53 protein-coding genes and 1 tRNA gene (2 of these 54 only partly in view) are annotated in these 57226 nt (G+C 68.7%); 21 read left to right on the top strand and 33 right to left on the bottom strand.

Annotated features, from left to right (window positions below; genetic code table 11):
• Both NQK81_RS26130 and NQK81_RS26125 read right to left on the bottom strand, forming a co-directional pair.
• On the bottom strand, positions 1–461 hold the 5' portion of the coding sequence (locus NQK81_RS26130; protein WP_257483607.1) for a PadR family transcriptional regulator. The gene continues 145 nt to the left of window position 1, outside the view; the window shows 461 of its 606 coding nt (coding positions 1–461); the start codon lies at positions 459–461; its stop codon lies off the left edge, out of view.
• An 81-nt stretch (positions 462–542) separates the two neighbouring features.
• Positions 543–2189, bottom strand: coding sequence for a TM0106 family RecB-like putative nuclease (locus NQK81_RS26125; RefSeq protein ID WP_257483606.1), 1647 nt, complete (start codon positions 2187–2189; stop codon positions 543–545).
• A gap of 90 nt (positions 2190–2279) precedes the next feature.
• Here NQK81_RS26125 and NQK81_RS26120 point away from each other — a divergent pair, with 90 nt between their 5' ends.
• The gene (locus NQK81_RS26120) at positions 2280–2744 is read left to right on the top strand and encodes a DUF6474 family protein (protein WP_125679227.1); all 465 of its coding nucleotides are present in this window, start codon (positions 2280–2282) and stop codon (positions 2742–2744) included.
• 52 nt (positions 2745–2796) lie between these two features.
• On the opposite strand, the gene NQK81_RS26115 is transcribed toward NQK81_RS26120, so the two are convergent.
• Genes NQK81_RS26115 through NQK81_RS26100 form a run of 4 tightly spaced genes read right to left on the bottom strand, consistent with a single transcriptional unit; the run spans position 2797 to position 6355 of the window.
• Entirely contained in the window at positions 2797–3759 is a 963-nt protein-coding gene (locus NQK81_RS26115; RefSeq protein ID WP_257483605.1) for a glycine betaine ABC transporter substrate-binding protein, read from the bottom strand.
• A gap of 1 nt (position 3760) precedes the next feature.
• The gene (locus NQK81_RS26110) at positions 3761–4540 is read right to left on the bottom strand and encodes an ABC transporter permease (protein WP_257483604.1); all 780 of its coding nucleotides are present in this window, start codon (positions 4538–4540) and stop codon (positions 3761–3763) included.
• Positions 4537–5721: an ABC transporter ATP-binding protein gene (locus tag NQK81_RS26105; protein WP_371878812.1), complete on the bottom strand. Its 1185-nt coding sequence runs from the start codon at positions 5719–5721 to the stop codon at positions 4537–4539. The genes NQK81_RS26110 and NQK81_RS26105 overlap by 4 nt, the downstream gene beginning before the upstream one ends.
• The gene (locus NQK81_RS26100) at positions 5708–6355 is read right to left on the bottom strand and encodes an ABC transporter permease (protein ID WP_007030477.1); all 648 of its coding nucleotides are present in this window, start codon (positions 6353–6355) and stop codon (positions 5708–5710) included. The genes NQK81_RS26105 and NQK81_RS26100 overlap by 14 nt, the downstream gene beginning before the upstream one ends.
• A gap of 290 nt (positions 6356–6645) precedes the next feature.
• On the opposite strand from NQK81_RS26100, the gene NQK81_RS26095 reads away from it, so the two are divergent.
• The 4 genes from NQK81_RS26095 (at position 6646) to NQK81_RS26080 (ending at position 9561) form a co-directional block, all read left to right on the top strand.
• Positions 6646–7137 (top strand): hypothetical protein, encoded by a 492-nt coding sequence (locus NQK81_RS26095; protein ID WP_257483603.1) that lies wholly within the window; start codon positions 6646–6648, stop codon positions 7135–7137.
• Positions 7138–7207: 70 nt separating this feature from the next.
• Positions 7208–7969 carry a YcnI family copper-binding membrane protein gene (locus tag NQK81_RS26090; RefSeq protein ID WP_126732558.1) on the top strand — a complete coding sequence of 254 codons (762 nt, stop codon included), beginning with the start codon at positions 7208–7210 and terminating at the stop codon, positions 7967–7969.
• Complete coding sequence (locus NQK81_RS26085) at positions 7970–8533, top strand: copper resistance CopC family protein (protein WP_257483602.1); 564 nt, start codon at positions 7970–7972, stop codon at positions 8531–8533. It abuts the gene before it with no gap.
• Complete coding sequence (locus NQK81_RS26080) at positions 8530–9561, top strand: CopD family protein (RefSeq protein ID WP_257483601.1); 1032 nt, start codon at positions 8530–8532, stop codon at positions 9559–9561. Before NQK81_RS26085 ends, NQK81_RS26080 begins: the two co-directional genes overlap by 4 nt.
• A 176-nt stretch (positions 9562–9737) precedes the next feature.
• Here the strand turns inward: NQK81_RS26080 and NQK81_RS26075 are convergent, their stop codons facing one another.
• Positions 9738–10304: a dihydrofolate reductase family protein gene (locus tag NQK81_RS26075; protein WP_257483600.1), complete on the bottom strand. Its 567-nt coding sequence runs from the start codon at positions 10302–10304 to the stop codon at positions 9738–9740.
• 278 nt (positions 10305–10582) lie between these two features.
• Between NQK81_RS26075 and NQK81_RS26070 the strand changes: the two genes are divergently transcribed.
• Entirely contained in the window at positions 10583–12592 is a 2010-nt protein-coding gene (locus NQK81_RS26070) for a tetratricopeptide repeat protein (protein WP_257483599.1), read from the top strand.
• Positions 12593–12804: 212 nt separating this feature from the next.
• Here the strand turns inward: NQK81_RS26070 and NQK81_RS26065 are convergent, their stop codons facing one another.
• Entirely contained in the window at positions 12805–13740 is a 936-nt protein-coding gene (locus NQK81_RS26065; RefSeq protein ID WP_371878811.1) for a phosphotransferase, read from the bottom strand.
• Positions 13700–15112 (bottom strand): helix-turn-helix transcriptional regulator, encoded by a 1413-nt coding sequence (locus NQK81_RS26060; RefSeq protein ID WP_034309368.1) that lies wholly within the window; start codon positions 15110–15112, stop codon positions 13700–13702. Before NQK81_RS26060 ends, NQK81_RS26065 begins: the two co-directional genes overlap by 41 nt.
• Positions 15113–15430: 318 nt before the next feature.
• On the opposite strand from NQK81_RS26060, the gene NQK81_RS26055 reads away from it, so the two are divergent.
• Entirely contained in the window at positions 15431–15805 is a 375-nt protein-coding gene (locus tag NQK81_RS26055; RefSeq protein ID WP_126732592.1) for a hypothetical protein, read from the top strand.
• A 13-nt stretch (positions 15806–15818) separates the two neighbouring features.
• On the top strand, positions 15819–16229 hold the full coding sequence (locus tag NQK81_RS26050; protein WP_257483598.1) for a hypothetical protein: 411 nt from the start codon (positions 15819–15821) through the stop codon (positions 16227–16229).
• Between the two features lie 311 nt (positions 16230–16540).
• On the opposite strand, the gene NQK81_RS26045 is transcribed toward NQK81_RS26050, so the two are convergent.
• Together NQK81_RS26045 and NQK81_RS26040 are read right to left on the bottom strand one after the other, a co-directional pair.
• A complete protein-coding gene (locus tag NQK81_RS26045; RefSeq protein WP_257483597.1) occupies positions 16541–17797 on the bottom strand; it encodes an MFS transporter in 1257 nt (418 codons plus the stop codon).
• Positions 17790–19112 carry a GH1 family beta-glucosidase gene (locus NQK81_RS26040; RefSeq protein ID WP_257483596.1) on the bottom strand — a complete coding sequence of 441 codons (1323 nt, stop codon included), beginning with the start codon at positions 19110–19112 and terminating at the stop codon, positions 17790–17792. The genes NQK81_RS26045 and NQK81_RS26040 overlap by 8 nt, the downstream gene beginning before the upstream one ends.
• A gap of 126 nt (positions 19113–19238) precedes the next feature.
• Here NQK81_RS26040 and NQK81_RS26035 point away from each other — a divergent pair, with 126 nt between their 5' ends.
• Positions 19239–19883 (top strand): TetR/AcrR family transcriptional regulator, encoded by a 645-nt coding sequence (locus tag NQK81_RS26035; protein ID WP_063276750.1) that lies wholly within the window; start codon positions 19239–19241, stop codon positions 19881–19883.
• Between the two features lie 575 nt (positions 19884–20458).
• Here the strand turns inward: NQK81_RS26035 and NQK81_RS26030 are convergent.
• A complete protein-coding gene (locus NQK81_RS26030; protein ID WP_257483595.1) occupies positions 20459–21643 on the bottom strand; it encodes an amino acid deaminase/aldolase in 1185 nt (394 codons plus the stop codon).
• 89 nt (positions 21644–21732) lie between these two features.
• Between NQK81_RS26030 and NQK81_RS26025 the strand changes: the two genes are divergently transcribed.
• On the top strand, positions 21733–23037 hold the full coding sequence (locus tag NQK81_RS26025) for a D-arabinono-1,4-lactone oxidase (protein WP_257483594.1): 1305 nt from the start codon (positions 21733–21735) through the stop codon (positions 23035–23037).
• Here the strand turns inward: NQK81_RS26025 and NQK81_RS26020 are convergent.
• The 5 genes from NQK81_RS26020 to NQK81_RS26000 all read right to left on the bottom strand — a co-directional run bounded on the left by NQK81_RS26020 (position 23034) and on the right by NQK81_RS26000 (position 30135).
• Positions 23034–23981 (bottom strand): ribose-phosphate diphosphokinase, encoded by a 948-nt coding sequence (locus NQK81_RS26020; protein ID WP_126734819.1) that lies wholly within the window; start codon positions 23979–23981, stop codon positions 23034–23036. The two genes, NQK81_RS26025 and NQK81_RS26020, sit on opposite strands and share 4 nt — an antisense overlap.
• Positions 23982–24031: 50 nt before the next feature.
• Positions 24032–24682 (bottom strand): NAD(P)H-binding protein, encoded by a 651-nt coding sequence (locus NQK81_RS26015; RefSeq protein WP_257483593.1) that lies wholly within the window; start codon positions 24680–24682, stop codon positions 24032–24034.
• A gap of 19 nt (positions 24683–24701) precedes the next feature.
• Positions 24702–25352, bottom strand: a complete 651-nt coding sequence (locus tag NQK81_RS26010) for a hypothetical protein (protein ID WP_125679243.1) — start codon at positions 25350–25352, stop codon at positions 24702–24704.
• A gap of 317 nt (positions 25353–25669) precedes the next feature.
• The gene (locus NQK81_RS26005) at positions 25670–27937 is read right to left on the bottom strand and encodes a serine/threonine-protein kinase (protein WP_257483592.1); all 2268 of its coding nucleotides are present in this window, start codon (positions 27935–27937) and stop codon (positions 25670–25672) included.
• Complete coding sequence (locus NQK81_RS26000; protein WP_257483591.1) at positions 27928–30135, bottom strand: serine/threonine-protein kinase; 2208 nt, start codon at positions 30133–30135, stop codon at positions 27928–27930. Before NQK81_RS26000 ends, NQK81_RS26005 begins: the two co-directional genes overlap by 10 nt.
• A gap of 118 nt (positions 30136–30253) precedes the next feature.
• Here NQK81_RS26000 and NQK81_RS25995 point away from each other — a divergent pair, with 118 nt between their 5' ends.
• Positions 30254–31321: an HpcH/HpaI aldolase/citrate lyase family protein gene (locus NQK81_RS25995; protein ID WP_016330523.1), complete on the top strand. Its 1068-nt coding sequence runs from the start codon at positions 30254–30256 to the stop codon at positions 31319–31321.
• Entirely contained in the window at positions 31321–32175 is an 855-nt protein-coding gene (locus tag NQK81_RS25990) for an HpcH/HpaI aldolase/citrate lyase family protein (RefSeq protein ID WP_257483590.1), read from the top strand. The genes NQK81_RS25995 and NQK81_RS25990 overlap by 1 nt, the downstream gene beginning before the upstream one ends.
• On the opposite strand, the gene NQK81_RS25985 is transcribed toward NQK81_RS25990, so the two are convergent.
• The 9 genes from NQK81_RS25985 to NQK81_RS25945 all read right to left on the bottom strand — a co-directional run bounded on the left by NQK81_RS25985 (position 32172) and on the right by NQK81_RS25945 (position 41354).
• Positions 32172–32864, bottom strand: coding sequence for an Abi family protein (locus NQK81_RS25985; protein ID WP_126734814.1), 693 nt, complete (start codon positions 32862–32864; stop codon positions 32172–32174). The two genes, NQK81_RS25990 and NQK81_RS25985, sit on opposite strands and share 4 nt — an antisense overlap.
• 185 nt (positions 32865–33049) lie before the next feature.
• Positions 33050–34429 (bottom strand): amidase, encoded by a 1380-nt coding sequence (locus NQK81_RS25980; RefSeq protein WP_257483589.1) that lies wholly within the window; start codon positions 34427–34429, stop codon positions 33050–33052.
• Positions 34430–34440: 11 nt separating this feature from the next.
• On the bottom strand, positions 34441–35199 hold the full coding sequence (locus tag NQK81_RS25975; RefSeq protein ID WP_257483588.1) for an SDR family NAD(P)-dependent oxidoreductase: 759 nt from the start codon (positions 35197–35199) through the stop codon (positions 34441–34443).
• Entirely contained in the window at positions 35196–36617 is a 1422-nt protein-coding gene (locus NQK81_RS25970; protein ID WP_257483587.1) for an aldehyde dehydrogenase family protein, read from the bottom strand. Before NQK81_RS25970 ends, NQK81_RS25975 begins: the two co-directional genes overlap by 4 nt.
• Positions 36610–37380 carry an ABC transporter ATP-binding protein gene (locus NQK81_RS25965; protein WP_257483586.1) on the bottom strand — a complete coding sequence of 257 codons (771 nt, stop codon included), beginning with the start codon at positions 37378–37380 and terminating at the stop codon, positions 36610–36612. Before NQK81_RS25965 ends, NQK81_RS25970 begins: the two co-directional genes overlap by 8 nt.
• The gene (locus NQK81_RS25960) at positions 37377–38114 is read right to left on the bottom strand and encodes an ABC transporter ATP-binding protein (RefSeq protein ID WP_257483585.1); all 738 of its coding nucleotides are present in this window, start codon (positions 38112–38114) and stop codon (positions 37377–37379) included. Before NQK81_RS25960 ends, NQK81_RS25965 begins: the two co-directional genes overlap by 4 nt.
• On the bottom strand, positions 38111–38923 hold the full coding sequence (locus NQK81_RS25955; RefSeq protein WP_257483584.1) for an ABC transporter permease: 813 nt from the start codon (positions 38921–38923) through the stop codon (positions 38111–38113). Before NQK81_RS25955 ends, NQK81_RS25960 begins: the two co-directional genes overlap by 4 nt.
• Positions 38923–39867 carry an ABC transporter permease gene (locus tag NQK81_RS25950; protein WP_257483583.1) on the bottom strand — a complete coding sequence of 315 codons (945 nt, stop codon included), beginning with the start codon at positions 39865–39867 and terminating at the stop codon, positions 38923–38925. The genes NQK81_RS25955 and NQK81_RS25950 overlap by 1 nt, the downstream gene beginning before the upstream one ends.
• Positions 39864–41354, bottom strand: a complete 1491-nt coding sequence (locus NQK81_RS25945) for an ABC transporter substrate-binding protein (protein ID WP_257483582.1) — start codon at positions 41352–41354, stop codon at positions 39864–39866. The genes NQK81_RS25950 and NQK81_RS25945 overlap by 4 nt, the downstream gene beginning before the upstream one ends.
• A gap of 60 nt (positions 41355–41414) precedes the next feature.
• Between NQK81_RS25945 and NQK81_RS25940 the strand changes: the two genes are divergently transcribed.
• Positions 41415–42158, top strand: coding sequence for a FadR/GntR family transcriptional regulator (locus NQK81_RS25940; RefSeq protein WP_257483581.1), 744 nt, complete (start codon positions 41415–41417; stop codon positions 42156–42158).
• A gap of 96 nt (positions 42159–42254) precedes the next feature.
• Positions 42255–43235: a patatin-like phospholipase family protein gene (locus tag NQK81_RS25935; protein WP_257489848.1), complete on the top strand. Its 981-nt coding sequence runs from the start codon at positions 42255–42257 to the stop codon at positions 43233–43235.
• Positions 43236–43307: 72 nt separating this feature from the next.
• Here NQK81_RS25935 and NQK81_RS25930 read toward each other — a convergent pair whose 3' ends face one another.
• The 5 genes from NQK81_RS25930 to NQK81_RS25910 form a co-directional block, all read right to left on the bottom strand.
• A complete protein-coding gene (locus NQK81_RS25930) occupies positions 43308–43904 on the bottom strand; it encodes a class F sortase (RefSeq protein WP_257483580.1) in 597 nt (198 codons plus the stop codon).
• Between the two features lie 3 nt (positions 43905–43907).
• Positions 43908–44573, bottom strand: a complete 666-nt coding sequence (locus tag NQK81_RS25925) for a hypothetical protein (protein WP_257483579.1) — start codon at positions 44571–44573, stop codon at positions 43908–43910.
• Positions 44574–45022: 449 nt separating this feature from the next.
• Positions 45023–45355: a hypothetical protein gene (locus tag NQK81_RS25920; protein WP_126734803.1), complete on the bottom strand. Its 333-nt coding sequence runs from the start codon at positions 45353–45355 to the stop codon at positions 45023–45025.
• Between the two features lie 3 nt (positions 45356–45358).
• Entirely contained in the window at positions 45359–46399 is a 1041-nt protein-coding gene (locus tag NQK81_RS25915; RefSeq protein ID WP_257483578.1) for a trans-sulfuration enzyme family protein, read from the bottom strand.
• Between the two features lie 24 nt (positions 46400–46423).
• On the bottom strand, positions 46424–49657 hold the full coding sequence (locus NQK81_RS25910; protein ID WP_257483577.1) for a penicillin acylase family protein: 3234 nt from the start codon (positions 49655–49657) through the stop codon (positions 46424–46426).
• A 141-nt stretch (positions 49658–49798) separates the two neighbouring features.
• Between NQK81_RS25910 and NQK81_RS25905 the strand changes: the two genes are divergently transcribed.
• A complete protein-coding gene (locus NQK81_RS25905; RefSeq protein WP_257483576.1) occupies positions 49799–50173 on the top strand; it encodes an FKBP-type peptidyl-prolyl cis-trans isomerase in 375 nt (124 codons plus the stop codon).
• A 52-nt stretch (positions 50174–50225) separates the two neighbouring features.
• Here NQK81_RS25905 and NQK81_RS25900 read toward each other — a convergent pair whose 3' ends face one another.
• Positions 50226–50621 (bottom strand): DUF6228 family protein, encoded by a 396-nt coding sequence (locus NQK81_RS25900; protein ID WP_257483575.1) that lies wholly within the window; start codon positions 50619–50621, stop codon positions 50226–50228.
• A gap of 170 nt (positions 50622–50791) precedes the next feature.
• Positions 50792–50874: transfer RNA gene (locus NQK81_RS25895), tRNA-Leu, on the bottom strand.
• 130 nt (positions 50875–51004) lie between these two features.
• On the opposite strand from NQK81_RS25895, the gene NQK81_RS25890 reads away from it, so the two are divergent.
• The 6 genes from NQK81_RS25890 to NQK81_RS25865 all read left to right on the top strand — a co-directional run.
• Complete coding sequence (locus NQK81_RS25890) at positions 51005–52261, top strand: FHA domain-containing protein (RefSeq protein WP_257483574.1); 1257 nt, start codon at positions 51005–51007, stop codon at positions 52259–52261.
• Positions 52262–52421: 160 nt separating this feature from the next.
• On the top strand, positions 52422–52892 hold the full coding sequence (locus tag NQK81_RS25885; protein WP_126734798.1) for an FHA domain-containing protein FhaB/FipA: 471 nt from the start codon (positions 52422–52424) through the stop codon (positions 52890–52892).
• Entirely contained in the window at positions 52889–54277 is a 1389-nt protein-coding gene (locus NQK81_RS25880) for a PP2C family protein-serine/threonine phosphatase (protein ID WP_257483573.1), read from the top strand. Before NQK81_RS25885 ends, NQK81_RS25880 begins: the two co-directional genes overlap by 4 nt.
• Positions 54277–55755 (top strand): FtsW/RodA/SpoVE family cell cycle protein, encoded by a 1479-nt coding sequence (locus NQK81_RS25875; RefSeq protein WP_126734796.1) that lies wholly within the window; start codon positions 54277–54279, stop codon positions 55753–55755. Before NQK81_RS25880 ends, NQK81_RS25875 begins: the two co-directional genes overlap by 1 nt.
• The gene (locus tag NQK81_RS25870) at positions 55752–57215 is read left to right on the top strand and encodes a peptidoglycan D,D-transpeptidase FtsI family protein (protein ID WP_126734795.1); all 1464 of its coding nucleotides are present in this window, start codon (positions 55752–55754) and stop codon (positions 57213–57215) included. Before NQK81_RS25875 ends, NQK81_RS25870 begins: the two co-directional genes overlap by 4 nt.
• 3 nt (positions 57216–57218) lie before the next feature.
• Positions 57219–57226, top strand: partial view of a protein kinase domain-containing protein gene (locus tag NQK81_RS25865; protein ID WP_257483572.1) — the 5' portion only. The gene runs 1288 nt beyond the window's last position; 8 of the gene's 1296 nt are visible here — the first part of the coding sequence; its start codon is at positions 57219–57221; its stop codon lies beyond the right edge, outside the window.

The following is a 57226-nucleotide window of genomic DNA, read 5'->3' as shown; positions in this document are numbered from 1 at the left end:
ACCAGCCGCGGGATCTCCTCCAGGAGCCGCGCCAGTTCGGCCCGGGTCGAGGCGATGTCTTCGTCCAGCGCCGCCAGGCGCGTGCGGAACAGGGCGATCACCTCGTCCGGCCCGAGCCAGCCCAGCACTGACAGCCCGGCGACGAACTTCGGCTCCTCGGGCGCCAGTTCGGCCAGCAGTTCACGCAGCCAGTCGAGCATTTCGTCACGGCCGGCGTCGGTGATCCGGTACACCGTCCGCTCGGGGCGGGCACCGTCGCGACCGCTCTCGACAGCCTCGATGAAACCGTGTTTCCGCAGGTTGGCGACGACCGTGTAGAACGAGCCCCATTTGATCCCCATGTCGCGGTCCTTGCCGCGGCTCTTCAGGATCGAGGCCATTTCGTACGGATGCATCGGCCGCTCGTTCAGCGTGGACAGGATCGCCAGCGCCAGCAGATTCCCGACCTTGCGCCGCTTCACGTCGCCTCCTCGTGTACGAGTACTCGTCTACGAGTATCCGCAAGGACGCGGCTGAACGCAAGGTGCCCGGCTAACGGGTGATCAGAGGTCGTTCATGTACGGCACGGACGTCTGCGCGTGATCGGTCATCCAGTTCCGCAGCGCATACGTCGCGAGGACGTCGTCCTCGTTGTACCGCAGCAGGCGCTCCCGCTGGGCGGCATCCGGGATTCCGCCGTCCATGCCGACGGCGTCGCGGTACCACCTCATCGACGCCTCGCCGCCCGCTTCCGGGTCGCGCCAGGCGAATCCGGCGACCGGCGCGATCACCTTGAGCCCCTTGCCCTGCGAGCAGAGGAACTGGTCGGTGACGCTGCGGAAGAGATCGATCCACTCCTCGGAGTCCACAAAGGACGCGATCTCGGCCTTCTTCGGGACGCCGGGATACTCGCCGAACCGGTCGGCTGAGCCGAAGAGCCAGCGATTCTCGGCGAGCGCGTTGTAGCAGTAGGCGCGGAAGGTCAGGCCCGCGGCGAGCGTGCGCTCGCGGACTTCGGTGAACCAGGCCCAGAACTCGGCGAACGACCGGGCCTCGTCCGCGGTCGGCAGCGGCTCCCACGTCGCGAACGCGCGATAACCCTGCTCCATCCCGATGTCCGCGCCCGTCAGCAGCGAACCCCACAGGTACGCGCCGGAATCGCCGAAGCTCTCCATGTCGACGTCGATCTCGACGTCACCGCGCGGGACCTCGACGCGATCGACCTTGCGCACCATCGTGAGGTCGGCGAGCCAGGCGCGCGCGAGGATGATCGCGTCGGCGAACGTGCCGCCGGTCCAGTTCATCGGCGGCGGTTCGTCGGCCGGATCGAGCGCGGCCAGCTTGTCCACTGTGGACACCCCGGCGCGGCGCAGCTCCATCGCGTCCTCGCCGCGGACGACCAGGCTGACGTCGCGCGTTTCGGTGAGCACGACCTCGCACGTCGGCCACCACGGGCAACGACGGCATTCGAGGACGCGGGACGGCTCGGCGAGCGGCTCCTCGCCTTCGGCGGCGGCGGTCGCGATGGCGAGCCTGTCGGCGAAGCGGCTCTGATACTCCGTCAGCGCGCTTCGGCCGCCAGGCCAGGTGGCCGCGGACAGGTCGTGCCAGACGACGACGTCCGCGTCGAGCCCGATCACGCCACCGACGGCACGGTGACCTTCGTGCTTCCCGAGCGCTTCGAGCATCCGGTAGAGGTGCGCGAGCCGCATCTGGTCCCGCGGCTGCGAGCGGACCTTTCGCGCCGGATCGGGCATGCGGTTCGCCGGGTCGAGATCGGTCATCACCGTGGTCGGCGCGCCCGCGCCACGGTCGGTGATACGGTGCCGCACGACCAGCACCGGCACGTAGCCGTCGCCGGTGTGGACCAGGAGCTCGGAGCCGCCACGCCGGTGACCGGCGCGATCCACCGGGAGCAGCGCGCCCCAGATATAGCGCGCTTCGGCGGCGAAGGCCTCTTCGGTGAGCTGCACGCGCTCGGCGGCAGGGAGGTCTCGCGGGATCTTGACCCAGGTGGCGTCGGGCCCGGTCGCGTCCATGAGGCGTTGCACGATCGCCTCGCGATGCGCTGAAGCGTCGGCGATCCGCTGCTGCGCGGCGGGGTCGGGCGGGGCGAGCGGCACCTCGCTCATCGCCGGATCGTGTTCCAGGTGCACGCGACGCCGGCAGCGGCTCACCGCTCCCGCGTCCAGTAGCACCTCGTTACTCACAGACAACACTCTAGAAGGCGTCCGGCAAGCCGACATGCCCGCCACATCGGGGACCAGTAAGTTCGTCTGTGACACAGCGTGGGAGGTGCCATGGCGCGCAAGGCCAAAGCCGTCGAGGGCGAAGGCAGGTTTACCCCGAAGAAGGCGAAGAACGCCGTCGCGGTGGCCAAAGTGCTCGGACCGGCCGTACTGCCGGTGATCGCGCCGTACGCCGTTCGAGCGGCGGGTGCCGCGCGAGAGCTGTACGACCGTTATCAAGCGAAGAAGCTCGGCGTCGCCGTCGACCAGCTCGGCGAGTACAGCGGACGCGGTGCCGCGCTGCACGCGCGGATCGCGGGGCTGACGCAGGGGCTCGCGGAGCTGAAGAGGTCCGCGAAGGCGACCGACGCCGACGCGGCCTTCGCGAAGGACACGCAGGGGACGCTGGAGCAGCTTTCGGCGACCGTCCGCGCTTCGGAGCGGATGCCGGCCGCGCGCCGGAAGGCGGCGCACCGGGCCGTCGCCGGGGAGCTGGACCAGCTGGAGGGGAAGCTGCTGCACCGGCTGGGGATCTGACCTGCTCGTGAGTGGCTAGGACGGTTGGAACCGTCCTAGCCACTCACGAGGCCTACTTGATGAAACCCTTCTTCTTCATCCACTCGTAGGCGACCTCGCCCTGGTCACGACCGTCGACGTCGACCTGCTTGCACAGCTCGATCATCTGCTCGTTGTCGATGGCCGCGGCGACGGCTTCGAGCGGTCCCCGCAGTTCCGGGTGCTGCTTCAGGAATTCCGTCCGCAGTGTCGGCACGGCGTTGTACTGCGGGAACGCCTTCTTGTCGTCTTCGAGGACGCGAAGGTTGAGCCCGGCGATCCGGCCGTCGGTCGTGAAGATCTCGCCGATCGGGCAGGTCCCGCTCGCCACGGCCGAGTAGATCGTGCCGATGCCGAAGTTCTTGATCACCGGGTTCTGGAACCCGTACGCGCGCACGGCGGCGGGGAAACCGTCCTGGCGGCTGGTGAATTCGGTCTCCAGGCAGAACACGTTCTGGTCGGGCTTCTGCTTGAGGAACGCCGCCAGATCCGACGTCGTCTTCAGGTTGTTCGCCGCGCCGTAGGCCTCGGTGACCGCGAAGGCGTACTGGTCGTTGAGCGGCGAGTAGTTCAGCCAGGTGACGCCGAACTTCGCCTCGTCCGCCGCCTTCGTGGCTTCGTACTGGGCCTGTTCCCCGCCGGGGACGGGGAGTTCGTTGCCCTGGTAGTTGATCCAGCCGGTGCCGGTGTACTCCCACGTGACGTCGGTCTGGCCGGCGAGCAGCGCCTGCCGCGACGAGTTCGAGCCCTTGATGTCGGTCAGGTCGACGACGTCCGCGCCCGCCGCGGAAAGCGCCATCTCGGCCATGTAGCCCAGGATGATGTTCTCGGTGAAGTCCTTCGACCCCACCGTCACCTTGACGCCCTTGAGCGACTCGATGGGCTGGATCGAACCGGGTTCGATCTTGTACGGCAGCGCGGTGTTGACCTCGAGCCCGCACGCGGAAAGCGTGCCGCACAACAGGACCGCGCCGAACAGTGCTTTCAGACGTCGCATGTCAGCGCAGTCCCTTCGGTCCGAAGAACTGTTCCGCCACGGCGCCGAGCCAGTCCACCAGCAGCGCCAGTGCGACGGCGAGCACCGAGCCGGTGATCAGCACCTTCGTCAGGTTGAGCTTGTAGCCGGTGTCGATGAGCAGGCCGAAACCGCCGGCGTTCACGAACATGCCGAAGGTCGCCGTACCGACGGCCAGCACCAGCGACGTCCGCAGCCCGGCCAGGATCAGCGGGATGGCCAGCGGGAACTCCACCCGCCACAGCACGCCGGACGCCGACATGCCGATCCCGCGGCCGGCGTCGATCAGCGAGGGCTCGACCTGCTGCAGGCCGACCATCGTGTTCCGCAGCACCGGAAGCAGCGAGTAGAACGCCAGCGGCAGCGCCGCGACCCACAGCCCGCCGGTGGCGCCGGTGACGATGAACCACAGCACCAGCACCCCGAGCGCGGGCGCGGCCTGGCCGATGTTCGCGACCGCCAGGAAGACCGGCGCCGCCCATTTCGCCCACGGCCGCGTGACGAGCACGCCGAGCGGTACCGCCACGGCGACCACGATCGCGGTGACCACGACGGTCATCGCCAGATGGTCGCGCAGCGCGGCCAGCAGCCCGGCGGCGTTGAGGGTTTCCTTCTCCGTCGCGGTGAGATCACTGGCGAAGACCCAGATCAGCACCCCGGCGACGATCAGCAGCACCGCGGCGGGCTGGGCGAACAGCCGGACCCGTTCGGCGCCTCTCGACGAGGATTCGGTGGAGAAACCGGTATCGACGGCGGCCGTCATGCGGTCACACCTTCCGCCGGGCTGTCGTCGGAGTGCTCCTCGCGCAGCTGCTGGATCGTGGAGATGACCGTGTCGAGCTCGATCGTCCCGGCGTACTCGCCGCGCGCGCCGGTCACCGGGACGCTGCCGCCCTCGGCGAGCATGGCTTCGAGCGCGTCCTGCAGGGTCGACTGGAGACTGACGTAGTCGCGCAGCGGTTTGCCCGCGGTCGACAGCGAAGTCGCCTTGGTCAGCTCGCGGACGTGCACCCACCGCATCGGACGGCGGCGCTGGTCGAGCACCAGCACGAAGTGCTTGCGCTGCTGGGTCAGCTTCTCGCGCACCGAGGACGGCGATTCGCTCACCGTCGCCGTCAGCGCGTCCTGCTTCAGCTCGACGTCGCGGACCCGCAGCAGCGTCAGCTGCTTCAGCGAGGCGCCGGCGCCGACGAAACCGGCGACGGTGTCGTCGGCCGGGTTCGCGAGGATCGCGTCCGGGGTGTCGTACTGGAGGATCTTCGACTGGTTGCCGAGCACCGCGATCTTGTCGCCGAGCTTCACCGCCTCGTCGAAGTCGTGGGTGACGAAGACGATCGTCTTCTTCAGCTCGGTCTGCAGCCGCAGCAGCTCGTCCTGCAGGTTGCCGCGGGTGATCGGGTCGACCGCGCCGAACGGCTCGTCCATCAGGAGCACCGGCGGGTCCGCCGCGAGCGCCCGCGCGACACCGACCCGCTGCTGCTGCCCACCGGACAGCTGACGCGGGAACCGGTCACGGAAATCGGCCGGGTCCAGCCCGACCAGGTCCATCATCTCCTCGACCCGGTCGTTGACCTTCTTCTTGTCCCAGCCGAGCAGCCCCGGCACCACGGCGATGTTCTGCGCGACGGTGAAATGCGGGAACAGCCCGGCCTGCTGGATCGCGTAGCCGATGCGGCGGCGCAGGGTGTCGACGTCGAGCTTCAGCGCGTCGTCGCCGCCGATGGTGATCCGGCCCGACGTCGGCTCGATCAGCCGGTTGATCATGCGCATGGTCGTGGTCTTGCCGCAGCCGGACGGGCCGACGAAGACCACGATCTTGCCGGCGGGCACCACCATCGAGAAGTCGTCGACCGCGGGCTCACGGGTGCCGGGGTAGCGCTTCGTGACGTTCTCCAGCTCGATTTCGACGCCGGATACGGTTTCAGGAGACTCAGCCACGGACACCCCTAGAGACGGTCAAACGGTTGATCAGGACGTAAACGGCGTCGAGGACCAGTGCGAGGACGACCACGCCGAGCGTCCCGGTCAATGCCTGGTTGAGGGAGTTCGTGCTCCCCGCGTTGGTGAGGCCGGAGAAGACCTCCGAGCCGAGGCCCGGGCCCTTCGCGTAGGCCGCGATGACCGCGATGCCCATGAGCATCTGCGTCGCGACCCGCATCCCGGCGAGGATCGCGGGCCAGGCGAGCCGCAGCTCCACCCTGGTCAGCACGCCGAACCGGCTCATGCCGATCCCGCGCGCCGCGTCGCTGACCGCCGGATCAACGCCGCTCAGCCCGACGATCGTGTTCCGCACGATCGGCAGCAGCGCGTAGAGCACGAGCGCGATGACGGTGGTGTTCGCGCCGAGGCCGAACACGGGGATGAGAAGCCCCAGGAGGGCGAAGGAGGGGACGGTGAGGATCGTGCTCGCCAGCGCCGTGGCCACGGCCGATCCGATCGGGCTGCGGTAGACGGCGACGCCGATCACCACGCCGAGGACGGCGGCCAGGATCGTGCACTGCACGACCGCGCTGACATGGAGGAGCCCTTGGAGGGCGAGTCTGTCCCACCGATCCGAGATGTACTCGAAGAGATTCATCGCGTGCTGGTTCTCCCGCCGCCTCTGGGTGAGACTCCTCACCCATTCGGAGTAGCTGTATCGGGAGCCTGACTACCCAAAAGCCGCGCGGTCAAACCCCTGTTTACCGCCTTTTATCCCGCCAACCTGCCCGATCCGGCCTGATCGGGCAAACGCACACGCCGTCTTCCCCCTGCTCACCAGCCGGGAGGACATCGACCACCCGGACGTGCGTCGAATACCCTTCACCCGTGAGTAAAGGCAGCCATCACCGAAGCGCGTTACGCGCTGTACGTGGCGGCTTGCTGGGCGTGAGCTCCGCAGCGCTGGCCGTGACCGCTCACATGATCGGGGACGGCGATCTCCCCGATACGGCGATGACGTTGTTGCTCACCGTGCTGATCGGCTGGAACGCCGCCGCGCTCGCCGCGAAGGCCCGCGGTCCGATGGCCACCATCGTCGACCTCGGCGCCGGTCAGGTCGTGATGCACCTCGTGCTCAGCTCGCTGAGCACGCACGAACTCGTGCACGACGAACCGGCCCCGGTTTCGGGCGGTCTCGCGATGACCGTCGCGCACGTCGTCGCCACGCTGATCACCGCGTTACTGCTGGCCAAGGCCGACGGGCTGCTGCTCGGCGTCCTCGCCTGCCTGCGCGCGCTGGTCCCCTTCATCCTCAACGCGCTCCCGGTGCCCGCCGCGGTGGCGGCCCCGGTGCTCGCCCGTCCGGCCGGGCCGGGTCACCTCGTCGGTGTGGACCTCCGCCGGGTCCACGGCAGGCGCGGCCCACCGCTGTTCTCCTGAACCCCAGCTCATCCCCCCCAACCGGCGAGGTCCCCGAACCCGCCGACCCATTCACGTTCAGGAGTTCTTCGTGTCCAAGCACGTCTTCAAGCGCGCCGGTTTCCTGGCCGCCACCGTCGGGATCACCGGCCTGCTCTCGGCCGGGATCGCCTCGGCCCACGTCACCGCCAACGTCTACGGCCCCCAGCCGTCGAAGGGCGGCTACGGCTCGATCTTCTTCCGCGTCCCCAACGAGGAGAAGGACGCCGGCACCACCAAGGTCGAGATCACCCTCAAGCCCGAGTACGCGCTCAGCTCCGTGCGCGCCAAGCCGCTTCCCGGCTGGAAGGCCGAGGTCGTCAAGTCCAAGCTGCCCGCGCCGGTGACCACCGAATCCGGTACGCAGATCACCGAGGCCGTCACCAAGGTCTCCTGGACCGCCGAACCCGGCAACAAGATCGCCGCCGGGTCCACCGAGTTCCAGGAGTTCCAGATCAGCGCGGGCAAGTTCCCGACCAACGTCGACACGATCGAGTTCCCCGCCACCCAGACCTACGAGAACGGCAAGGTCGTCGAGTGGAACCAGCCGACCCCGGCCTCCGGTGAGGAACCCGAGCACCCCGCGCCGACGGTGAAGCTCGCCGAGAAGAGCGCCGACGGGCACGGCGGCGGCCACGGCACCGACACGAAGGCGGCTTCCGAGGAGGCCCACGCGTCCTCGTCGTCCGACAACACCGCCCGCTGGCTCGGCGGCGCGGGACTGGTCGTCGGCGCGCTCGGCCTCGGCGTCGGCGCCGGTGCCACCCTGCGCGCCCGCCGCGCCACCGCCGGCAACACCGAGGGAACCAAGTAGATGCGTAAAGCGATCGTCGCGCTGGCGATCACCGGGGTGGCGTGGCTCGCCACCGCCACCCCGGCGCTGGCGCACAACGTCCTGATCTCCTCGGACCCGGCGAAGGGCGCTTCGGTCGCCACCGGGCCCGCGAAGATCACGCTCACGTTCGACCAGTACGTCCAGAACGCGAACGTCAACCAGATCGCGGTCATCGGACCGGGCGGCGGCCAGTGGGCCGAAGGCCAGGTCGAGGTCCGCGACAGCGTCGTGACCGTGCCGCTCCGGCCGCTCGGCCCGGCGGGCGAGTACAAGATCGGCTATCGGATCCTGTCCGCGGACGGGCACGCCGTGACCGGTGAGGTGCCGTTCACCCTCACCGCCGCGGGCACCGGGACCCCGGCGAGCGCCGACGCCGCGCGCAGCAACGCGGGCCAGGCCGAGACCACCCCGGCGACCGGCGGCGAAGGCTCGTCCGGCGTGCCGATCTGGGTGTGGATCGCGGGCGCCGTCGTGTTGCTCGCCGTCGGGCTGACCGTCGCGCTGCGCACCGGCGCGGGTGACAAGGAGAAGAGCGGCTCATGACCCAGGCCGAGACCACCTCGCGAGCCCGCGTCGCCGTCCTGTTCTGCGTGGTGACGGCGGGAATCGTCGGCGCCCTGATCGGTGTCGCGCTGACGGCCACCGCCCCGGTCCCCGGGGTCGCGCAGGTCAGCGAGGTGGTCTCGGTCTCGATCCCGATCGTGCGGGTACTGCTGGACATCTCGGCGGTCGCCACGATCGGGCTGGCGCTGCTTTCGGTGCTGGTCGGCTACGACCGGCCGAAGCTCTCCGAGCCGATCATGCGGATCGCGCGGCCCGCGGGCGTCGCGGCGGCGCTGGTCTGGGCGACCACCGCGCTCGTCGCGCTGATCCTGCAGACCGCCGAATACCGCCCGGGTTCGAGCACGCTGTCGATGTCGGATGTCGGCAGCTACATCGCCGACGTCGGCGCCGGGAAGGCGCTGCTGATCGTCGCGGTGCTGGCCCTGCTGCACGCTGGGCTCGGCGTCCTCGCGCTGAAACACGGCGAGAAGGTACCCGCCGAGGTCCGCGTCGGGCTGGGCCTGTTCGCGCTGCTGCCGCTGCCGGTCACCGGGCACGCGTCGAACTGGAACTACCACGACTACACGATGATCTCGATGGAACTGCACGTGATGAGCGCAGTCGCCTGGACCGGCGGGCTCGGCGCGATGGCGGTGCTGCTCGTCGGGAACCGGACGCTGCTGGCGCACGCGCTGCCGCGGTTCTCCAAGCTGGCGACGCTGTGCCTGATCCTCGGCGCGGCGACGGGGCTGTTCAACGGGCTCATCGAGATCTCGCTCAACCCGTCGCTCGGCTTCTGGGAAGGCGTCTTCACCACGCCGTATGGGCAACTGGTGCTGCTGAAGTTGTTGTGCACCGCCGTGATCGCGGGCCTCGGCGCGTACACGCGCTGGAAGCTGATGCCGCGGATCATCCGGCACAACCGCACGGCGCTGGCCGCGTGGGCGACGCTGGAACTGACCGTGATGGGGCTCGCGTTCGGCTTCGCCGTCGTCCTCACGCGGGCCCCGGTGGTGCCGACGACCTAGGCGTAGTGACCTGAGAGGTGGCGTGTCGCGAAAGCCACTTTCGCAACCTTCAACGTTGCGAAAGTGGCTTTCGCAACGTCGGTGGGTGGGGGTGTGTCGCGAAAGCCACTTTCGGGACGTCTGGTGTCCCGAAAGTGGCTTTCGCGACATGATCACCGGAGCGCGTGCCCCGTCCCCTAGTTCTCCACCGCGTACCGCAGGATCACGACACCGTTCTCGAACGCGGTGGCCTCGATCGGCTTGAGGTCGCGCCGGTCCTCGAAGACGCGCGTCCCCTTGCCGCGGGTCACCGGGCAGACCATCATCCGGATCTCGTCGACGAGGCCCGCCTCCAGCAGCGACCGCATGAGGGTCAAGCTCCCCCAGAGCCAGATGTCCTTGCCCTCCTGTTCCTTGAGCTCGCGGACGGTGGCGGCCGGGTCGCGCGTCACGGTCGCGGCGGGGAAACCGCCCCAAGGGGCGTCCTCCAGTTCGGACGACGCGACGAACTTGGTGAGGTTGTTGAGCTTCTCGCCGTATTCACCCTGCTCTTCGGCGTGGGGCCAGTAGTCCTTGGTCATGGCGTAGGTGTTCGCGCCCAGGATCATCGTGTCGACCGAATCGATGAGCCCCATCACGCTCGCCTTGAACGCCGGCTCGGTCTTGTCGGAGAAGGGCTCCCCCGACACGAAGCTCAGGCCGCCGTCCTCCTCCGCGGCGATGTTGTCGACGGTGACCCACTGCTGAACGATGAGCTTGCGCATGTCCGTCCCTCCGGTTCGAGCGGCACTTCGGCCGCGATCGCCCCAGGGACGAAGCCGCCCGGCCCGTCTCGACATCGTGGCGCGATCTTTTTCCGGAGCTGTTACACACCTTGCTCCATCCGGCCGCATTTGCCCGGTTTCGCTGTCCTGTCCGGACCCGCACCGGGATGCTCTACGCGTTCGCTGGGGTTAACCCGAAGAGGGGAAGGTAGATGGGCGGCCCGTTGCCGGGTGAAAGTGAAGTCAGCACGCCACAGGTACCGCGCCAGCGATCGGCGGTGAAGCTCACCAGGCAGGTGAGTTCAGGGCCGCGACAGCTCCCGCCCGCCCCCGCGCATTTCACCAACCGCACGGCCGAGCTCGCGCTGCTCGAAAAGCTCCTGTCCCAGGACGGCACCGGCGGACCGGCGGTGCACCTGATCAGCGGTCAGGGCGGGATCGGGAAGACGGCGCTGGCCACCGCGTGGGCCCGGCACCTCGGCGACCGGTTCCCGGCCGGGCACCTCTGGGCGGATCTCGGTGGCTTCAGCACCAACGGCCCGCTCTCCGCGAGCGAAGCGCTCGGCCGGTTCCTCCGGGCCTTGGGGGTTCCGCCGGAAGGCCTGCCCGCGGACGTCGAGGAGCTCACCACCCTCTACCGCACGACGACCGCCGAGCGACCGTTGCTCGTGCTGCTCGACAACGCCGGTTCGACCGAACAGGTGCTTCCTCTGCTGCCCACCGGCGGCGAAAGCCTCGTGATCGTGACGTCGAGGCGCCGGCTGGGCAGGCTCCAGACCGAACATCGCGCGCGGCTGGTCGAGCTGGCCCCCTTCGGTTCCACGCACAGCGCCGAACTGCTGGGACGCGCCGTCGGCGAGGAGCGGGTCGGTGCCGAAGCCGCCCATGCGCGGGCCATCGCCGAGCTGTGCGGCGGCCTGCCGATCGCCCTCACCACGGTCAGCGCCAAGCTCGCGGGGCGGCCGAAGATGTCGCTGGAGAAGATCGCCACCGAGCTGGGGAAGGAATATCGTCGACTGGCCACGCTCTCGACGAAAGAAGCGCAATCGGTGGAAGCCAGCTTCAACCTCTCCTACGACGAACTCCCCTCGGACGCGGCCGCGCTGTACGCGGCGCTCGGCCTGCATCCCGGCCCCGACTTCGGTGTCGGCGTGGCCGCCGCGTCGATCGCCGTGCGCGAGGAGGTCGCCGAAGACCTGCTGGACCAGCTCGTCGACGTCGGCCTGCTGATCGACCGCGGCGACGACCGGTACACCTTCCACGACCTCGCGCGGCTGCACGCCAAGGAGAAGACCGCGGGCAACTCCTACGACCGCGACATCGCGATGCGCCGAATGCTCGAGTGGTACCTCTTCACGGCGTCGAAGACCACCGTCATGACGGTCCCCGACCAGGACCCGATCCCGTACCGGTACGAATACCGGCCGCCGACGCCGGTGTCGTTCGACTCCCCCGAAGAAGAACTCGCCTGGCTCGAACGGGAACGCGAGAACCTGATCGCCGCCGTCGAGACCGCCGAAACGTGGCAGCTGCCGGAACTCGGCTGGCAGCTCGCCGCCGCGATGTGGCCGCTCTTCCTGCTGCGCAAGCACTATCCGGACTTCCTGAAGGTGAGCCAGGCCGGCGTGCGGTGCGCGCGGGCGTGGGGCAACGCCTCCGCCGAGGCACTGATGCACAACCGCAGTGGCGCCGCCTGCCGCGGCAGCGGCCGGTACGACGAGGCCGTCGCGCATTACGAGGCTGGCCGCGAAGCCGCGCGGAAGGCCGGGGACGAGGTCGTCGAAATCCGGTCGGTGGAAGGGCTCGGCCTGGTCGCGCTGGCGCAGGGCAGGCTCGAAGACGCGGTGAAGTGGTTCACCGAGGACCACCGGCTGAGCGAGCGCCAGTCCCGCGCGCACGACGTCGGGCTCGCGCTGATCAACCTCGGCTCGACCCAGCTCAAGGCCGGGCGGCCGGAGCCCGCGATCGAGCACCTCACCCGCGCCCGCGAGGTACTGGCCGCCGATCCGTACAACGTGGCCCGCGCCCGGACCGACCTCGGCCGTGCCCTCACCGCGGCCGGGGATCTTGCGGCCGCGCGGACCGAACTCGAAGCGTCGCTCGCCACCATGGAGGCCAGCGGGTCAAGGTTCGAGGTCGCCAGGGCGCTGTCCGCTTTCGGCGAGATCGCCGAAGCGGAGGGGAACACCGACGAGGCCAGGCGGTTCTACGACCGGGCGTTGCCCATCCTCGTCGGCCTCGGCCGCCCGGAGGCTGACGCTCTGCGCACGCGGCTGGAGCAGCTCTGACCCGACGGCACCGATCGGTACCCGGCGACCGGGTGAACTCGCCGAGTCGAATGACGCAGCGTAGTTGCAAGTTGCACATTCGGGGGAGCATTGGGCCGGGAGAAGTGATTAGCCCGGGCGAATTCGTCACCGATTGATCGGCGAATTCGGACAAGCGACGAACGGTCATTCGCCGTCGGCGAATGCACGTGCAGATACCTTTCCCGGGTGAGTCACCGATACCGGTTCCAGCGCGCCCCGGTCCGCCCGTTCCGAAGATCGTTCAGCCGTTTCCGCAGTTCATCCCGCACGCTGGGATGACTGCGGAGAATCGGGAGGACACTCGTCGTGAGCTTCAGTTCACGGATGGCACGCAGTACCGAGAACCCGGACCAGGTGGTCACGTCGAATCCGTATCGCCGCGCGAACGCGCGATAGCGGGCGGGTGGATCACCGAACCGTTCCCGGCCGACGGCGAGCGGCGTCAGATCCCATTCCGGCGGCCCGACACAGGAGGAATCGAAATCGCACAGCACCGGCCCGTCCGGTCCCGGGATCACATTCCCGGTGTGCGCGTCCCCGTGGACGAGGCCGCGGGGCAGGGGGAAGTCGAGGTTCGCGAGCTCGGCTTCGAGCTCGGCACAGCGTTCGAGCAGGAACCGCCGGTCGCCGTCGGCCAGCTCCTCCGCGTCCGAAACGCGGGCACGGACCGCGGCGAACGGCGCCCATTCGGCGAGCCCTTCCGGCGGTTCGAGCGCGTGGACCCGGCGCAGCAGCTCGGCGAGGTCGGCAGCCTTCGCCTTCCGGCCGGTCGCCGGCACCTTCCACCAGACCGTCACGAGATGTTCGCCGACCGGCAGCGGCTGGTCGAGGCCGGAAACGAGGCGGATGGCGGGCACGTCGTGCCGTTCGAAATGCCGCGCGACCCGCACGACCGTGCCGACGCGATGCCGCAGCCGGGTGGAACCGACGATCCGGACGATGAACGGTGCGCTCGCCAGCTCGTAGACGGCGTTGTTGGTGAACCTCAGCAGGCGGGCGCCTTCGGGGTCCACGCCCAGCAGATCGCACGTCCGCCCGAGGGCGTCGCGCAGGATGGCGGGCGTGAACCGGCCCGGGCCGATCGGCTCAGGCTGCGTAGAAGGAGTTGAGGCGGTCGGCGAGGTCACGGGCGTCGGCGTTGTTCCGGCGGCGTTCCGCCTCGACCTGCAACGGCCGCATCCGGTCCTTCACCCGCTCCGACTTGATGCCCTCGGCGCAGTCGATGGCCTTCGAGCCCACCTTCGCGCCGTGGTCGAGATCGCCTTCGAGCAGGTGGTTCGTGGCCAGGGCGCTGAGCATGAACGTCTTGCTGCGGGCCATGTCGTCGGTGTAGGACTCGACGGCCTTGGTGAGCGCCGGGATGGCGTACTTCGTGTGCTCGGCGTTCTTCTCGGCGAGCACGGTGTGGACCGTGCCGATCATGGCGTAGACGTCGGTCTCGGTGAAGAACTTGACCCAGGACTCGGCCTCGGCCAGATCGGCGCGGGCGAACTCGTCCTTGCTCCGGCCGAGCAGCTTCGTGGCCTGCTCCTCGTTGCCCATCATCGCGTAGGCCCAGGCCTCGTTGGCGCAGAGCACGGCGACCGCCAGCTCGGAGCCCGATTCCTGGGCGGCGATCTGGCCGAGCTGGAACAGCTTCAGCGCGTCGTTGGGGGCGTCGTTGTGCAGGTAGACCCGGCCCATCCGGTAGAGGACGTTGGCGACCAGCGGGTGGCTGTCGCCCTGTTTGGCCAGGTCCAGCGCGTTCGCGAAGTGACCGCGGGCGGAATCCATGAGGCCGGTGTCGAAGGAGGTCCAGCCCGCGAGGCTGTGCAGGTCGGCGAGGGCGACGTACAGCCTGCTCTTGACCATCTCGGTGCCGTTGGACTCGAGCATCTGCTGTCCCCAGGACAGCTGGGCGACCACGGCGTCGCGGCAGAAACCGCCGCCGTACTGGTAGTCGAGGGACCGGAGCGCTCTGGTCGCGGCTTCCACCTGGCGGACGTCGGTCATGCCGATCCGCCCGGGGGCGGGCGTCTTCGCGGGCCCCGCCGACCACGTACCCGATTCCGGACCGAACACCGCCGCGCCCATCGTGACCTGGGCGGCGTGCGCGAGGAACCTCCGTCGCTTCACGGACTCGTCCTCCTCCGCCTGCTGGCCGTCGGCAGCGCCGACGACCTTTATCGCTGTCGCCTCGTCATAGGCGAGACCCATGTATCCACGGGGGACACCAAGGCCGTCAGCGATGCGGGTGAGCACGTCGTACGCCATCACCTGGCGACCCTTGAGGATCTCGGACACCTCGGACTGCGACTGGCCGGTCATCGCGGCGATCTGGCGCTGCGAAACACCGTGCTTGCGCAACAGCCGGTACACCGACGAGATCTCCCGTGTGGCCAGTGCGGCTCGCATCTCCGGCTGCTCCCAGGCATCCGGTGGCACGGGGTGACTCTGGCGACCCGAACCGCTTGCAGCGTCCGAGCCGGCGACAGCGCCGCCACCGATACTGGCGTCCATTGCGCCCCCTCACAGTTCCGTTGGGGTCGAGAAACAGCGTAGGCACACCTATTCAACCGTGCGAAACACCGGATCGCCCGTCGTGATCGGCCCGGCAGAAGTCGTTTGACCGCTTACCGTGAAACCCCGTCCGGTCACCGCTATGACGGCGGTTCGACCTTCTATCGCACTCGGTTTCACATCACTGTAGTTGTCAGATCTCCGTGACCGACCGGCCACCGGCAGCGATCACAGAGAGCTACCAAGTCTCCGAACCCCCTAAAGGTGCGGACACGCGGATACGAAGACGACGTGGAACGAGAGAGCGGAGAAGAGCCAGTGGAGTTCGTGGACTCGATCGCAACAGGCTCCATCACCGCGGGACGGCCCGGTATGGCCACGCGCCACCTGCGTGCGGCTGGCCCCGCCGGTCAACAGACGGTCGCCGTCGCCCCCGGCGCCGGCCGTCCGGTCTCCCCTTCCGCACCGGTCGACCCTCGTACCGCGAGTGTGCGCCGTTACGAAGGCGGACAGCTGGTCTGGCGCGTGCAGTGCGGCGATCTCATCAGCCGTGAACGCGCCGTCACCGTGTTCGTCGAAGACAACCAGGTGGTTCTCGTCTCGCCGCCGGGAGAGACCGCGCGCCTGACGTCCGGCCAGCTCGGCCAGCTCAGGGCAGCGCTCAACGAAGCCGCCAAGATGGCGGAAAGGTAACGGTGAGTTCTCCGTGGATCAGGTCCTAGGGCAAGTCCTCCGCAACGCGGTTTGGGAACGCCTCGACATGCTCTCCGATCTCGCGAACCGGGCGGACGCCCAGTCGCTCGTCTCGGTCGCCCGCTCGGAGCTCCCCCGCCTGACCGAAGGCTGGCGCGCGATGCTCCTGGCGCACGAGCCCGACGAGCGCGGGGACTGCCCCACCTGCTCGACCCGCTGGCACAGGTGCAAGGCCCCCTGCTCGGTATGGCAGGTCGCGCACGAGCACCTGGTCGCCGGCGGTCTCGCGCCCCAGCAGACCGCGGCCTCCCAGGACCACCGGCGCGAAGCCCGCCGCCGCGTTCCCGGGCAGAGCCGGGTGAGCGCGGCCGAAACCACCGGCAGGCACGCGCTGGTCAACCCGCGTCGTCCCATCACGGCTTGAAAGACCGGCGAGTGAACGGCGGTCCGAGCGCCCCCTCGGCAACCACGCCACGATCTCGCCTTCGCCGGCGGCGGTTCGCGCGTACCCCCGAACGTGACGAGCCGCTCTCGGTAATCACTCCGGTCCCCACCGCGATTAATCGAAAATTATCGGCAGAACACCTAGCGAAGGTAGTAATCGGTCGCTAGGTTGATGATCACAAACGCAGCGCGATACCTGCCCCGGAGCGCGCTGCCATCCCCCGAACCCCGCGGGCCGGTGCCGTTGCACTCCCCTCCCCCGACCGGCACCGGTCCGCGGTCTCCAACGTTCTAGCGGACACCCTTCACCCGCGTGACCAGCACCGCGGCGATGACGGTGGACAGCGCCGAAGCCGCGAAGAGGCTCGGATATCCGCCAAGGTAGGCCAAAATCGGCGCGGTCAGCATCGGCGCCACCACCTGCGGCAGCGAGTTCGCGATGTTGATGACCCCGAGGTCCTTCGCCCGGTCCTGCGCGGCGGGCAGCACCTGGGTGAGCATCGCCAGCGCGACGGCCATGTACGCGCCGAAACCGACACCCAGCAACGGCGACGCCGCGAGCGCGGCCGTCCAGTTCTGCCAGACGACGAGCAGCGACGCCGCGATCGCCATCACCGCGGCCGCCGCGAGGACGTACGGCTTGCGGCGTCCCGATTTGTCGGAGAAATGCCCGGCGACGAGCGCGCCGACGACGAGCGCGGCGCCGTACAGCCCCATCATGATCAGCAGGCCGGTGTCCGGATCTTCGTGGTGCACCGCGTCCTTCAGGAAGAACAGCAGATAGAGCGTCCCGAAGGCGTTGCCGAGCCCGATCATGAAGTGACAGCCCCACGCCCAGGCGAAGTCCGGATGCCTGCGCGGGGAGATCCACAGATTCGCGAGCACGTCCCGGGCCCGGGCGGACGGCCGGTACGCGACCGGCAGCCGCGCGTCCGGCGTACGCAGGACGAACGCCGCCGCACCCGCCAGCACGATGACCGCGCACGCCGCGTATCCCAGCGGGAGACCGGCGAGGTCGAGCAACACCACGACCACCACCGCACCGAGCACCGTCCCGAGCATCTGGGCGATACCGACCAGCCCGCCGACTTGCGCGCGCTGGGGCACGGGCACGCGATCCGCGATGGCCGAGACCAGCATCGCGAGCATCCCGTTCAGCCCCGCCTGGACCAGGCACCAGCCGAGCACCATGATCGCGACGTTCGGCGCGAACGCGAGGACGAGCAGCCCCACCGCGGCGACCGCCGCCCCGGCCGCCGTCCACGGATGACGGCGGCCGCGGGCCGAGCAGGTGCGGTCCGACAGCAGGCCGACGGTCGGGTTGGCGATGAGGGCGACGACCGCGCCGATCCCGGTGACCAGGCTGAACACGGCCTCCTTGTTGGCGGCGTCCAGTAGTTCGGCCTGTTTCGGCAGGAGGACCTGGATGGGCGCGTAGACCCCGAGCCAGAGCGCGATGTTCGCGAAGAACAGCAGGCTCATCCAGCCCGGGCGGACCCTGGCGACCGGTTCGGCGAGCGCCTCGGGCAGCTCCCGGACCTCACTCATGGCGGATCCGGTCCCGGTACCAGCCGAAGGAATCCTTCGGCGTGCGCTTCAGCGTCTCGTAGTCGATGTGCACCAGGCCGAAGCGCGGCTGGTAGCCCTTCGACCATTCGAAGTTGTCCATCAGCGACCAGACGAAGTACCCGCGGATGTCGACGCCGGCGTCCATCGCCTCGCGCACCGCGACGAGGTGGCTGTCGAGGAAGTCGATGCGCTCCTGGTCGTGGACGTGCCCGTCTTCGTCTACGACGTCGTCGAAACTGCACCCGTTTTCGGTGATGTAGACCGGCGGAAGGTGCTCGCGATAGCGCTCGTGGAAACCGACGAGCAGCTCGCGCAACCCGTGCGGGACGATCGGCGAATCGTTGGTGGTCATGGGATATCCCTCGATCGCGCGTAGCTCGAAGGGAAGCGGATTGCCTTCGCCGGGCGCGGCGACGCCCTGCGGCTCGTAGTAGTTCACCCCGTAGAAGTTGAGTGGCTGCGCGATGGTGGGCAGATCGTCGGCGAAGCCCGCGGGCAGATGCTCGACGACTTGTTCGGGATATCGGCCGAGTAGCACCGGATCCGCGTAGGTGCGATTGATGAGGGCGTCGATCCATTCGCCCGCGGCCTTGTCCTCCGGCGAATCGGAGGCGGGCCAGATCGGGGAATGGTTGTTGGCCGTGCCGACGCTGCGGGCACCGGCGGCGCGGAGGGCCTGAACGGCGAGACCGTGCGCGAGATTCTGGTAATGCGCGGTGGGCAAGGCGTCGAGCAGGAGCGTCTTGCCGGGCGCGTATTCGCCGATCGCGTAGCCGAAGATCGACATGACCATGGGCTCGTTGAGCGGGATCCACATTTTCACCCGATCGGAGAACCGTTCGCCCAGGATGGCGGCGTACTCCGCGAAGCGCTCGGCGGTATCACGGGAAAGCCAGCCGCCCTTGTCTTCGAGCGCCTGCGGGAGGTCCCAGTGGAACAGCGTCCCGGTCGGCGCGATTCCGGCGGCGCAGACTTCGTCGAGCAATTCGTCATAGAAGGCAAGGCCTTCGGCGTTGGGCTTGCCTTCGCCGTCGGGCTGGATCCTGGGCCAGGCGAAGGACATCCGGTAGGCGCCGACGCCGAGTTCGGCCATCAGCGCGATGTCCTCGGAGTAGCGGTGGAAGTGATCGGCCGCTACCTTGGCGTGCTCAGCCCGCGCGATCTTTCCCTCCGTTTCGGTGAAAGTGTCCCAAATGGACTGTCCTCGGCCGCCTTCCCCGGTCGCCCCCTCGATCTGGAAGGCGGAGGTCGAAACACCCCACAGGAATTCGGACGGGAAGGTCGGATTCTCCACCGGCTATGCACCTTTCCTCTTCAGACTCGGCCGAACATGAAAAGTTCTCAGATACTATGCCTTCACTCGACCGGGGGGAACCCTGTCGGCACGATAAAGTCGCAGATCAGCGAAGGAGGAGCCCGAGTGTCCGACATCCAGGCCGCGAAACCGCAAGCGGAGACGACTCCGCTCCGGCGGCAGCCCGTTCAGCAGCGCAGCGCCAAGCGGGTGGAGCAGATGCTCGACGCCAGCGCCCAGCTGATCGACGAACTCGGTTACGACGCGTTGACGACCACGCTGATCGCGAAGCGCGCCGGCGTGGCCGTCGGTTCGCTGTACCAGTTCTTCCCCGACAAGCGGGCCGTGGTGCAGGCGCTGACGCAGCGGAACCTCGAACGGTTCGTCGCCTCGGTGTCGGAGACGCTGAACGAACTCGCGCCCGAACACTGGTGGGACGTCGTGGACTCGATTCTCGACATCTATCTCGCGATGCACCGCGAGGTACCCGGCTTCTCGAAGGTCCACTTCGGTGACGTCGTGGACCGGCAGCTCCTCGACGAGACGCGCGACAACAACGCCGTCATCGTCGACGCGCTCACCGACGTGCTCGCCGCGCGGATCCAGTCGCCGCCGGACGACATCCGGTTCGCGCTGACGATCGCGAACGAGACCGCGGACGCGCTGCTGAAGCTGGCCTTCCGGCGGGACCCGCGAGGGGACGAGCGGATCGTGGCGGAGGCGAAGTCCGTGGTGAAGGGGTATCTGGCAAGCAAGTTCGGCGAGGCCTGAGGGTTTTTTCGCTCGCCCGTGGGGTCCGCTCAAGTACATGAAGGCCCCCTTCATTGCGACTAGCGCCGTGAAGGGGCCTTCATGTACTTGCGGTGGCGCGCGCATCGCGCTCGCGCTCGGGTGGCGAATCGCGATCGCTCGGCCATGTCAGTCCACTGTGGACAGGAGCGGTGCCGGCCGGATGTCACGAAGGCCCCTTTGAGACGCTCAACGTCCCGGAGGGGGCCTTCGCGTCAGCGGTGGATCCCCTTTGCTCCATTCGTGTCCACCGAGGCCTTGGTCCCCCGTCCCACCAGTCACACATCCCCCAGGAACCACGCCCACAGGCCCTCTGACCTGGCCTTACCCAGTTATCCACACAAGCTGTCCACACCCACCCACAGTTGTGGACAACCTCCCCCTCCGGCTCCCCGACAAGTCGTGAGTGGCAATGAGGGTTCTAACCCTCATTGCCACTCACGACCCCCACCCGGACTCTCGCGATGCCTCAAATCGGGCACCGCCGCCTCGGAAGGAGTCCCTTATGGACAGTCGAGGAGGTGTCAGGGATCTGTGCTGGGTCCGGCTCGCGCGGGTCAGCCGAAGTTTTGGGATTCGCCTCGGTAGGTGGGGACGGTTCGGTCGACGCGGTCGCCGACGACGACGTGGTAGTGCGTGAAGCGTTCGGCGAGTTCGCCCGCCTTCGCGTGGCGCAGCCAGACGCGGTCGCCCAGACGCAGGTGCCGGGCGGCTTCGCCGGAGACGGGGGTTTGGACTTCGCCGGCGCCTTCGAATCCGAGCAGCGAGAGCCCTTCGGGCAGGTAGGGCGTCGGGAGTCGCGAAGACTCGGCGGGGCCCGAAGCGATGTAGCCGCCGGAGAAGAGCGTCGCGACCTTCGGCGCCGGGCGCCGGACGACGGGCAGCGCGAACATCGCGGCCGGGCGCGGCGAGAAGTGCGCGTAGCCGTCGAAGAGGGTCGGCCCGATCAGGCCCGAGCCTGCCGCGATCTCGGTGACCGCCGCTTCGGCGCCGGTCGATTCGACACTGCCGCTGCCGCCCCCGTTCACGAACTCCAGATCCGCCAGGGCCCGCACCGCGCGGACCGCGGCCGCGCGGCGTTTCGCGATTTCCACAATGGACTTCCGCTGCATCCAGCCGATGAGCGAGTTCTTCACGCCGCCGCCCGCCGCGTCGCCGAGCCCGGCGATCTGGCCTTCGTACGCCATCATCCCGACGAGCCGGAAACCCTTGCGGGACAAGATGGTCCGCGCCAGGTCCGCGGCCTGGCGCGGGCTGAACACCGGAGAGCGCCGGGTGCCGACGTGCACCCCGGGCAGCGGCCGCCACGAGGCGTCCAGCTCCAGGCAGACGCGGATTTCCGGATGCCCCTGCCCCAGGGCGGCGTCGACCAGGTCGAGGTGCTCGGGCGAGTCGACCATGATCGAGATCGCCGCCCGCGCCCGGTCGTTCGCCGCCAGCCGGCGCAGCGCGCCGTGGTCGGCGGTCGGGTACGCCACCACGATGTCCTCGGAAGTCCCCTGCTCGACATGCCAGACGGCTTCGGCGAGCGAGTAGCACATGAGGCCTTCGAAACCGGGCCGCGCGAGCACCCGTTCGAGCAGATACCGGCAGCGGACGGACTTGCTGACCACGCGGATCGGCTTGCCGTTCGCCCGCCGCAGCAGGTCGGCGCCGTTCGCGTCGAACGCATCCAAGTCGACAACCGCGAACGGAGGATCCAGGTCCTTCGTCGCCAAGTCGTACACCGTCGCACTGGTCACCCGAACTAAGGTACGACAGAAGGGCTTGAAACGCGAATACTATTCACTTACTGTTTCGGCACTCACAGCCTCTCGGAATAGGTGGGCGCATGACACGGTGGAGCAACTGGGCCGGCACCGCGACGGCATCGCCCCTGCGCGTGCATCGGCCGCGGGACACGGCCGCGATCGCCGAGGCGATCAGCCGGTCCGCCGCGGACGGAAGGCGCCTGCGCCCGCTGGGCAGCGGCCACTCCTTCACGGCGATCGCCGCCGCGAACTCGGACGCCATGGACCTGACCGGCTGGACCGGCATCGCGTCGGCCGAAGTCGCGAAAGGCCTGGTCACGGTCCGTTCGGGCACCACGCTCAAGCAGCTCAACGCCGAACTCGACGCGCTGGGCCTTGCCATGACCAACCTCGGCGACATCGACGCGCAGACCGTCGCGGGCGCGATCTCCACCGGCACCCACGGCACCGGCGCGCGGCTCGGCGGGCTCGCCACCCAGATCGCCGCGCTCGAACTCGTGCTCGCCGACGGCACCGTGGTCACCTGTTCGGCGGACGAACGCCCTGATCTCTTCGCGGCGGCGAGGGTCGGGCTCGGCGCGCTCGGCGTCATCAGCACGGTCACCCTGCAGTGTGAACCTTCGTTCCTGCTCTCCGCCCAGGAGCGGCCGGAACCACTCGAACAGGTCCTCGAAGGCTTCGACCGGTTCGCCGACGAGAACGACCACTTCGAGTTCTACTGGTTCCCCTACGGCAAGAACGCCCTGGTCAAGCGCAACAACCGGCTACCGGCGGGCAGTGAACGCCGTCCGCTGACCAGGCTGAAGGAATTCGTCGACTACGAGATCACCGAGAACGTCGCGTTCGGCGGGCTGTGCCGTCTCGGCCGCGCGGTGCCGAAGCTCGTCCAGCCGCTCGGCCGGTTCGCCTCGAACATCCTCTCCGCCCGCGAGTACAGCGACACGTCGCATCGCGTCTTCGTGACCCATCGCGGCGTGCGGTTCGTCGAGTCGGAATTCGCGATCCCCCGCGAAGCGCTGCACGACGTCTTCGCCGAACTCCGCGCGTTCGTCCCGAAGCTGGAGAACCCGGTCGCGTTCCCGGTCGAGGTGCGCGTCGCCGCCGCGGACGACATCTGGTTTTCGACCGCGAACGGCCGCGACTCCGCCTACATCGCGATCCACCAGTTCGTCGGCATGCCCTACCGCGAGTACTTCGCCGGCTTCGCGTCGATCGCCGGCGAGGTCGGCGGTCGCCCGCACTGGGGAAAGATGCACGACCTCGACGCCGCGACGTTGCGCTCGCGGTACCCGCGCTTCGACGATTTCCTGCGGGTCCGCAAGGAGGTGGACCCGGCCGGGGTCTTCACCAACACCTACCTCGACCGGGTCCTCGGCACCGCTTAAGCCGTTTCGAACAGCGCGCTGACCGACTCGCCGTTGTGGATCCGGCGCATCGCCTCCGCCAGCGCGGGCGCGATCGACAGGACCCGCAGCTTCGGGCTCTGCTCCTCCGGCGGGATCGGCACCGTGTTCGTGCAGACGACCTCCAGCACGTCGGGCTGGCTGCCGATCCGTTCGAGCGCGCCGCTGGAGAAGAGGCCGTGCGTGCAGGCGACGCGGATCGACCGCGGTTTCAGCTCGCGCAGCTTGGTGAGCAGCTCGATCACCGTGCTGCCCTTCGCGATCTCGTCGTCGAGGACGATCACGTCGCGGCCGGTGACCTCACCGATCACCGAGCTGATCTCGACCCTGTCGTCGGCGAAGCGCTGCTTCGCGCCGGCGGCGACCTGAACGCCGAGCAGCCGGGCGAAATGCGCGGCCTCCTTGGCGTTGCCGAGGTCCGGCGAAACGACGGTGGTCGCGGAGAGGTCGTACTGACGGAAGTGCTTCGCCAGCTCCTGCAACGCGTGCAGGTGATCGACGGGCACGCTGAAGAAGCCGTGCACCTGCGGCGAATGCAGCGTCATCGCGAGCACCCGGTCGGCGCCGGCGGTCGCCATCAGGTCGGCGACGAGACGGCCGCCGATCGAGATCCGCGGCGCGTCCTTCTTGTCCGAGCGGGCGTACGAGTAGTGCGGCATGACGACGGTGATCCGCTTGGCCGACGCGCCCCGCGCGGCGTCCAGCATCAGCAGCAGCTCGACGAGGTGTTCCTGCACCGGCCGCACCAGCGGCTGGATCAGGAAGACGTCCCGCTCGCGGCAGTTGGCTTCGAGCTGGACTTCGAGGCAGTCGTTGGCGAACCGCTGCACCTTCACGGGATGCAGGGGAACACCGAGATTGGCGCAGATCTCTTCGGCCAGCTCGGGATGTGCGCTGCCGCTGAAGACCGCGATGTCCTCGCGCAAGGACCTACTCCGTTCATTCAAAAGACGGATTACGTCCACACACTACGGTTTCACAGAGCGGAAAAGGCCTGAGAGATAGCAGTATCACCCGAGATCGCTTCGAGGACGCGGCCCGCCGTCGACGGGGTGTCGAGCAGCGCGACGAGGATCGCGGCGACGTCCTGCCGGGGAATGGGCCCGCGGCCGGTGGATTCGGCGATCCGGATCTTCCCGGTGCCCTCGTCGTTGGTGAGCTGCCCCGGCCGGAGGATCGTCCAGTCGAGATCGCGGGCGCGCAGATCGTCTTCGGCCGCCTTCTTGGCCTTGAGATAGATCCGGAAATCGTCCGGGACGTCCGCGGTCTCCCATTTGTCCGCGCCCATGGAGCCGACCTGGATGTGCCGCCGCACACCCGCGCGCTCGGAGGCCGCCGCGAAGAGTTCCGCGGCGGCTCTGTCCACAGTGTCCTTGCGAGCGGTGCCGCTGCCTGGCCCGGCGCCCGCCGCGAAGACGGCGGCGTCGGCACCGTCGAGCACCTTGGCGACGGCGTCCACATCGGACTGTTCCAGGTCGAGCACGACGGCTTCGGCACCGGCCGCTTCGAGATCGGCGACGTGATCGGGGTTGCGCACGATCCCGACCGCCTGATCACCGCGTGCGGAGAGGAGCTTCTCCAGTTTCAGCGCGATCTGTCCGTGTCCACCCGCAATGACTACTCGCATGGACCCGACGGTAGCGCGTTCAGTCCACTTCGGCAGGGAGCTCGGTTTCGCGCAGCAGCTGGTCGTAGACGATCTCGTTGACCAGGCGCGAGACCGGGTCCTCGTCGAGGATCATGCGGTCGCCGTGGCCTTCGAGGTCGAGGTCGGCGACGGCGTTGGGGTCGGCGGTGACGATGCCGAGCCCGTAGGCGCGGGCACGCGGCAGGCAGTTGCCGACGTAGTCTTCCGTCAGTACGGCAGGCGATGGGAGAACCATCGCGGCCTCGCCGTAACGTGCGAACGGAACCGCGGAGGCCATCGCGGTGCGCCAGTGCCGGGCGACCGCGAGGACGCCGATGATCTCGGCGGCCGGCGCGGGTGCGGTCGCGGCCAGCTCTGGCCATGTCCAGGTGTCGACGGTGGCGCGATCGACGACGGGACCCATGCCCATCGCGATGCGCTCGGCGTGCACGTCGGTACGGAGCCGGGCGACCACGCAGATCTTGCGGCCGAGCACGGTGGTCTCCGGCAACACGATGCCGTTCCAGCCGAGCAGGGCCGCCGCCTTGCGCGAAAGCTCCCCGACGCTCGCGGGCAGTTCGATCGGCGGCACCACCCGGCTCGGCAGTGACCGGCTGCGCTTCGCGCCACCGGCGACCGTCGAGCTCTCCATGTTCGGTGTAGCCGCCACGTTCCGCCTCCTTCGAACCTGGTTTCCCTAGGGCTCTTCATCCCGTGCCACCTCGGTGGAAGCGGCACATGAACTGTCTAACAGGGCGGGGAGGCGACGGCGCCGGACAACGGGAGTGGCTGCGATCGGCGGCGCCTTGTCATCGGTGACCGGTCGGTAGGCGGTCATCGGACTTCAGTCCTACGTGCCGCCAACCGAGTGAGGCGGAGGTAAGTGGTGTCACCCGGCGTCTCCGAACGGTCACGGACGACGAAGCGGAACGTTAGGCCATTCGGCCCAACGAATACTCATTCCACTGTGGACCTTCGCAGGTCAGGTCACGAGATCGTCGCGGTGCGGAGGAGTTCTTCGACGCCCGGCGTCCGCCACTCGTCCATCACCACGATTTGCCTGTCCGCAACGAACCAGATCCGCTGGGTCACCTGTGTCTCGCCGCTTCCGCCCGTCTGTCCACGAGGAACACACTGGATCGTCCACTCCTCGTAGGTCGCCGAAGCCCCGCCGACCGGTGCGGTGGTGGAAACCGTGCGGACGGCGTCACCCTCTTGGCGGAGGTCCTTTCGCCCGGCGGCGTTGCAGGCCCGGCCGCCCGCGCTGCGCCGGTAGAACTCGCCTGGCCGGTACGGCGGCTGCTCGGCGGATTCCTGGGTGTTGTCCGTGAGGAGGACGTACTTGCAGTTGAAGTACTTCTTGGGATCCGGGCAGCCGGGGGCGACGAGTACCTTCTCCAGCCCCTGCGACACCACGGACCAGTCCTGCGGCAGATGCAGGGTGAGCGCGCCCGCCGACACATCGCTACCGCTTGGCGCCGACGGGGCGGACGAAGTCCCCTTCAGTGGCTTTCCGCCGGTCACGCCCTCGACGAGCTCCGGGTTCAGCAGACCGGTCACCTTGTCGTACGGCAGCGTGTAGTCCTGGACTCCGCAGGCGGTGGCGAAGCCGAGAAGGTTGAGGTCGACGGTGACCTCGACGGCCGACGGGGCGAACGCGAGCCACACCTTCGGCTCCTCGGTGAGGTCGGCCGTCTTGAGGGGCTGGTACGGGAAGGTGCTGCTGAGCGCACCGCACTGCTGTTTGTCCGGCCAGAGCAGTTCGGCGAGGGTCCGCAGTCCGTCGTCGGTGAACTTTCCGGGGGCGAACAGCTCGGCGGGCGTGAGCGCCTTGCCCTCCTTCAGGTCGATGGTCACCGCGGCACGACCGTTTCCCCAGGTCGAATGCGGTTTGTTCTCGAGGTCGTGCGTGTAGCGCACCGAGAGGTACCGCTCGTTCTGCGAGCGCACTTCGGCCTTCGTGAGGAGCTTGTACGGGCCGCGTTCCGGCTCCAGCTTGGCGGCGCCCGGGCCGGTCTTGCGGTTCCACTCGTCGATCGGCGCCGCCAGGGCGTCGTTGACGCGCTTCAGCCAGGCTTGGTCGGGCGACCCGGTCACCTCGGGGTGGTCCCCGCTGTAGGGGAGGGTCGTCCCGGGCACCGTCCCGGACCGGGTCTTCATGGCGACCTTGAGCGCGACGGCCTGCTGCGTGGTCGGCGGTGACGGCGGCGGCGTGCTCGCGTCGGAGAAGACGACCACCGAGCCGACCACGGCGGCCGTCGCCGCGACGACACCGATGGCGACCTTCAGGCCGGCCGCGATCCCGCCGGTCGACGCGGCCGCCGCGCCCGTCCCGGCGGCGGCGACCCCGGGCGCGGCCGCCGTACCGGCGCTGAGCAGGACCAACGGCGTCGCCGCGACGAGCACGCCCGCCGCCTTCGCGAGCCGTGACCAGCCTTTGCGTTCCCATTCGTCGCCGTAACCCGCACGGGCGACGCGTTCCAGTTCGCTGACGAACACGAGCGCGTCGACCGGTCGTTTCGTCGGGTCCTTCGCCATCCCCAGCGCGACGATCTCGTGCACCGGCTGGGGGACTTCACCGAACGGGATGGGCGCGTGTTCGTGCAGCGTGCGGAGCACTTCGGTGTCGTCGGCCTGATAGGGCCGGTGCCCGGCGACGCATTGGAAGAACACGCAGGTCGCGGCGTAGACGTCGGTCGCGGGCGTGGCCTGCCCGCCCGACCACTGCTCGGGCGCCATGTACGCCGGTGTGCCGACGGACGGGCCGCGTTCCCCCGCCAGGACGGCGGTGCCGAAGTCGACCAGCTTGCTCTCGCCGGTGTCGGCGACGAGGACGTTGGCCGGTTTGTAGTCCCGGTGGACGACGGCCGCGGAATGCGCCGCGGCCAGCCCGAGCAGCGAACCCTTCAGCACCGCGAGAGCGGCTTCGGGTTCGAGAGCGCCTTCGGCCTGGAGCACCGAACGCAGGGAGACTCCGTTGATCGCCTCCATGACGATCGCCGCGCCCTGCGGCGTCTCGAAGAATTCGTGCAGCTTCACGACGTGCGGGCTCGACACCCGGTGCAGCGCCAGCGCTTCCTGCCGGAACGCGGCGAGATGCGCGGGGTCCGCGGCGAAGCGGGAGAAGAGGTACTTGATCGCGACGACGTGGCCGGTGTTGTCTTGGCGGGCGAGCACCACGCGGCCGAAGGTGCCGGTGCCCAGCTGCTCCAGCTCGGTGAAGCCGGGGAGTCTCCACTCGTCGCTCAGTTCCACTGCGCCTCTTCCAGAATCTTGTCGAGGCCTGGAGTGTTCCATTCGTCGACGATCACGAGCTGCGTTTTCGGCAGGAACCAGACCCGCTGGGTGACCGTACCGCCGCCAGAACACGTGAGCCGCCACTCTTCGTAGGCGGCCCGCTTCGTTCCGACCGGGCGAAGTTCCTTCATCTGGAGGGTAGGCGCCCCCTGGGTCTCACCGGGTGCGCCGATGGAGTGGCAGGGACGCGGGCCGGTCGAGCGGTTGTAGGGCTTGCCAGGTTCATACGGCGGCGTGGCCGGGTCGGTCCGTGAGTTGTCGCTGAAGACGACGCCCGCGCAGCGGAACGGCTGGGTGCACTGGTCGGCGGTCACCAGGTAGCGCTCGATGGGAGCGCCGGAGAGCAGCGACCACTTTTCCGGCGTCGTGAGGGTGAAGGCGCCGACGTCGTGCACTTTGGTGCCTTGTCCCTGCGTGCCGCCGAGCAGGTTCATGACCGCCGGGCTCATGAGGTGGAGGAGGTGACGGTATTCGACGGTGACCTGCGTGGGGTCGCAGACGCGCGGGTAGCCGAGCACGGATCCGTAGACGTAGAACGTCATCCCGTTCGTGGTCGGCGCCGCCTGCAGCACGGTGTCGCCGGTGACGGACCACGGATCCGACATCGCGCCGACCGGCAGGTGCGCCGGTTCGCTCGGGGCGTCGGCGAGGCAGTCACCCGGCTTGGCGGCGTCGAAGAGCATGTCTTCGAGCATGCGCATCCGGTCGGCGGAGCCGTCGACGTTGTCGAAGAGGCGCGCGTTGGGGATCTGTTCGCCCTTCGTCAGATCGATGACGATCGGCCGGATGCTGAAGCCGCCGTGGTTGCCGAACTGGACGGAGTCGATCGAGCGTTTGTAGACGACCGTGAGCAGCTTGTCGTCCTGGCGCAGGATCTCGGCTTCGGACTTCATATGCGGGATGTCGCCGTCGGGTTCCCGCTGGGGCGGGTAGCCGTCGGGCCAGAAGCCCGCGAGCCAGCCGTCGATCGGCGCCATCAGCGCCTTGTTGACCCGCTCTTCGGCCGCCTTGTCCTTCAAACCGCTGATGCGGACGTACTTGCCGTTGTAGTCGAAGCCGTCGAATTTCTCGGTTCGGGTGAGGAGGTCGACCTTCATCGCGGCGACGGTCGTCGTCTGAGGCGGCGCTTCGTCGCTGTCGGCGTTGACCACGACGACCGTGCCGACGGCGGCCGCGGTGACGGCGGCGATCGCGGCGGTCACCTTGAGGCCGACCGCGATCCCGCCGCCCGCTGTCGCCGCCACCCCGCCCGCGACGACCGGTGCCGCGGCCGTGCCGGCGCCGAGCAGGGCCAGCGGGGAAAGGGCGACCAGGACCCCGGCGCCCTTCGCGAGCCAGTGCCAGCCGTTGCGCTCCCAGTCCTCGCCGTACGCCTTCCTGGCGGACGCCTCCAGTTCCGTGACGAATTCGGCCGCGCCCGAGGGCCGCTGGGCGACGTCCTTCGCCATGCCGCGCGCGATGAGGTCGCGGACGGGTTCGGGCACCTCGCCGAACGGGATCGGGGCGTATTCGTGCAGGGTGCGGAGCACTTCGACCTGCTCGGCCTCGTACGGCCGGTGCCCGGCGACGCACTGGAAGAACACGCAGGTCGCGGCGTAGACGTCGGTCGCGGGCGTGGCGACGCCGCCGGCCCACTGCTCGGGCGCCATGTACGCGGGCGTGCCCGCGGCGACCCCGGTCTGCCCGGCGAGCACGGCGATGCCGAAGTCGACGAGTTTGCTCTGCCCCTCGCGGGTGACCAGGACGTTCGCCGGTTTGTAGTCGCGGTGGACGGTGCCCGCGGCGTGCGCGCCGGCGAGTCCGAGCAGCGAGCCCTTGAGGATGGCCAGCGCGGCTTCGGGTTCGAGCTTCTCCTGTCGGCCGAGGATCTCTTTCAGGGAGATTCCGTGAACGGCTTCCATGATGATCGCGGCCCCTTGCGGGGTCTCCACGAACTGGTGCAGCCGGGCGATGTGGGGCCCCGAAACGCGGCTCAGGATCTGCGCCTCATGGCGGAATTCGGCCAGGCGTCGCGGGTCTGCCGCGAACCGCGCGTACAGGTATTTGATGGCCACGACCTGCGCGGATTCGTCGTGCCGGGCCAGCACGACCCGGCCGAACCCACCTTCGCCCAGTGACCCCATCTCGGTGAAACCCGGCAAGGCCCAGTCGTCCACAGAATCCTCCGCGATTCCCGATCGTGTCCCCTTGGAGGTGAGCTGCGCCGCAGCGGTTCCCCGCCTTCCGGGTTTAGGGTTACTCGTCGGTCACTTAGCCCGTTGCGATGGAGGAACGATGCGTTCGCCGAAGGATTTCTTCGCCCCGCTCGCGGTGGGGGCGCCGGAACCGCTCCGCCAGATCCCCGTGCCTCCTTCGCGGATGATCCACTTCTTCGATCCCAGCAACGAGAAGATGGCCGCCAAGGTCCCGGACATCGCCAAGAAGGTCGACGTCCTGCTCGGGAACCTCGAAGACGCCGTGCGCGCCGACCGCAAGGAGGCCGCGCGGAACGGGCTCGTCTCCATCGCGAAGTCGACCGACTTCGGCAAGACGCAGCTGTGGACCCGCGTCAACAGCCTCGACTCGCCGTGGGTGCTCGACGACCTGATCACGCTGGTCACCGAGATCGGCGACAAACTCGACGTGATCATGGTGCCGAAGGTCGAAGGCGCGCAGGACATCCACTACGTCGACAGGCTGCTCGCGCAGCTCGAAGCGCGGGCCGGGCTGACGAAACCGCTGCTGGTGCACGCGATCCTGGAGACCGCCAGCGGCGTCGCGAACGTCGAGGAGATCGCGGGCGCGAGCCCCCGGATGCAGGGCATCTCGCTCGGCCCGGCCGACCTCGCCGCCAGCCGCCGTATGAAGACCACCCGGGTGGGTGGCGGGCACCCCGGTTACCTGGTGCGCACCGACCCGACCGGCGAAGACCTGAACGAGGGACGCACGACGTACCAGCAGGATCTGTGGCACTACACCGTCGCGCGGATGGTGGACGCCTGCGCGGCGAACGGGATCCTGCCGTACTACGGGCCGTTCGGCGATATCCGCGACGTCGTGGCCTGCGAGGACCAGTTCCGCAACGCGTTCCTGCTCGGCTGCGTTGGCGCCTGGAGCCTGCACCCGGTGCAGATCGACATCGCCAAGAAGGTGTTCTCGCCCTCGCCGGAGGACGTCGCCTGGGCACGGCGCGTGATCGCCGAGATGGGTGACGGCACCGGCGCGGTGATGATCGACGGGAAGATGCAGGACGACGCCTCGGTGAAGCAGTGCCGGGTGGTCGCCGAACTCGCGGACGCCCTCGCCGCCGACGATCCTGAACTCGCCGCCGCGTACGACGCCGCCACGAAGGAGGCTTCCTGATGAACCCGCGACGTTCCGTCCTCTACATGCCCGGCGCGAACGAAAGAGCGCTCGAAAAGGCCAAGACGCTGGACGCGGACGGGCTGATCCTCGACCTCGAAGACGCCGTCGCTCCCGACGCGAAGGAAGCCGCACGTGAACGCGTTTGCGCGGCCGCGTCGTCGAAGGAGTACGGCAAGCGCGAAGTGACGATTCGCGTCAACGGCCTCGACACCGAATGGCACGACGCCGACCTCCGTGCCGCCGCGCAGGCGGGCCCGGACGCGATCGTGGTGCCGAAGGTGAACTCGGCCGCCGAGGTGCACAACATCGAGCGCGCGCTGGAGCTCGGCGGCGCACCGGACCACACGAAGATCTGGGCGATGGTGGAAACGCCGGTCGCGATGCTGCACGCCGAGGAGATCGCGTCGGCGTCCGAACGGCTGACCGTGCTGGTCATGGGCACGAACGACCTGGCGAAGGAACTGCACGCCGAGTTCGTCCCCGGCCGCGCGCCGCTGCTGGGCGGGCTTTCGCTCGCGCTGCTGGCCGCGCGGGCGACCGGCAAGGCGATCCTCGACGGCGTCTACAACGACGTGAAGGACCTCGAAGGCTTCGAGGCGGAATGCGTTCAGGGGCGTCAGTTCGGCTTCGACGGCAAGACCCTGATCCACCCGGCGCAACTGGAGCCGTGCAACCGGATCTTCGCGCCGACCGAGGAGGAGATCACGCGCTCGCGCAAGATCATCGCGGCGTTCGAGGAGGCGCAGGCGGCCGGGCAGGGCGTCGTGACCGTGGACGGGCGGATGATCGAGAACCTGCACGTGGACAACGCGCGGCGGATCCTGGCGCTGGCCGAAGCGATCGGCGGCTAGCAGGGACGGGCGGCCAACAGCCGCGCGCATGAGCTGTTGGCCGCGATGTAAGCGGCGACTTGAGGAGAGATGAGCGCGGCGAGATCCCGGACATCTTTCCAGTGGCCTTGTACGTCGAGAGTGAGCAATGGCTCGTGATGAGCGACGCGGTTCCTGAGCCTGTGCAGGCGCTCGGCATGTTTGTCGACGTCGCGGCGATCGGTACCGGCTTGAAAGGCCAGGTGCAGGTATGGAACCCACAGCGGGTCGTGATGACGTCGCGCGGACAGGTATCGCCAGAAGCCGAAGCTCAGCTCGGCGATCACCTTGCCCGGCGACGGTGACGCGGGGTGCTTGACCTTCGGGGTCGCGTTCCTGATGGCTTCGGCCACCAGCCTCCTGCTCGTCTCGTTGACGTCGTAACGCGTGCCGTTCGCGGATTTGTGCCATCGCGAGGGGAAGATCGTCGTCGCTTGGAAGACCCAATGCGTCCCTCCTGTGGCAGCGTGGCCCAGAGCCCGGTCATACGCGTTGCGCAGAGCCACTTCCAGGTGGCACAGATCGTGGTGGAACGCCGCGGATACCGCCGCGTTCCACTCGTACAACCTCATGGCCAGCTCTCGATCCTGGTTCGCCGCTTGCAAGTAGATCGTGAACCTCGGCTTCGACAACCAGGTCTCGATCCAATCCCCCGCGCGAGCGCTGGTCACCCTCATGGCTCCTCTGCTAAGCTGACCGACGAATAGCCCCGGATGGCCCCTGACCTGTCGGTCATGTCACCGGGGCTTTGATCTTTCTGTTGCCGGTCGGCAAAGCAACGCGCTCCTGACGCATTTCGTCCTCTGGATGCGGTAGTCGCACGCGCAAGGACCGCATCCAGAGGACGAAATGCGGGTCAGGGCCAGGGGCGCGGAGTGGGGCGAAGGGATTCGTAGGCGGCAGCGGCGCGAAGGACGTCGAGGTCGGCGAAGCGGCGACCGCTGATCTGGAGGCCGATGGGCTGGTCGTCGCTGGTGTAGCCGCAGTTGATGGAGACCGCGGGCTGGCCGGACATGTTGTACGGCACGGTGAACGCGATGTGCTCGAACGGGCGGCGCGGGTCGTTGGTCGGCGAGGGCCATTCGGCGGGCGGGGCCGAGACCGGGCAGGTCGGGGACAGGACGACGTCGAAGCGTTCGGTCGCGCGCAGGGTCGCGACGGCGATGGCGTCGATCTGCGCGAAACCGCGGTAGGCGTCGACACCACTGACGTCGGCGCCGCCGGCGGCCCAGTCGGCGATGTACGGCAGCACCTTCGCGCGGCGGTCTTCGGGCAGCGCCGACATGTCCGACCAGGCGCGGACGCGCCAGAAGGTGTCGAGCCCGTCGAGCATTTCGCGGCGCAGGAACGGCGAAACCGGCTCGACGACGGCGCCCGCGGCCTCGAAGACACGCGCGGCTTCGGTGACGGCGGCGATCGTCTCGGGCAGCACCGGGAGCCCGACGCCCGGATCGAGATGAAGCCCGATCTGCAGGCCCTTGACCTCGGCCGAAAGCGAAGACCAGTCGAGAGACGACGGCGGCAGCGAGAGGTGGTCGCGTCCGTCCACACCGGACAGCACGCTCATCAGCAACGCGGTGTCGGCCACGGTCCGCGTCATCGGCCCGGCGACGCGGCCGAGGAACGGCGGATCCACCGGCACCCGGCCGAAACTCGGCTTCAGCCCGACCAGGCCGCACCAGCCGGCGGGCAGCCGGATCGAGCCGCCGATGTCGGTGCCGACGTGCAGCGGACCGTAACCGGCGGCGGCCGCCGAACCGGCACCGGCGCTGGAGCCGCCTGGGGTGCGCGTGGTGTCCCAAGGATTCCGTGACGCGGTGTGGAAACTCGACAGCCCGGACGTCAGCATCCCGTAATCCGGCATGGTCGTCTTGCCCAGCAGTACCCCGCCGGATTCGCGCACGCGAGCGCCCGCCGGGGCGTCTTCGGGCGCGGGCGTCAGCGCGGTGGCGGCAGTGCCGAGCGGGACCGGGGTGCCGCGGGTCGCGATGTTCTCCTTGAGCGTCAACGGAACGCCGTCGATCGGACCGAGCGGTTCGCCCGCGTGCCAACGGCTTTCGGACGCCTTCGCGTCTTCGCGCGCGCCGCTCGGGTCGTACGCGTAGAGCGCGTGCAGCTCGGGTTCGCGCGCTTCGATACGTGTGAGGACGGCTTCGGTGACCTCGACCGGTGACAGCGTCCCGGCACGGTACTGCGCGACCAGTTCGACGGCGGTCAGATCAGGCAACTCCGGCACGGCAACACTCCTTACGTCGCGGGCGGTTCGAAGCGGCCGTCGACCGCGGTCCAGCCGCCGTCCACCGCCAGTACGGAGCCGGTGACGAACGACGACGCGTCCGACGCCAGGTAGACGACGGCGCCCGCGAGTTCGTCCGGACGCGCCCACCGGCCGAGCGCACCCTTGGTCGCATAGGCGTCGTACCAGGCCGGATTCGCTTTGATCTGCGCTGTCAGCGGAGTCTCGACGACACCGGGCGCGATCGCGTTCACCCGCACCCCGGCCGGGCCGAACTCCGCCGCGGCCGTGCGGAACAGCTGCACCAGCCCGGCTTTCGTCGCCGCGTACGGCCCTTGGCCGGGCTCGACGGTGGTGCCGCGGATCGACGAGAACCCGATGATGCTCCCCCGCCCGCGTTCGACCATCCCGGCGCCGAACGCGCGCACGACCTCGAAGGTCGCGCCGAGGTTCAGCGCGATCACTCGGTCGAATTCCTCGCGCGTGTACTCCAGCAGCCGTTTGCGCACGTTGGTCGCGGCGGTCAGCACCACGATGTCGGTCTCGCCGAGTTCCGTGGCCGCCCGCGCGGCCGCACCGTCGGAGAGCAGGTCGATCTCGTACGCCTCGCCCACGCCGGTTTCCTTGGCAGCGGCGACATCGCGGTCCGCGACGATCACTTCGGCGCCGTGCGCGGCCAGCGCCTTCGCGGACTCGCGGCCGATCCCGCTGCCACCGCCGAGGACGACGGCTCGCTTTCCTTCGAGCCGGAACAGGTTTTCGTACGTCACGGGCGCAGCACCGCCATCCTGGTCACAGTCAGTTCCTCGACCGCGAACCGCGGCCCTTCCCGCCCGATCCCGGAATCCTTCACGCCGCCGTACGGCATGGTGTCGGACCGGAAACCGGGCACCTCGTTGACCACCACGCCGCCGACTTCGAGCTCGTCGAGCGCGCGGAACGCCGTCTTCAGCGAAGTGCTGAACACCGAGGCGTGCAGGCCATAGCGCGACGCGTTGACCGCGTCGAAAGCTTCGTCCACAGAGGACACGGTGCGGATGCAGACCACGGGACCGAAGATCTCCTCGTCCCAGCATTCGAGGCCGTCGGGCACGTCGAGCAGCACGGTCGGCCGGATCACCGTTCCGTCGACACCACCCCCGGCCAGCCGCGCTCCAGCCGAAGTCGCTTTGTCGACCCACTCCTGGACGCGCTGAGTGGACCCCGGGTCGATCAGCGCCGAGACTCGCGTCTTCTCGTCTCGCGGGTCACCGGTGACGACCTCGCCGAGCCGCGCGAGTACCCGTTCGGTGAATTCCTCGGCGACCGCGTCCACGACCAGCACGCGCTGCACCGAAATGCAGGCCTGCCCGGACGCGTAGAACCCGCCGCGCAGCACGGCGTCCGCGGCCGCGTCGAGATCGGCGTCCTCCGCGACCACGAGAGCTGCGTTGGATCCGAGCTCCAGCAACGTCTTCGTGGGCGCGGCGTCGCGGGCGATCCGGTGCCCGACCAGCGCGGATCCGGTGAACGACACCGCGCCGACCCGCCGGTCCGTGACCAGCGCCGAGCCGACCGCCGCGTCACCGGTGACCAGCTGGACCATCGCGGGCAGGTCGGTCAGCGAGCGCACGAGATGCACTAGCCACAACGTCGCCAGCGGCGTCTGCGGCGCGGGTTTCACCACCACCGGGCAACCCGCGGCGATGGCGGGCGCGATCTTGTGCGACGCCAGCAGCAGCGGATAGTTGAACCCGGCGATGCCGACCACCACCCCGATCGGCTTGCGTTTCCAGAATCCGACCAGGCCGTCGCCGGAGGGCAGGAGATCGAGCGGCACGGTCTCGCCGTGCAGCCGCGAGACCTCCTCCGCGGCGGCCTGCCAGGTGACGATCGTGCGCGCGACCTCGACGCGACAGTCGACCAGCGGCTTTCCGGTCTCCAGCACCAGCAGCTGCTCGAACTCGGAACGCCGGGCTTCCAGAGCGGCGGCGACGGCGTTCAGGAGCGAACGCCGGGTACGCGACGGCAGCGCCGCGACCTGCTTGAACACCGCGACGGCCTCGTCGATCGCGCGCGCGGCCAGCTCCGGCGTCCCGACCGGCGCCCGGCCGGTCTCGCTCCCGTCGTACGGGAAGCTCACCGTCGAGTAGTCCACAGTGGACACCCAGCCGTCACCGATCGGCAGTCCCTCGGGATACTCAGCCATCGTCCCCTCCCCGCAGCCTCGCCAGTTCGGCCCGCAGATTCGGCGCGGCCGCCAGCAGTTCCCTGGTGTACTCGTGTTCCGGCGCGTCGTAGACCTGGCCGACGTCGCCGATCTCGACGATCTCGCCGCGCCGCATCACCGCGACCCGGTCGCAGACGTGCCGCACCACGCCGAGGTCGTGCGAGACGAAGATCAGCGTCAGCGAATACAGCTCGACCAGCGACGCGAGCAGGTCGAGGATCTGCTTCCGCACCGAGACGTCGAGCGCGCTCACCGGTTCGTCCGCGATGAGGACGCTCGGATTCGGCGCGAGCGCCCTGGCGATCGAGATGCGCTGCCGTTGCCCGCCGGAGAACTGGTGTGGATACCGTCCCGCGGCATCCGAAGGCAGGCCGACGGCCTTCAGCAGCTCCGAAACCCGCGAGGGATCCCGGCGGCCCAACGGTTCGGAGATGATGTCGCGCACCCGCATCCGCGGATCGAGCGAACCCATCGGATCCTGGAAGACGATCTGCAACTCCGACCGCAGGAAGCCGAGTTTGCGTTCGGGCAGGGTGTCGATTCGCTTTCCTTGGAACGAGACGCTGCCCGCCGTCGGCTTGTCCAGCGCGGCCAGCAATCTGACCAAAGTGGACTTTCCCGAACCCGACTCGCCCACGATCCCAAAGCGTTGACCTGCTTCGACGTCGAAAGAGACACCGCGCAAGGCGTGCACATCGCGACGCGTGTAGCGGCGCTCCAGGTCCCGTACGGAGATCATCATCGGCTCGCCTCCAGGTCCGAAGCGGCCAGGAGCTTCTTCGTGTACTCGTGCTTCGGCTCGGTGAGCACCTCGCGGGTGGTGCCCGCTTCGACGATCTCGCCGTCCAGCATCACCAGCACCCGCTCGCAGACCGACGCCACGACGGCGAGATCGTGCGTGATGAACAGCAGCGCGCTTTCCCGCTGCCGGACGCCGTCGAGGATCAGTTCCAGGATCTGCGCCTGCACGGTGACGTCCAGTGCCGTCGTCGGCTCGTCGCAGATCAGCAGCTTCGGGTCGTTGGCCAGCGCGATCGCGAGGACGACGCGTTGCCGCTGCCCGCCGGAGAGTTGATGCGGATACGCGCGGGCGACGCCGGGCAGCCCGACGGAAGCCAGCAAAGCCTCGGGATCCTTCCGGCCGTTTCGGTGGATCCGCATCGGCTCGGCCACCTGCGCGCCGACCCGCATCGCCGGGTTCAGCGCGGTCATCGGCTCCTGGAACACCATCGACATCTCATTGCCGCGCAGCCGCGACATTTCCTTCTCCGGCGCGCCCAGCAGTTCGCGGCCGTCGAGCTTCACCGATCCGGACGCGGCGAGCTCTTCGGGCAGCAGCCCCATGATCGACAACGCCGTCAACGACTTCCCGGAGCCCGACTCGCCGATCAGCCCGACGCGCTCACCCCGCGCGATGCCGAACGAGACGTCGCGGACCAGCCCGGAGATGCCGAGCCCTTGGACTTCGAGTGTCATAGCCGCGCCGCCAATCGGGGGTCGAGTCGATCGCGGAGGCCGTCACCGAGCAGGTTGAAGCCGAGCACGGCGATGGCGATCGCGACGCCGGGCACGAGCGCGAGCCGCGGGTGCAGGGTCAGGAACATCTGCGATTCCTGGAGCATCCGGCCCCACGACGGCGTCGGCGGCCGGGTGCCGAACCCGAGGAACGACAGCGCCGCTTCCGCGAGTACGGCGATCGCGAACGACACCGACGCCTGCACGATCAGCAGCCCGGAGATGTTCGGCAGGACGTGCCGCGCCGCGATGTTCAGCCGCGACCGGCCGGCCGACCGCGCGGCCAGCACGAACTCGCTGCTCATCACCTGCAGCGTCCCCGACCGCGCGATCCGCGCGAACGACGGGATGGTGGCGATGCCGATCGCCACCATGGCGGTCAGCGTGTCCGCCCCGAACACCGCGCCGAACATGATCGCCAGCAGCAACGCCGGGAACGCGAGCACGAGATCGTTGACCCGCATGACGAACTCGCCGAGCCACCGCGACGACATCCCGGCGAGGATGCCCAGCGGGGTCCCGATCACCGCGGCGATGCCGACCGCGACCACACCGACGTACAGCGTCGTCCGCGCGCCGACCATGAGCTGGCTGAGCACGTCACGGCCGAAGCTGTCCGTGCCCAACAGGTTCGCGCCGCTGAAGTCGTGCAGCCGGTTGGCCGCGTCGACCTTCACCGGGTCGAACGGCGTCCACACGAACGAAAGCAGCGCGGCGACGACGATCAACGCGACCAGGACGCCGCCGATGGCAAGACTGCGGCTACGCATCAGGAACCCCGCAATCTCGGGTCGAGCACCGTGTAGAGGACGTCGACCACGAAGTTCACCAGCAGCACGCCGACCACCAGGACCAGCACGATCCCCTGCACGGACAACAGATCCCGCGACGCCACCGAGTCGAGCAGCATGCTGCCCAGCCCCGGCAGGACGAACACGCGCTCGACGACGACCGCGCCGATCAGCAGGGTCGACAGTTGCAGGCCGAGCACCGTCACCACCGGCACGGCGGCGTTGCGCAGACCGTGGCGGAACAGCGCTTGGAACGGCCGCAGCCCCTTGGACCGCGCCGTGCGCAGATAGTCCTGGCCCAGCGTGTCGAGCACCGCGGACCGGACGTAACGCGTGAGCACCGCGCCCTGCACGAGCCCCAGCGACAAGGCAGGCAGAACGAGACCGCGGAGGAATTCGCCCGGATCCTGCACGGGCGGTGTCCAGCCGCCGGAGGGCAGCCAGCGCAACTGCACCGCGAAGATCTGCACCAGGATGATGCCGGCGAGGAACGCGGGGATCGCGACGCCGATCTGTGACAGCCCGGAAACCGCGGTACCGTCGGCGTTCCGATGCCGCACCGCGGCGAACGTCCCGGCCGGGATCGCGATCAGCAACGCCACCAGCATCCCGGCGCCGACCAGCCACAACGTGACGCCGAGGCGGTCGGTCAGGGCGGGCCCGATCTCCTCGCGCGTGACGTACGAGCGGCCGAAGTCGCCTTGCAGGACACCGCCGATCCAGTCGAAGTACTGCGTCAGCAACGGCCTGTCGATACCGAACTCGGCGCGCGTCTTCGCGACCAGCTCCGGCGTCGCGTTGACGCCCAGCGCGACCTGCGCCGGATCACCCGGCAGCACGGCCATGAACAGGAACACCACGATGGACGCGACCAGCACACTGGCCACCAGGATCGCCACGCGGCGCACGATCTTGACCGTCATCGCGGCGCCAATCCCGTGAGATCGAAGGACTCGCTGACCTGGTTGCGGACGAACCCGGTCACCTTGTTCTTCGCCACGATCACGTTGGGGAACAGGAAGAGCCAGTCCGCGGCGGCGTCTTCGGACAGCCGCCGGGCGACCTGGCGCATCGCGTCGACCTGCTCCTGGGGTGTGCCCGCGTCCGCCTTCGCCAGGTTCTGCTGGACGGGCTTGCTGTCGTAACCCCAGTAGTACTTCGGCCTGCCGAACGTGACGATGTCGCGCGCCTCCACATGCTGGATGATCGACAGGTCGTAGTCGCGGTCGGTGAAGACCTGCTTGAGCCACACCGCCGGGAAGTCCAGCGGCTCGATCGTCACCGAGACCCCGACGTCGGCCAGCTGCGACGCCACCACCTGCGCGGCCGAGACGGCGTACGGCAGGTTCGGGATCCGCAGGCGCAACGAAGGATTGGGCTGACCCGCTTCGGCGAGCAGCGCTTTCGCCTTCGCGGGATCGAACGGGTACGCGTTCGAAAGGTCCTCGTACCAGGGATCCGTCGGCGGAACCATGCTGCCGATGAGCGTGCCGCGGCCGCCCCAAGCCGTGTCCAGCAAGGCCTTCCGGTCGATGGCGTACGACAGCGCCCGTCGCACGCGGACGTCGTTCAGCGGTGGGCGCGCGTTGTTGAACGCGAGCGTGACCTCGCTGTTGGTGGTGCCTTCGACGACGGTGAACCGGTCGTCGCTCTGGAACTGCGGGATCGAATCCGGCACGGTGATCGCGGAGATGACGTCGATCCCGTTGCTGAGCAAGGCGTTGTTGAGCGCCGTCGGATCCTTGATGTACTTGAGGACCACCGTCGAGTAGGCCGGTTTCCTGCCCCAGTACGCGGGATTCTGCTTGAGCACGATGGAATCGCCGCGCCGGCGCGAGGACACCGTGTACGGCCCGGTGCCGATCGGTTTGTTCGCCAGATCCGCGACGCCGGTGCGGCTGAACATCGCGCCGAGACGGCTGGTGAGGCTGAACAGCCAGCCGTTGCTGGGCTTCGTGAGCACGACCCGCGCGTGGTCCGGCGCCACGACGTCCACCCGGTCGACGACGTCCATTGTGGACTTGATCGACACCGTCCAGTCGGTTTTCACGCGCATCAACGAGAACTTGACGTCTTCGGCGGTGAACGGCGCCCCGTCGCTGAACTTCACGTCCTTCCGGAGCTTGAAGTCGTAGGTCCTGCGATCTTCCGAGATCGTCCACGATTCGGCGAGCAGCGGCACGATCTTCGCGTCCGCGTCGAGTTTCACCAGGCCCTCGTAGACGTTGTAGAGCAAGGCCTGCGGGATGGCGGCGCCGTCCGTGCGGGTGAAGTCGAAGTTCGCGGGTTCGGCGGTGTAGCCGATGGCGAGCGTGCCGGGATCCTTGGCCACCGTGGCACTCGACCCGGCGGAGCAGCCGGACACCACCAGCAGCAACGCTGCCACTGTCGCGTGAATCCGGGCTTTCATCCTGCCCCCTGACCGGTAGACTGGTCTGACCAGTAAACCAGACGAGACGGCAGGGTCAAGATGGAATTCGAGCCGGTCGCCCCTGTCCGCGCATACCAGCGTGTCGTCGAACAGATCGAGGAAGCCGTGTTCAGCGGCCGGATCAAACCGGGCGACCGCCTGCCGAGCGAACGCGAGCTGATGGTCCAGTTCGACGTCGGCCGCTCGACCGTGCGCGAGGCGCTGCGCGTACTGCAGGCGGCGGAAATGATCCGCTCGCGCCCCGGGGATCCGCGCGGGCCCGAGGTCCTGGCCGCCTCCCCCGCCGCGTTGCACCGGTCGATGCACCGGCTCGCGCGCGCCGACCACATCGGCCTCTCCGAGCTGTTGCAGTTCCGCATGGTCCTCGACGGTTCCGCACATCTGCTCGCCGCGCAGCTCAGGACTGAAGACCATCTCGCCGAGCTGGAGGCGGCCCTGGAGGCGATGCGCGCGGGCGTCTCGAAGGGTTTCGCTGAGTTCTCCCACGCGGACGTCGCGTTCCACGAGGCCATCGCCCGCGCGACTGGGAATCCGCTGCTGGTGATCAGCGGCGAGGTCGTCCGCGGTGTCGTACTGGAGCTCATCGAGGACAAGCTGGAGCACGCCGACGACCGGACGGCGCTGATGCGCAACTGGCTGACACACCACGAAGAGGTACTCGGCGCGATCCGGGATTCCGATGGCGAGCGCGCTTCACGGCTCGCGAAGCAGGCGCTCTACGACAACTACGCCGAGTACGTCCCCGAGGAGCAACGTCGCCTATTGCGGCCCCTGCTTGCTTGATCCGCCCCTACACTCGCTCAGGTGGGGGATATCAAGAAGCCTTCGACGACGCGCCGAGGTGTCGGTCTCGCCCTGTCCGGTGGCGGCTACCGCGCGATGTTGTTCCACACCGGGGCGCTGTGGCGGCTCAACGAACTCGGCTGGCTGTCGAAGATCTCGACGTTCTCGAGTGTCTCGGGCGGTTCGATCGCCTCGGGTGTGCTCGCGCACGCGTGGTCGGAGCTGAAGTTCGAGAACGGTGTGGCGGACAACTTCTACGACGAGGTCGTCGCGCCGATCCGGAACCTGGCGCGCACCCGGCTCGACATCCCGGTCACCTTGCTGGCCATGGCGATCCCGTGGCGGAGCGCCGGTGAAGAACTCGCGCGCGTGTACGCGAAACACCTGTTCGGCGACTGCTGCCTCAAGGACATCGACCCCGGCGGCCCGCAGTTCGTCTTCACCGCGACGAACCTCCAGGACGGCGCGCTGTGGTGGTTCTTCCGGCAGGACGGGCCGCACGGGAACATCCCGCTCGCGACCGCGGTGGCCGCGTCCTCGGCGTTCCCGCCGATGCTTTCGCCCGTCGTGATCCAGGATCCGCATTCGGATGACCGGAAACGCAAGATCGTGCTCAGCGACGCCGGCGTCTACGACAACCTCGGCCTGGACCCGGTCGAAGGGCACGCGACGGTGCTGGTCAGCGACGCGGGCAAGCGGATGAAGGTCAGGCGGAAGGTCCCCCGCGACTGGGGACGGCAGCTGCTGCGCGTGCTCGACGTGATCGACAACCAGGTGCGCGAGCTGCGGCGGGGCGCGCTGCTGAAGTCCTATGTGGAGAAGGATTTCAGCGGCGCCTACTGGGGTTCCTACGTCGATCTCGAGAACTTCGAGCTCGTGGATTCGCTGACGGCGCCGGTGGATCTCACGCACAAGCTGGCGGAGACGCCGACGCGCCTGACGAAACTGCCGGAAGTGCTGCAGGAGCGGTTGATCAACTGGGGTTACGCGGCCTGTGACGCGGGGATGCGCAAGTGGGTCGACACCGAAGCGGCCGCTCCCGCCGGGTTCCCGTTCCCGGCCGCCGGCCTGGGTTGAGCGCGTCCCCGGATGCGAAAAATGGTCCTTTCCTCGCATATTCAGCGAGGAAAGGACCCTTCAAAGCGCTCGTCAGGCGACCAGGTTCGCGTAGACGATGACGTTGTCCTTGTAGCTGTGCTCTTCCTGGTCGAAGACACCGCCACAGGTGATCAGCCGCAGCTGCGGCTTGTCGGTGTTGCCGTAGACCGCTTCCTCGGGGAACTGGTCCTTGGGCACCTGGTCCTTCTTCTCGACCACGAACTTCAGGCTCTTGCCGTCGCTGCGGTCGACGACCACCTCGTCACCGGGGTTCAGCTCGTTGAGCTTGTAGAAGATACCCGGCTGCTTGTTGCCGTCGACGTGACCGAGCAGGATCGCCGGGCCGACGTCACCGGGCACCGGGGAGAACCGGTACCAGGCGGCCTGCATCGGTTTCTTCGCCGACGGGACGGACATCTTGCCGTCCTTGCCGATCGCGACCGTGACCAGGCTCGATTCCGCGCCGATCTTGGGGATCTTCACGTTCGTCGGGCGAGCCCCGTTGAACGGTTTGACCACCGGCGGTGCCGATTCCGCCGCCGGCTGCGCGGCGGGCGGGGCGGGTTCGTCGGTGCCGCATCCCGTCAGCGCGAGGGAAAGCACAAGGGCGGCCGCGACCAGGCGGCCGCCCTGCGTCAGAAGCTTCATCGATCAGGCCGCGGTGGCGCCGAAACCGGTCTCGATGCCGCCCTTGGGCTTCAGCTTGACCTGCTTCTTCTTTTTGTCGGCGCCCGGTGCGGTCGCGCCGCCGCCGATCTCCTCGATCTCGATGTCACCCTTGCCCGGCTTGCCGTCGCAGGTCCAGGTGAAGGTGCTCGTGGTGCCGTTGAAGCCGGGCTTGGCCTCGATGGCGTAGACCCAGATGAAGGCGTCGGCGCCGTCCTGGAACGAGTCGGTGATGATGTAGTCCGGCGCGGTGACGTCGGTGGGCTCCGAACCGCAGAAGATGGCCAGCGCGCCTTCCTTGCCCTCGACGTATCCGGCGCCGACGTTCAGCTCCGGCAGCGGCGCGGTGGTGGTGGTCGGCTTCTCCGAGGTGGAGGTCGGCGACGGCTTGCCGGAAGTCGGCTTGCCGCTGCTCGTCGGCGTCGGCTCCTGCGAGGACGACGAGGCCGGGGCGCTCGAGTCCGGCGGGGCCGTCGTCGCCTTGCCGCCCGAGTAGGACGGCGGGGCCGGAGTCGAGGTCGCGGTCTCGCTCGACGGAGCCGGCGGCGTGGTGGTCGTCTCGGTCTGCGCCATCGCGACCGGCGTCACGGCCAGCGAGATGACGGCGCCGGCCAGCACCGCGCCCGCGAGGCGGCCCAACGTCTTCTTCAAAATGATCTCCCAGTGGAAACATCGCAACACAGGGTGACCCCCACCCTGCCACCACCCGAAAGGAATCCCACGTTCGAGTGACAGCGTGATCCTGCCCGAAAAGTACGGAAGGGCGTAGCGGATAAGGCGTGACAAGAACCACCGGAAAAACCGGTAACGCTGGAATGTCCCTGCCCGATACATGGGCCCGAAAGTCGCTCAACAGAGGGAAACCCTCGCGGCGACGAACGAATGTTAACACCCGGAGGGCCGGAACGGTTGCGTTGCGGAAGTATTTTTTCGCCGCCCCTCGAACCACCCGGATTCGCCGCTCATCCTGGCCGGATCCCCTTTTTCCGAAGACTCTCCGCACTCGCACTACCGACCGGTTCACACTTTCGGACCACGTTTCGGTGAACCCCTGACCATTTACCGCCGGACACCGGTGCCCGGCAACCCGAAGATCACGATCAGAACACCAGGAACAAGGCCACGGCGAGGGAGACCGCGCCGAGGAGGCCGGCGACGAATAGCCAGGGCTTCGGCGACGTCCGGTTCCGTACCGCCCGGCCACCGCCCACCAGCGCCAGCAAGAGCCCGAGACCGAACCCGATCGCGGGCAGGAAGGTGGCGAAGGTCCGGTTCTCGGCGGTACAGGCCCAGATCGCGTCGTCCGGGCAGGACGACGCCGCGAGCTCGGCCAGCAGGCCCGCCGCGACGATCGCGAGGAAGCCGAGCACCAGGAGCCAGAACAGGCCCCACAGCAACTGACCGAGCCGCCGGGGCGGTTTCGTCTCGTCCACGTGCTAGCCGAGCGCCGAGGCCAGATCGGTCCAGAGATCTTCCGGATCTTCGAGCCCGACACTGAACCGGACGAGCCCGGCGGGCACGTGGGCGTCGCCTGCCAGCCACGCCCGCCGCTCGACCAGGCTCTCCACCCCGCCGAGGCTGGTGGCGGCCCGGATCAGCCGCAGCGAACCGATGACCTTGTCCGCGGTCTCGGCGTCCGGGAGTTCGAACGCGATCATCGTGCCGGCTCCGGGATAACGCACCCGCGTGATGGCGGGGTGGTCGACCAGCCGCGCGGCCAGCAGCGCGGCCGTGCGCGTCTGCTCGGCGAGACGGACCGGGAGCGTCCGCAGCCCGCGCAGGGCCAGCCACGCTTCGAGCGCTCCGGGCGTGGCCCCAAGCCTGGTGCGCGCGTCGCGCAGACTCTTCGCCACACCCTCGTCGGCCGCGATGGTCAGGCCGAGCAGCAGGTCGCTGTGCCCGCCGATGAGTTTCGTCGCGCTGTGCACGACGATGTCGGCACCGAGGTCCAGCGGCCGCTGCCCGAGCGGCGTGGCGAACGTGTTGTCGACGGCGACCAGGCCGTTCGCGGCGGCGGCGATCGTCTCGATGTCGATGACGTCGAGCGTCGGGTTGGTCGGCGATTCGAGCCAGAGCAGGTCGGCGTCCGCGGCGGCGACCCACGCGGCCGTGTCGTCCGGCGCGATCTCGGTCACCACCAGGCGTCCGGTGCGCTGCGCGTGGGCGAGCAGGCCACGCGAACCCGCGTAGGAGAACGTCGGGACGCAGACCTTCGCGCCGACGGGCAGGGTGTCGACGACCGCGCTGAGCGTCGCGATTCCCGAGGCGAACGCGGTGGCGTGCCCGCCTTCGAGCGCGCCGATCGCCGCTTCGAGTGCCTCCCACGTCGGGGTGCCGTCCTCCCGCGAATACGCGCGGTCGGCGCCGGCGTCGAAGGTGCTCGCCGCGACGATCGGCACGTTCAGCGGTTCGCCGGGGCCCTCCGGACGTCCGGCGGCGACGGCGAGGGTGCGGGGTGACCAATCGTTCGTGTCCACCCCGCCACCGTAAACCGTCGCCTGCTAGTGCGCGTAGACCTCGAACTCGTAGAGGGAGTAGCCGTACTTGGTGCCGCGCTGGACTCCGGCCATCCGGACATGACGGGCGTCCACGGCTTCGAAGGCGACGTTGTCCTTCCCGCCGTCTCCGTCCACTATGGACGCCACTTCCCGCCAGTTCGTCCCGTCCGACGAGATCTGCACCTTGTACGCCTTCCCGTACGCGGACTCCCAATGCAGGACGACCCGGGAAACGCGCTGCACCGAGCCAAGGTCGACGGTGATCGACTGGTCGTCGCTCCAGTCGCTCGCCCAGCGCGTCGACAGGTCGACGTCGATGGCCTTGGACGGGGGCGAGTTGTACCAGCCCGTCTCGTGGCTGGTCGCGCTCACCGAGCGGCCGGTGGCGAGATTGGCGATGTTGTCACCGCGTTTCGCCGGGAACTCCACGACCTGCTGGAAGGTCGGCCGGTTCTGGGTGCTCATCTTGTCCTGCGTGATGCCGCCGAGCGCGCGGTGGATGATCGTGTCGGCGCACCACTGGTCGCCCGCGGCGCAGTCGCCGTCACCGGGGTAAACGGTGTTGGCGGGCTGCGCGGCCGCCTGCGTCAGCGAGTCGAGCAGCACCTGACGGCAGGCAGTGACGTCACCACCGCCGCAGTACTTCACGGCGAGCGGACCGGCGACGGGCTGGCCGAGCACCGAACGAATGTCCTTGTGCACGTAGCCCCACCAGCCGGACTGGTACGACGAACCGGCGTGTCCCTGGCCGACGTGCTTGCCGGGGACCTCGTTCTGCCAGCCGGACGGCGACTCGTTGATCTTCAGCACCCCGACCATGGGACCGTAGGCGTCGCCCATGCCGGGTTTGAACTGGGCGTTCACCAGCAGGGGCCACCAGGCGTCCATGATGCGGATCGCGTCGGCGTTGGCGTAGACCTTGCTCCCCGGCGAGGTCTCCGAACGCAGGCCGCCCGCGGCGAGCCACGTCTTCAGCTTCGCCACCGCGTCCGCGGCCGGGCCGGTCACCGGCGCCCTGTCGATCACCTTGAACAGCTCAGGCAGCACCTTCTCCGCGCGGAGGTCGGCGAGCGCGGCCTCCTCCATGGCCTGCGTGAGGTTCACCCGCGTCACCTTGGTGCCGCTGGAGATCAGCTTCTTGACCCGCGCGTCGATCAGATCGCCGCGGTGCACGGAACTCTTGTCCGCGCCGCTGGCCGCGTAGCCGTTGGCCTGCGCGTTGTTCCAGCTGATGTAGTAGTCCTGGTTGATCGACTGCGGATGCTGCGACGACGGCGTGTAGTTCGCGAGGTTGCCGTCGGGATTCCAGCCCTGCCAGTCGAATCCGGCGTCGCCCTTCACCGGCATGGCCGGGTCGACGTTCGGATCGCGGACCGGGTTCGAGCCCGAGTTGAAGTACGCGACGTCACGGGAGTCGGCGTAGAACCAGTTGTAGGTCTGGTTGACGTCGGCCGCCGCGGCCTGGAAGTCCTGCGCGGACTTGATCGCGTCCGGATCGTTGAACTTCTGGAAGCCGATGATCGTGTCGATCTCGTGCTGGAACGTGGACCGCAGCGACGCGTACGCGACCGGTTTGCCGCCGACCAGCGCCCGGCTCGTCACCGGACCGTATTTGGTGCGGAAACTGCGCAGCGTGTACGAACCTGCCGCCGTACCGTCGGCGACGGTGGGCTTCCAGGCGTTCTTGCGTTCGACGATCTCGAACGGCAGGCACTGGCCGCGGAACCGGTAGAAGTTGGAGTTCTTGGTCGGCGCGGAACCGTTCTGCTCGCACAGTTCGACGGCGTAGGTGTCGACGATGTCCTGCGACGCCGAGGTCGCGCTCCACGAGTAGTCCTTGCCGCGGCCGAGCAGCACGTACATGCTGATCCCCGCGAACGAGGCGCCGCGGGCGCTGATGCCGGGACCCTGGATTTCCTGCAGCATCAGCAATTGCGGCGCGAAGTAGCCCGCCTGCGGGCCGAACACGGCGACCGGGTGACCGCTCGCGGTCTTGGCGCCGGAGACCACCAGCGCGTTGGACATGCCGTGTTTCTCCGACAGCAGGTTGCCCGGCAGGACACCGTCGTCGAAGATGCCGCGGACGGCCTTCTGGTCCTCGGGCGCGGGAACGTCCACCTTGGCCGGTGTCGCCGTCCCGGCGGAACCGGTCGGATCGAAGACCAGCTGCTGCCCGGTGACCGAACCCTTGTCCGGCATCGCGGCGCCCTGCGGGTTCGACGGCGCCTTGCCGTAGTCGAAGGTCTGTCCATTGTGGAGCGTCTTGACGGTCTCGGGGTCGTCCTCGGACCGCAGGCTCCGCCAGACCTTGTCACCCTGTTCGAGGCCGTACTTCTCCTGCATCGCCATCTTCGCGATGGCGTTCTGCACCTCACCGCCACCGCCTGCGCCGAACTGCGCGCCGACGACGGCGGCGAGGACGACGAGGTCGGTGAGCTTGAACGGCTCGATGGTCCCGGCGTTCGTGATCGCGTCGACGTGTCCGGTGAGCACGTACTCGCCCGGGAAGTAGCGGCCGCTGTGCGCGTCGGAGATGTACTTGTTGACACCCTGGACGTAGGCCTCGGCGTCGGCCTTGCCCTGCGCGCCGCGCGGACCGCCGGCCGCGGCGTTGTCGACCTGCTTCTGCAGTTCCTGTTCGGTGTACGGCGCCGAGGCGAAGAAGCTCTGCTCGAGTTCGCGGTTGCCCTGGGCGCCGCCGGCGAACGAGGTCAGCTGGCCGCGGCCGACACGGCGCATGATGTCCATCAGCCACAGGCGGTCCTGCGCGGCGGCGTACCCGGCGCCGTACATCGTGCCCGGCCGCGTCGTGCCGACGATCCGGGGAACGCCGGTCGCCTTGTCGCGGGTGATCGTCACGTCGGAACGCGGTTTGATCGTGCTCTCGACCTGCCCGGACGGCACCCCGAACGAGGCGTCGTTGAAGAACTGGTTGATCTTGTCCGTGGTCAGCGTCTTGTAGCCGTCGGCGAGCGAGGCGTACTTGCCGAGCTGATCGGCCGAATGCGCGGGCCGGGTGCCGAACGCCTTGTGCGCCAGGATCTCGGCGAGGGTGGCGTTCCCCTTGGTGCCGGGCGGGAGGATGTCACCGCACTGGCCGCCGCAGTAGTCGTCGAGCGCGGCCGCCACCACCGAGCCGGGTGGTGCTTCCTCGGCGTTCGCCTGGAGCGCCGGGACGGTGCCCGCCACCAGCGTCAGCCCCGCCAGCGTCGTCAAGACCCGTATGCCTCGTCGCATGAAAGACCTCCGTCGTCGGAGAGTGACGAGGCGCACACTACCCACGGGTATCCAAATTTGTGAAGACTATTCGCGTTCTTGCCACCGTTCGGCGGAACACTCGCCCTGCGGACCCGGGACCAGCGGATGTAGCTTGTGGGCATGCCTTTGGAGAAGCCCCAGATCGACCGCCCGGAGGGCCCCGCGCCGTCCGACCTGGAGAAGTCCGACATCACCGTCGGAGAGGGCCAGGAGGCGAAGGCCGGCGACACCGTTTCGGTGCACTACGTCGGCGTCTCGCACTCGACCGGCGAACAGTTCGACGCGTCGTGGGACCGCGGTGAGCCGCTTCGCTTCGGCCTCGGCGCCGGGCAGGTCATCCCCGGCTGGGACCAGGGCGTGGCCGGTATGAAGGTCGGCGGTCGTCGCAAGCTGACCATTCCGCCGCACCTGGCCTACGGCGAACGCGGCGCCGGCGGCGTCATCAAGCCGAACGAGACCCTGATCTTCGTCGTCGACCTCGTCGGCGTGAACTGACCCACATCCGCACCACCAAGACCCGGCCCGACGTGCCGGGTCTTTTTCTTGTTCAGCCACGGAGGAAGTGCCGAAGATCGGAAGCGAGCCTCAGCATGGCCTCACCCGCGTCCAGCCAGGTGGGGAAGCAGAGCCGCCAACCTCCCTGAACAGGATCCGGCCGCAATCTCCACGTCAGCTCGACGTGCCCACCCGAGTGAAACGTGGCCCCCAGCGACAGTTGAGGGGACTTCCAGACGCGCTCGCCGTCCCAACCACGGAAGTCCGCGGCCAGCTTGTCGACGAAATCATCGAGCTGGACGTGGTCCCAGGCCCCGAGCTCGACCCCGTGCAGATGGGCCGACAGCCCGTCGGCTTCGACGTTCACGCAGAAGCCGACCACGTGCTCGTCCGGCTTGTACCGCTCGCGGAACGTGACCCCACTGCCCACCGCCATCTCGTCGACCACCAGATGAGCCTAAGCACACAAGACCAAGCCCCCTCCCCAGCCGACCACCCCACCAACCGCCGCCGACCGCACCGTGGGGGGTCCGGGGGGCTCGGCCCCCCGGGTACTGACGAGCGACGACCTCACGAAAGAGGCCCCCGTCGCGGAGCGAAGGGGGCCTCGAACAAAAGTGGGCGAGGAGGGAGTTGAACCCTCACGTCCTTTCGGACACACGGACCTGAACCGTGCGCGTCTGCCATTCCGCCACTCGCCCGAGTGCTTCGTTCTCTGACAGCTCGCAAAGCGTAGCAGGCGGATTTCGCGGGTTTCACCGGGGGCCGTGTCCGACTGGCCGTACCCGGATAGGATCGACGGGGAAGCACACGTGTGAGGAGGGTTGCCCGGTGGGCCGCGTCGAACGCTTTGACAGACGGCTCGAGAACCTCGTGGGCAATACCTTCGCGCGCATGTTCGGTGGCAACGTCGTCACGCAGGAAGTGGCGGTGGCGCTTGAGCGCGAGAGCGAGGAGAACGTTCGTGAGCTGGCCGGTGGTCGACAGCTCGCTCCCAACCACTACATCGTGTCGTTGGGGCAGGCTGATCACGAACGTATGGCCGGCGACGAGCGTCGGGTCACCACGGTGCTGGCGGAGGCGGTCAAGGAACACCTCGCCGAGCACGGATGGGACACCTATGGTGACGTCGTAGTTTCGCTCGAGCGCAACGAGGCGCTGCATACTGGACAGTTCAAGACCCGTTCGTCCGTCGATCCCGACGTCAAGCCCCACGGCGCCGAAGGTTCGCCACGGTCGGCACGACCCAGCAACGCAGGAGACCCAGCAATGAGCCAGCCCCCCGGCTACGGCCAATACGACCAGGGTGACCCGTACGGCCAGCAGGGCCAGTACGGCTACGGACAGCAGGCTGGCCAGCAGCAGCCCGGGTACGACCAGGGTTATGGCGGCCAGCAGCAGGGCGGCTACGACCAGGGTTACGGCGGCGCCCAGCAGCCCGGCTACGACCAGTACGGCGGCCAGCAGCAAGGTGGCTACGACCAGGGTTACGGCGGAGCCGCGCCTCAGCCCGGCTACGACCAGTACGGCGGCCAGCAGCAGGGCGGCTACGACCACGGCTATGGCGGCGCGCAGCAGCCGGGCTACGACCAGTACGGCGGCGCGCAGCAGCAGCAGCCCGGGTACGACCAGGGTTACGGCGGAGCCGCGCCTCAGCCCGGTTACGACCAGTACGGCGGCCAGCCGCAGCAGGGCGGGTACGACCAGTACGGCGGTGGCCAGCAGCAGTACGGTCAGCCCGCCGCGGACCCGTACGCGCAGGGCGGCGGCTACGGCGGCCAGCCGGCGGCCGGTCGTCAGCTCACCGCGAGCCTCCAGCTGGACGACGGTTCGAACCGTTCGTACTCGCTGAAGCAGGGCGGGAACGTCGTCGGCCGCGGCCAGGACGCCGACTTCCGGCTCCCGGACACCGGCGTCTCGCGCCGTCACCTGGAGATCACCTGGGACGGCCAGAGCGCGACGCTCGCGGACATCGGTTCGACCAACGGCACGACCGTCAACGGCACCCCGGTGCAGACCTGGCAGCTGGCCGACGGCGACGTGATCCGCGTCGGCCACTCGTCTCTCGTGTTCCGTACGCAGGGCTGACCGGCGGCGTCCGGAGGGGGTATCGCAGAATTGCGGTGCGGGGCCTGTGGTGGATCGGCACCTCGGGTCGTACGCGGAGAGCAGCGCTGTCCGGAGCCGACCATCCCGGACGGCACGGGCTCTCCGCGGCGTACAGGAGAAACGGGAGCGGACACAACAAGTGCCAGAGCTGGTCGTTCAACTCACCAGGGTGGGCTTTCTCGTGCTGCTCTGGCTCTTCGTGTTCGCCGCGTTGCGTGTCGTCCGGTCGGATCTGTACGCGGCCTCCGGGCTGCGAGTCGCCGTGCCGACGTTCGGTCGCAAGAAGAAAAAGGAACCCAAGAGGCCGCGCGGCGGGAAATCGCCGCAGCAGCTGCTCGTGACCCATGGTGCGCTGGCGGGAACCAGGATCGCCTTGGACGGCAGGCCGATCCTGATCGGCCGCGCCGACGACTCGACCCTGGTGCTGGACGACGACTACGCGTCGACCCGCCACGCCCGGATCGCCCTGCGCGGGGAGGATTGGTACGTGGAAGATCTGGGCTCGACGAACGGGACGTACCTCGACCGGGCTAAGGTCACGGCACCCCTCCGGGTCCCGCTCGGAGTCCCCATCCGGATCGGCAAAACGGTGATCGAGCTTCGCCCATGACTCTCGTCCTCCGCTACGCGGCTCGCAGCGACCGGGGCCTGGTGCGTTCCAGCAACCAGGACTCCGTGTACGCCGGTCCCCGCCTGCTCGCCCTCGCCGACGGTATGGGCGGCCACGCCGCGGGTGAGGTGGCCAGCAAGGTCGTCATCGCCTCCCTCGCCCCACTCGACGACGACGATCCGAGCGACGACCTTCTCGCTCAGCTGCGTGAGGCCGTCCAGAACGGCAACGCGGCCATCGCCGAACTGGTCCAGCAGGACCCGGACCTCGACGGGATGGGTACGACCCTGACCGCCGTGCTGTTCGCCGGTTCGCGGATGGGTGTCGTGCACGTCGGCGACTCGCGGGCGTATCTGATGCGCGGCGGTCAGTTCTCGCAGATCACGCGGGACGACAGCTTCGTCAACGAACTTCTCGAACAGGGCCGGATCACGCCGGAAGAGGCCGCGGTGCACCCGCAGCGGTCGCTGCTGCTGAAGGCGCTCACCGGCCACGAGGTCGAGCCGAGCCTGACCGTGCGCGAGGCCCGCGCCGGTGACCGGTACCTGATCTGCTCGGACGGCCTGTCCGGCATGGTCAGCGACGAGACGCTGTCCGAGGCGATCCAGATCCCGGATCCGCAGGCCTGCGCGGACCGGATGATCGAGCTGGCGCTCAAGGGCGGCGGCACGGACAACGTCACGGTGATCATCGCCGACGTCGTCGACGTCGACTTCGGTGAGGACGCGCCCATCGTGGGCGGCGCCGCCGGGGACGGCAGCGACGAGTTCCACCAGGGCGACTCCCCCGCCGCCCGCGCCCGCGCGCTGACCCAGCCCGCGCCGCAGCCGCGGCCCGAGGTCCAGCCCCAACAGGAGGACCCGAAGGTCAAGCGCCGGAGGCGATTTCGCTGGCTGGCGGGAGCGGTGGTCGTCCTGATCGTGCTGGCCGCGGCGGCGATCGCCACGCGGTATTTCGTGCTGAGCCAGTACTACGTCGGCGAGGGCCCCGGCGAGGAGGTCGTGATCTATCGCGGCGTCCCCGGCAGTGTCCTCGGCATCGACCTGCACGCCTACGAGCAGGGCTCGTGCCCGCCGGGCGGGCTGTGCACCGACAAGCTCCTGGTGCCCGCCCTTCAGGAGGACGCGCGGATCGCGGTGAAGAACGGCGTCAAGAAGGACAACCTCGACGACGCCCGCAAGTACATCGACGACTTCCTGCGGCCGCACAAGCAGCTGGCCGACTGCAAACCGGCCGCCAGCTCGACTCCCACGCCTCCCGCGTCGTCGCCGCCCCCGGCGTCGTCGGCATCCCCTTCGACCCCCGCCTCGCCGAGTTCGGCGAACCAGCCTGCGGGGAGGGACTGCTCGACGCCGGCACCGGCAGCACCAGGGGGCGGTAATTGATGAGCACGCCGCTCGCCGATCCGGCTTCGGCCCAGTTCGCCACGAACCCTCCGCGCGAGCTGCCCAAGCGGCGCGGTACCGAACTCGTCCTCCTGGCGTTCGCGACCTTCATCGTCACCGTCGCGCTCGTGCTGGTGGAGGCGAACCAGGAGCAGGAGCTCACCAGCTCGATCATCTGGCTGGGGCTTTCGTACCTCGCGGTGCTGACCGCGGCGCATCTGGCGGTCCGCCGCTGGGCGCCGTACGCGGATCCGGTGATCCTGCCGTGCGTCGCGCTGCTGAACGGGCTCGGCCTGGTGATGATCCACCGGATCGACCTGGCGCTCGCGGAACGCGCCCTGCAGCAGGGCAGGGAGTACACGCCGGACGTCACCAAGCAGGTGCTGTTCACGGCGATCTCGCTGGTGCTGTTCGTGGTGGTGCTGGTCGTGATCAGCGATCACCGCACACTGACCCGCTACGGCTACACCTGCGGCCTGGTCGGGATCGTGGCGCTCGCGCTGCCCGCGGTGCTGCCGTCGAGCCTGTCCGAGGTCAACGGCGCGAAGGTCTGGATCAAGCTGCCGTTCTTCTCGATCCAGCCGGGTGAGTTCGCGAAGATCCTGCTGATGATCTTCTTCGCCTCGTTCCTGGTGACGAAACGCGACCTGTTCATGGTCGCGGGCAAGCGGATCGTCGGCGTCGAGCTGCCGCGTGCCCGTGACCTCGGCCCGATCCTCATCGCGGCGGCCGCCTGCCTCGGCGTGCTGGTGTTCGAGAAGGATCTCGGCACGTCGCTGCTGTTCTTCGGGGTCACGCTGGTGATGTTGTACGTCGCCACCGAGCGGATCATCTGGGTCGTGCTGGGGGTCGGCTTCTTCGCCGCCGGCGCGATCATCGCCTACAACCTGTTCACGCACGTCCAGCAGCGCGTCCGGAACTGGATCGACCCGCTGGCCACCTACGACGACCCCGGCGGCGGCTACCAGGTCGCGCAGGGGCTGTTCGGGCTCGGCACCGGCGGCGTCGGCGGGACCGGCCTCGGCGCTGGACGGCCGGACATGGTCCCCGAGGCCAAGACGGACTTCATCACCACCGCGATCGGCGAGGAACTCGGCCTGATCGGGCTCACGGCGATGCTGATGCTGTACCTGATCCTGGCGATGCGCGGGATGCGCAGCGCCCTCGCCGTCCGCGACACCTTCGGCAAACTCCTCGGCGGCGGCCTGTCGTTCGCCCTGGTCATGCAGATCTTCGTGGTCGTCGGCGGCGTCACGAACCTGATCCCGAACACCGGGATCACCGCCCCGTTCCTCTCCCGCGGTGGTTCCTCACTGCTCGCGAACTACATCCTGGTGGCCCTCCTGCTCCGAATCTCCGACGCCGCCCGCAAACCCGCCGTGCGGCCGAAGCCGCAGCAGCCGCAGGCGCCGCTCGCCGAAGCGCACACGGTGATGGTCCAGCGGCCGCCCGCGACCGGTGAGGGGAGCCCCTCGTGAACACCCCGCTCCGCAAGGTCGGTGTCGCCATGCTCGTCATGGTGGTGCTGCTGATGGCCAACGCCACCTACATCCAGGTGGTCAAGGCCGACGACTACCGCACCGATTCGCGCAACGTGCGCGTGCTCTACGACGAGTACTCCCGCCAGCGAGGCCTGATCGTGACGCCCGACGGCGCCGCGCTCGCGAAGGTCGACCCGTCGAACGACAAGTACAAGTTCATCCGCACCTACGCCGATGGTCCGATGTACGCGCCGGTCACCGGCTACTACTCGATCAACTACGGCTCGGGCGGCCTGGAGCGGTCCGAGGACGACGTCCTCAACGGCTCCGACCCGCGCCTGTTCGTGCGGCGCCTTTCGGACATGGTCACCGGCCGCGACCCGCGCGGCGGGAACGTGCGGCTGACGATCAACCCGGCCGTGCAGAAGGCCGCGTACGACCTGATGACGCAGAAGGGTTACACCGGCGCGGTGGTCGCGCTGGAGCCCAAGACCGGGCGCATCCTCGCGATGGTGTCGACGCCGTCGTTCGACCCGAACAAGCTGGCCTCGCACACCACGAAGGAGCAGGTCGCGGCCTGGTCGCAGTGGCGCGACGATCCGAAGAAGCCGATGCTGAACCGCGCGATCTCGGAGACGTACCCGCCGGGTTCGACGGCCAAGTTGCTGGTGACCGCGGCCGCGCTCGAAGACGGCAAGACCGCGGACATGCCGGTCAACACCGCGCCCAACGTGAAGCTCCCCGGCACGCAGACGACGCTGGAGAACTACGGCGGCGCGGCCTGCAAGGGCAGCACGCTGAAGGAAGCGCTGCGGTACTCGTGCAACGTGCCCTTCGCCGAGATCGCGGGCGAGCTCGGTAAGGACAAGCTGAACGCGACGGCCAAGAACTTCGGCGTCGGCGAGGACCTGACCGTGCCGATGCGGGTCGCCGGCTCCTCCCTCGGCCCGCTCGAATCGAAGGCCGCGCTGTACCAGAGCGCCATCGGCCAGCGCGACGTGCGGCTGACGCCCCTGCAGGACGCCCTGCTTTCGGCGACCATCGCGAACAACGGGATGGCGATGAAGCCGCAGCTCGTGCAGTCGCTGCTGGCGCCGAACCTGTCGACCATCGAGGACTACACCCCGACCGAACTGACCGGTGACGCCGCGATGTCCAGCGCGAACGCCGCGGTCCTGCGCGACATGATGCTGGCGTCGGAAGAGAACACGAAGGGCGCCGGCAAACGCGGCGACATCCAGATCGCCTCCAAGACCGGCACCGCCGAGCACGGCAACGACCCGAAGAACACCCCGCCGCACGCCTGGTACACCGGGTTCGCGCCGGCGATGGACCCGAAGATCGCCGTCGCGGTGATCGTCGAATCCGGGGGTAACCGCGGGCTCGAAGCGACCGGTGGCACCGTGGCCGCGGAGATCGGCCGCGCCGCCGTCAACGCCATGCTCGGGGGTGGATAGCGGATGCTGTC

Source organism: Amycolatopsis roodepoortensis (assembly GCF_024628825.1).
GTDB lineage: Bacteria > Actinomycetota > Actinomycetes > Mycobacteriales > Pseudonocardiaceae > Amycolatopsis > Amycolatopsis roodepoortensis.
Note: the sequence above shows the minus strand (reverse complement) of the source record. Positions and strands in the feature narration are given on the sequence as shown.

What these genes read in the sequence shown, in the direction of transcription:
- NQK81_RS26120 (WP_125679227.1), top strand. Translation starts at nt 2,280, where the DNA reads ATGGCGCGCAAGGCCAAAGCCGTCGAGGGCGAAGGCAGGTTTACCCCG.
- NQK81_RS26115 (WP_257483605.1), bottom strand. Translation starts at nt 3,759, where the DNA reads ATGCGACGTCTGAAAGCACTGTTCGGCGCGGTCCTGTTGTGCGGCACG.
- NQK81_RS26110 (WP_257483604.1), bottom strand. Translation starts at nt 4,540, where the DNA reads ATGACGGCCGCCGTCGATACCGGTTTCTCCACCGAATCCTCGTCGAGA.
- NQK81_RS26100 (WP_007030477.1), bottom strand. Translation starts at nt 6,355, where the DNA reads ATGAATCTCTTCGAGTACATCTCGGATCGGTGGGACAGACTCGCCCTC.
- NQK81_RS26085 (WP_257483602.1), top strand. Translation starts at nt 7,970, where the DNA reads ATGCGTAAAGCGATCGTCGCGCTGGCGATCACCGGGGTGGCGTGGCTC.
- NQK81_RS26080 (WP_257483601.1), top strand. Translation starts at nt 8,530, where the DNA reads ATGACCCAGGCCGAGACCACCTCGCGAGCCCGCGTCGCCGTCCTGTTC.
- NQK81_RS26075 (WP_257483600.1), bottom strand. Translation starts at nt 10,304, where the DNA reads ATGCGCAAGCTCATCGTTCAGCAGTGGGTCACCGTCGACAACATCGCC.
- NQK81_RS26060 (WP_034309368.1), bottom strand. Translation starts at nt 15,112, where the DNA reads ATGGACGCCAGTATCGGTGGCGGCGCTGTCGCCGGCTCGGACGCTGCA.
- NQK81_RS26045 (WP_257483597.1), bottom strand. Translation starts at nt 17,797, where the DNA reads ATGAGTGAGGTCCGGGAGCTGCCCGAGGCGCTCGCCGAACCGGTCGCC.
- NQK81_RS26025 (WP_257483594.1), top strand. Translation starts at nt 21,733, where the DNA reads ATGACACGGTGGAGCAACTGGGCCGGCACCGCGACGGCATCGCCCCTG.
- NQK81_RS26015 (WP_257483593.1), bottom strand. Translation starts at nt 24,682, where the DNA reads ATGCGAGTAGTCATTGCGGGTGGACACGGACAGATCGCGCTGAAACTG.
- NQK81_RS25995 (WP_016330523.1), top strand. Translation starts at nt 30,254, where the DNA reads ATGCGTTCGCCGAAGGATTTCTTCGCCCCGCTCGCGGTGGGGGCGCCG.
- NQK81_RS25990 (WP_257483590.1), top strand. Translation starts at nt 31,321, where the DNA reads ATGAACCCGCGACGTTCCGTCCTCTACATGCCCGGCGCGAACGAAAGA.
- NQK81_RS25970 (WP_257483587.1), bottom strand. Translation starts at nt 36,617, where the DNA reads ATGGCTGAGTATCCCGAGGGACTGCCGATCGGTGACGGCTGGGTGTCC.
- NQK81_RS25965 (WP_257483586.1), bottom strand. Translation starts at nt 37,380, where the DNA reads ATGATGATCTCCGTACGGGACCTGGAGCGCCGCTACACGCGTCGCGAT.
- NQK81_RS25960 (WP_257483585.1), bottom strand. Translation starts at nt 38,114, where the DNA reads ATGACACTCGAAGTCCAAGGGCTCGGCATCTCCGGGCTGGTCCGCGAC.
- NQK81_RS25955 (WP_257483584.1), bottom strand. Translation starts at nt 38,923, where the DNA reads ATGCGTAGCCGCAGTCTTGCCATCGGCGGCGTCCTGGTCGCGTTGATC.
- NQK81_RS25950 (WP_257483583.1), bottom strand. Translation starts at nt 39,867, where the DNA reads ATGACGGTCAAGATCGTGCGCCGCGTGGCGATCCTGGTGGCCAGTGTG.
- NQK81_RS25945 (WP_257483582.1), bottom strand. Translation starts at nt 41,354, where the DNA reads ATGAAAGCCCGGATTCACGCGACAGTGGCAGCGTTGCTGCTGGTGGTG.
- NQK81_RS25940 (WP_257483581.1), top strand. Translation starts at nt 41,415, where the DNA reads ATGGAATTCGAGCCGGTCGCCCCTGTCCGCGCATACCAGCGTGTCGTC.
- NQK81_RS25935 (WP_257489848.1), top strand. Translation starts at nt 42,255, where the DNA reads ATGTTGTTCCACACCGGGGCGCTGTGGCGGCTCAACGAACTCGGCTGG.
- NQK81_RS25930 (WP_257483580.1), bottom strand. Translation starts at nt 43,904, where the DNA reads ATGAAGCTTCTGACGCAGGGCGGCCGCCTGGTCGCGGCCGCCCTTGTG.
- NQK81_RS25910 (WP_257483577.1), bottom strand. Translation starts at nt 49,657, where the DNA reads ATGCGACGAGGCATACGGGTCTTGACGACGCTGGCGGGGCTGACGCTG.
- NQK81_RS25905 (WP_257483576.1), top strand. Translation starts at nt 49,799, where the DNA reads ATGCCTTTGGAGAAGCCCCAGATCGACCGCCCGGAGGGCCCCGCGCCG.
- NQK81_RS25880 (WP_257483573.1), top strand. Translation starts at nt 52,889, where the DNA reads ATGACTCTCGTCCTCCGCTACGCGGCTCGCAGCGACCGGGGCCTGGTG.
- NQK81_RS25875 (WP_126734796.1), top strand. Translation starts at nt 54,277, where the DNA reads ATGAGCACGCCGCTCGCCGATCCGGCTTCGGCCCAGTTCGCCACGAAC.